Here is a 57,256-nt window from a genome sequence, read left to right as displayed (position 1 = left end):
GCCGCTGCCCGCGGGCATGCTGCCGGAGATGGTCACGTTCGGCAAGACGATGCAGGCCCACCCCACGGCGCTGACCGCCTCGCTGACGCCGTCGCTGTCGGCCGCCGATGTCGCCGAGCTGGCGCTGGTCGCCGGCTCGGCCACGCCGGAGCGGATCGCGGCCGGCGTGGCGATCGACGCGGGCGGCCTGGTCCCCGATCTCGCGCACACCAACAGCTGGGTGCAAACCGTCGCCGAGGTCGACGCCACCGAGCTGCTGGAAGTGCAGCTGTGCAATTCGGTCGCGCCGTTCATCCTGGTGTCGCGTTTGCGTCCGGCGATGGCCGCGGCGGCGGGCCGCCGTAAGTACGTGGTGAACGTCTCGGCGATGGAGGGCCAGTTCAGCCGCGGCTACAAGGGGCCGGGCCACCCGCACACGAATATGGCCAAGGCCGCGCTGAACATGCTGACCCGCACCAGCGCGCTGGAGATGTTCGAGGCCGACTCGATCCTGATGACCGCGGTCGACACCGGCTGGATCACCGACGAGCGCCCGCACTACACGAAGGTGCGCCTGGCCGAAGAGGGTTTCCACGCCCCGTTGGACCTGGTCGACGGCGCCGCCCGCGTGTACGACCCGATCGTGCAGGGTGAGAACGGCGTCGACCTGTACGGCTGCTTCCTCAAGGACTACCAGCCCTCCCCCTGGTAGCCGCGACCCAAGCGATGCCGAACCGGAATGTTGATCATGATTCCGGTGGCCGATCGGATACCTATTCTGAATATGTGCCGTTCCGGGTGTTGGCCGATCTCATCGCCGTCACCCACGTCGCGTTCATCGCGTACGTGGTCGCCGGCGGTTTCCTCGCGTGGCGGTGGCCACGCACGATCGGCCTGCACCTGCTGGCCGCGTCGTGGGGGTTCGCCACGATCCTGATCGGCTTCGACTGCCCGCTGACCCACGCCGAGAACTGGGCGCGCAGGCAGGCCGCGCTCGCCGAGCTACCCGCGAGCGGTTTCATCGACCACTATCTGACCGGGGTGATCTATCCGGACAGCGCGCTCGGGCTGATCCGGGCATTCGCGGCGGCGGCGGTGCTCGTGTCCTGGATCGGCTATGTGCGCCTGTACCAGCGGCACCGCCGGTTCAGTTCAGGTGCCGTGTGATTTCCCGCGCCACCTCGGCGGGTTGTTCGTCGAGGTAGAAGTGCCCGCCGGGGAACGTGCGGATGCTGAACTGCCCCTCGGTGAACGCGCGCCACTCTTCGGCCTGCGCGGGTGTCGTCGTCGGGTCCTCGGTACTGACCAGTGCGACGATCGGGCAGCTCAGCGGGGGTCCCGGCTGGTGCCGGTAGGTCTCGACGGCCTGATAGTCGGCGCGGACGGCGGGCAGCACCAGGTCGGCCAGGCCCGGCTCGGTGCGCAGCAATCGCACGGGCGCGGGGTCGGTGGCCAGGCGCTCGAGGTCGTCGATGAGGGCGGCGTCGGAGCCCCGGTGCAGTCGCCCGTTCTCGACGAATGCCGGTGCGGGTCGGCCGGAGACGATGAGCTGCTGCACCGGCTGACCCGCCGTGGCGAGCCGCCGTGCGGTCTCGTAGGCCACGGTCGCGCCCATGCTGTGCCCGAACAGCGCACGCGGGCGGCTCGGCTGCCGCAGCAGGTCCGCGGCGATCCGGTCGGCGAGCTCGTGCAGGTCGGTGATCATCGGATCGCCGAGCCGATCCTGGCGGCCCGGGTATTGCACGGCGGCGACGTCGACCCCCGGCCCGATATGCCGAGCGAGTTCGCGGTAGAAGGCCGCGGAGCCACCGCCCGGCGGCAGGCAGACCAGCTGCCTGCGCGGCGCCTGATCCGGTCGCAGTACCCGAACCCATTCCGTCGCAGCCGTATTCACGCCCACCTCACCCTCCTTCACCATGATCGCCGCGGTTAGGCTGGTCGAGGTGACCACCGCGCAGCAACTCGTGCACGCCTACGAGACCGGTCTCGGACTCGCAGTATCGGCCGGGGCCGACGAGCCGGATCCGGGTGACCGGCTCGCGGCCACGCTACCGGTGTGGGCCTTGGCCGCGGGCTCGGTGGCAGCGGTCGGCGCGGCCGCGCACCGGGTCCGCGCGGCGCACGGCCTGCCGACCAGGCCGTCTGCCCTCGATCCGGCCCGGGTCGGTGCGGCGTTCTCCAGTGAGCGGTTGTTTCGCCGCGGTGGCGACGCGCCGTCGATCTTCGCCGAGCTGTCCGGCTTCTTTCGCACCGCCGACGGGTGGGTGCGCACCCATGCCAACTATCCGCACCATCGCGAACACCTGACCCACGCCCTCGGTCTCTCCCCGTCGGCCGACGCCGTGCAGTTCGCCACCCGGGTGGCCGCCATGCCCGCGGCCGAGGTCGAGGACCTGGCAACCGCCGCCGGTGCGATCGCCGTGCGCGTCCGCACCGAGTCCGAATGGGCGGGCAGCCTTATCGGCCGGGCGGCGGCGGCAGGTCCGCTGGTTGCGGTCGATCGGCGACACCCCGGCGAGCTCGCACCGGGCAGCCCCACCACGTGGCGCCCCACCGCCGAGCACCCGTTGCGCGGCATCCGAGTACTCGACCTGACCAGGGTCCTGGCCGGTCCTGTCGCGACCCGCACCCTGGCGCTGCTGGGCGCCGATGTGCTGCGCGTGGATCCGCCGCAGCTGCCCGAAATCGACTGGCAGTTCGCCGACACCTGTCAGGGGAAGCGTTCGACCCTGCTCGACCTGCGCACCGACCTCGCGACGTTCGAGGACCTCCTGTCCGCCGCCGACGTGCTGGTGACCGGCTACCGGCCGGGTGCGCTCGCCGCGGCGGGCGTGCGGGTGACGCGCCCGGATCTCATCGACGCGTCTGTCTCGGCCTGGGGCACAGCCGGACCGTGGGCGCGTCGCCGTGGTTTCGACAGCATCGTCCAAGCGGCGTCGGGCATTTCGCTGCTCGAAGGCACACCGGATCGTCCCGGCGCACTGCCCGCGCAGGCGCTCGACCACGGCTCCGGGTACCTCCTCGCCGCGGGAGTCCTAGACGCACTGCTCGCGCGAGCCGACGACGGGGCAGGTCGCGACGTGCGAGTCTCGCTGGCCCGCACCGCTTCCTGGCTCCTGGCAGGTGATCGCACCCCAACGCACCCTGCCGCGGCGGCACCGGACCCGGCCGCGACCGTCACCCACGGCGAACTCGTCACTGCCGCACCGGTCTTCGCCGAGTACGACGACTTCCGCTGGCCCGCGCCGCCGTACGGGTCCGCGCAGCCGTTCTGGACCGAGCTACCGGTCCAACGCCCCTGATCTGTCGCACAGATACCCATCCGGCAGACGGCCTCAGCGCCCCGCGAGCGCGCGCACCGCCTCCGCCAGCTGATCACCGTCGGCCACCACCTCACCCGGATTCAGCAACCACAGCACACCAAGACCCTGCGCGAGGACGAAGTACAGCCGGCTGATCGCGTCGGCCTGTACCTCGTCGAGTTCCGGATGCGCCGCGCGCAGATTCGCCGCGAGATCGGTATAGGCGCCCGAGAGCTGGTCACCGAGCTGGGCGCGGGCCTCCTCGGAGCGCACGATCCGCACGATGTTCTCCAGGCTGGCCAGCATCGCCTCGTGATTGTCGGCGAACACCGCGGGCATCCCGTTCCACAGCCGGGTGAGCCCGGCCAGCGGCGACGTGCCCGCGCCCGCGCCGATCAGCTCCTCCATCGCGTCACCGATCGAGTTGCCGAGCGCCTCGCTCAGCGCCTCAGTGACCAGCCGTTCCTTGGACCCGAAGTGATAGCCGATCGCGGCCAGACTCACCCCGGCGGCCGCGGCGATATCGCGCGCGGTCGCCTTGGCCACGCCGCGTTCCAGGATGACCTTGCGCGCCCCCGCCAGTAGGTCTTCTCGATTACCCATGCCGCGACCCTACCCGACCGTCTTAGACATTTGTACTAGACATACGTGCAACCCAAATGTTAGACATATGTCTAAGACATTCGTTCTCCAGACGGGAAGCATCATGACCACCACCAGCCCCCTGCACGTTCTGGTCTCCGGCGGCGGTATCGCGGGCAACGCGGTCGCACTCCAGTTGCTGCGCAGCGGCATTCGCACCACCGTCGTCGAGCGCGCCGCGGTCCCCCGCCCCGGCGGCCAGGCGGTGGATCTGCGTGGGCCGAGCCGGGAGGCGGCCGAGCGGATGGGGCTGATGGAGGGCATCCGCAAGTACCAGCTCGACGAGCGCGGCATGTCCTACATCGACGGCGACGGCCGCGTCTACGCCCGGATGGCGATGGAGGATTTCGACGGACAGGGCGCCGTCGCCGAAATCGAGATCACCCGCGGCGACCTCAATCAGGTCCTGCTCGACGCGCTGGCGACCGCCGACAACGGCCATCTCGACTACCGCTACGGCGAGTGGATCGAACAGATCGACCAGGACGACACCGGCGTCGAGGTCACCTTCGCCTCGGGCCGCACCGAACGTTTCGACCTGGTGATCGGCGCCGACGGCGTGCACTCGGCCACCCGCAGGCTCGCCTTCGGACCGGAGGAGCAGTTCAGCACCAACCTCGGCGGTTACGGCGCGTTCTTCACCATGCCGACCCCGCCGCAGGTGGAGCCCGGGTGGTTCGGCATGCGCCTGGTACCCGGCGCCATGCTCGGCATCCGCCCCGACGGCGACCCGGCCACCGCGAAGGCGATCATCACCGTCCGCACCGACGCCGATCCCGCGCTGCGTCGCGACCCCGACGCCCAGCGTGCCCTGATCCGCCAGGCCATCGGTGGCGCCGGGTGGCACGCGCCCGCGGTGCTCGCCGCCATGGAGACCACCCCCGACTTCTACTTCGACGAGCTCGCCCGCGTCGACGTGCCCGAGCTGGCCGTCGGCCGTGTCACGCTGGTCGGCGACGCGGGCTACTGCGGCTCCCCCATGACCGGCATGGGCACCGCGATGGCCGTGGTCGGCGCCTATGTGCTCGCCGCCGAGATCGCCGCAACGCCGGCGGATCTGCCCGGCGCCCTGCGGCGCTATCAGAACACGATCACGCCGTTCCTGGCCAAGGCCAAGGAGATTCCCGGCGGCGGCATCGCGATGATGCTCCCGCGCACCAAGCTGATGACCAGACTGTCGAAGGTCAACGTGCGGATGATGATGTCGCGTCCGATGCGGCCGATCACCAAGAAGATCTTCTTCGGCCACACCGAGGAGTTCACCCTGCCGACCTACTGATCGCCCGGCCCGGACCTCCCTCGGATCCGGGCCTACGACCGCGGCTACTCTCGACCTGTGCCGCAGCAGATCATCCTCGATGTCGATACCGGAATCGATGATTCGCTGGCGCTGCTGTATCTGCTGGCATCACCGGAGGCGCAGATCATCGGGATCGCCGCGACCGCGGGCAATGTGCCGACCGCGCAGGTGGCGGCGAACACCCTCGCACTGCTGGATCTGGCCGGCGCGGACGAGATCGAGGTGGCCGCGGGCGCGGACGTCCCCCTGGCCGTGCCGCTGCGCACCACCGAGGACACGCACGGCCCGCAGGGCCTCGGTTATGCCGAGCTGCCTGTCTCGACACGTCCGCTGTCGGACCGGTCGGCGGCGCAGATGTGGGTTGATCTGGCCCGCGCGAACCCCGGCTCGGCGATCGGCCTGTGCACCGGCCCGCTGACCAATCTCGCGCTGGCCCTGCGCATCGAACCCGAGCTGCCCCGGCTGCTGCGGCGCCTGGTGATCATGGGCGGCGCGTTCAACCATCCGGGCAACACCACACCGACCAACGAGTGGAACATCCACGTCGACCCCGAGGCGGCCAAGGAGGTGTTCGACGCGTTCTCGGCGGCGGCGCCGGATCGCCGACCGCTGGTGTGCGCGCTCGACATCACCGAGTCCATCGAGATGCGGCCCGAGCACCTGGCCCGCCTGGCCGAGGCCGCGCACAGCACGCCGATCGAACGGGTCGCCGCGGGCGATGCCCCCGAATGGCGTTCGGCGGCAAGCAATCCGATCATCCGGTATCTCGTCGACGCGGTGCGGTTCTATTTCGACTTCCACGATCTGTACGACCTGGGCTACCTCGCGCACATGCACGATCCGTTCGCCGCCGCGGTCGCGCTGGACCCGGCCCTGGTGCTGACCCGCCCCGCCACCGTCGACGTCGAACTGGCAGGCACGATCACCCGGGCGACCACCGTCGCAGATTGGGCGGGCATGTGGGGCCGGGAACCCAACGCCGACATCGCGATCGGCACCGACCCCGCCGTCTTCTTCGAACGTCTCGTCACCCGCGTCGGCGCCTTCGCCCGTCGCCTGTATCCGGAGCCGCCACAGTGACCGTCGATACCGCCGCCTATCTCGCCGACTTCCGCCGCCGCCTCGAGCTGCCCGCGATCGTCGACGTGCACACCCACTTCATGCCCGACCAGGTGATGCAGAAGGTATGGGCCTACTTCGACCAGGTCGGCCCGCTGACCGGCCGGCCGTGGCCGATCACCTACCGCGACGACGAACAGGTGCGACTGAAGACCTTGCGCGACTTCGGCGTCCGCGCGTTCACCTCGCTGGTGTACCCGCACAAGCCGCAGATGGCCGCCTGGCACAACGAGTGGACCGCCGAGTTCGCCGCCCGCACACCCGACTGCCTGCACACCGCCACCTTCTATCCCGAACCGGACGCGCCCGAGTACGTCCGCGCCGCGATCGAGGGTGGTGCGCGAGTCGTCAAAGTGCACATCCAGGTGGGCGCGTTCTCACCGCTGGACCCGCTGCTCGACCCGGTGTGGGCGATCCTCGCCGAGGCCGGCGTACCCGTGCTCATCCACTGCGGATCCGGGCCGGTCCCCGGCGAATTCACCGGTCCGGCGCCCATTGCCGAACTGCTGCGCCGCTTTCCGGCGCTGCGGCTGATCATCGCGCACATGGGCACACCCGAGTACAGCGAGTTCCTCGACCTGGCCGAGCAGTACCCGCAACTACACCTGGACACGACGATGGTGTGGACCGACTTCAGCGAAGGCGGGGCGCCGTTCCCGCCCGCCGAGCGGGAACGCCTGCGCCGCTTCGCCGATCGCATCCTGTTCGGCAGCGACTTCCCCAACATCCCCTACCCGTACGCCGAGGCCGTCCAGGCGGTCGAGCGGCTGGACCTCGGGCCGGACTGGCTGCGCAAGGTGTGCCACGACAACGCGGTCGCGCTGTTCGACCTGCGCTGATCAGGCGGGAATCGCCATCCCCTCGGCCAGCAGTGGCCAAGAGTTCTTGAACGCTTTCTGCCAGTAGCCCCACGAATGGGTGCCCTGGGTCGACACGTCGAAGGTGGCGGGAATGTCGAGTTCGGCGAGCCGGTCCTGCAGGTTCTTGGTGCACCAGCCGGTCGCGGCCTCGATCACGCCGCCGACGACGATCTGGTTGGCCAGACCGACCGGCCCCCAGGTGACCAGGTGCGGGTCGCCGAGCTTGTCGTGCTCGCCGGGCAGGCCGTTGCCGTTGGAGATGTAGAGCTTGGTACCGCGCAGACCCTCGGCATTGACGACAGGATCGTTGGCGACCCACTCCGGGTCACCGGGCGGGCCGTACATGTTCGACGCGTCGCCGCCACCGGTGCCGACGACGACATTCACGAACTGCCGACCGACCGGGTCGCTGATCTGCGCGCAGCCGCTGTAGGCCGCGACGGAGCGGAACAGACCCGGTTTCGCGATCGCGAGCTGCAGCACCGAGGTGACCGTCATGGAGTTCGCGGCGATCGCGTTCCGGCCGGTCGTCTCGAACATCGTGTCGACGAGCGCGGGCAGCTCGTCGAGGAAGAAGGTGCGCCACTTGTTCACGCCCAGCGTGGGATCCGGTTCGCGCCAGTCGGTGTAGTAGCTCCACGCACCGCCCACCGGCATGACGACATTGACGTCCTTGCCTGCCAGGAAGTCCACGACATCGGTGTTCTGTTCCCAGGTCGCGGTGTCCTCACCGCCACCGGCGCCGTTCACCAGATACAGCGACGGCCGCGGCACCGAGGTGTCCGCGGGCCGCTGCACCTTCACCGACACCTCGCGCGCCATGGCCGCCGAGTAGATCCGAACCGTCACCTGACGCCCGTCGACCGAGGTCACCTCGGCCCGCGACCCGTCGACGGCGACCACCCGATTCGTCACCGCGGCACCGGAATCCGGCGCCTGCGCAGCGACGCCGCCGGCGCCGAGCACTGTCGAACCCACGGCGACGAGCACCGCCACCAACGCCGAGACCGCGCCGCGGCACCTCATCGATCGAGCCTCCTACTGAAAACCGACCGCTCAGTGCGGTCAGTCACAGTATCGGCGCAGATCACATCACCGTTACCGGTTCCTTACCGATTCGTCACCAGAAACAATGACCCCTGGGCAAATTCAGGACGCCGCCACTGTGAAGCGGGCACGTCGGTGAACCGGGCGCTCCGCCTCGTCGAGCAGGGCGACCGCGAAATCCTCCATCGAGATGGTCGACACCCCGTCGACGTCGACCAGCAGTTCGTCGGCGCCGACCCGGTAGCTGCCGGTGCGTTCGCCCGGAATCAGCTCGGCGGGCGGGCTCAGATAGGTCCAGTCGGCCTCGGCATCGGCTCGGCACGCGGCGAGTTGCTCGGCGCAGGCCTGCGCGATCGCGGCGAGTTCGGCCGGGAATTCCGGGGTTTCGTGCAGCAGCGCCCCGGCGCCGGGGACCGACAGCGTCGCCGCGCCGCCCACGACGAGCAGCCGCACGCCGCTGCGGGCCACACCGTCGAGCATCGCCGCCGCGACCACCGGCAGTTCGGACTCGCGCCCTACCGCGGGGCGCGTTGCCGCGATCACGAGATCGTGACCGGCGCTGATCTTTTCGACGTCGTCGGCAGATCCCGCGTCACCGATGCTAACCCGCACGCCCTCCGGCATCACCACGGCCCGCCGCACCACCGCGGTCACCTCGTGCCCGCGCGCCACCGCTTCGGCCACCACCCTGCTGCCGACGGCGCCACTCGCTCCGAACACCGCGATCCGCATGATCAATCCTCCTGTGCGACAACCCGACTCACTGACACGTCGAATATATCTCAACATTGAGTTAGTTAACCATGATGTATCTCACCATTGAGATATCAGTGCTCGGTGAGCTTGGAGGCGTAGACGGCGAGGCGGACGCGGTTGTCGGTGCCGGTCTTGTCGAGCAGGTTCGCGATGTGGCTCTTGACGGTGCTCACCCCGAGATGGAGCCGGTCGGCGATGTCTTGGTTGCCGTGCCCTTCGCCGACCAGGCGCAGGACGTCGAACTCGCGGGGTGTCAGATCGGGTGCGGGTGCCAGGCCGGGAGCCGACGGGGCCTCGAGGGCACGGTCAACCAGGCGGCGCAGGAGGGCGGGCGAGAACAGCAGGTCGCCGTCGACTGTGCGCCGGATGGCGTCGAGCAGGATCTCGGGGTCGGTGTCCTTGACGAAATACCCTGCGGCTCCGGCGGCGAGGGCGGGGAACAGGTGATCGTCGTCGTCGAAGGTGGTGAGCACGAGCACTTTCGCGCGCGGCGACAGGGCGAGGATCTGCCGGGTGGCCGCGACGCCGTCGAGGCCGGGCATGCGCAGGTCCATGACGACGAGGTCGGGCGCGAGTTCGGCGAAGCGCCGTACCGCCTCGACACCGTCGGCCGCCTCGCCCACGACGGCGAGATCGGTGGTGTCCTCGATGAGCATCCGCAGGCCCGCCCGCACCAGACGCTGGTCGTCGACCAGCAGCACCGTGATCATGCGTCCGCTCCCCGCACGGCGTCGGGCAGCCAGGCCCGCACCACCCAGTGTTCGCCGTCGGCGCCGACAGCGAGGGTGCCGCCGGCGAGGGCGACCCGTTCGCGCATACCGACGATGCCGTGTCCCGGCGGTGTCGCGGTGTCGCGGCCGCCGCTGACCACCTCGATGCCGATGCCGTTGTCGCGCTTGCCGATCCGGAATCGCACGGGCACACCGCGATCGGCGTGTTTCATGACATTGGTCAGCGATTCCTGGACCAGGCGCAGCAGGGTGAGTCTGCTCATGGCGTCGATGGTGCCGAGTTCGGTGTCGATGTCGGCCTCGACGGTGAATCCGGCAGCGCGGGCCCGGGTGAGCGCGGCGCTGACCTCGGTGACGACCGCGTCGGCTTCGACCAGCGACACCGTCCCGAGCGCGGGATCACGCAGCGCCGCGAGGAACCGGCGAATGTCGGCCAGCGCGTCGGCGGCGGTGCCGCGGACATCGTCGAGGACGGCGACGATGCGCGGATCCGCTTCCCGCACCACCCGTCCGGCCACGGAGATGCGCAGGATGATCGAGGCCATGTGGTGGGCGACCACATCGTGCAGTTCCCGCGCCATGGCCGCGCGTTCGTCGATGCGGGTTCGCGCTTCGGCCTCGGCCGCACGCATCCGCAGGTTCTCCGCGAGGTCACGTTGCCCACGCAGATACAACCCGAGCAGCAGCGGCAGTCCCACATACGCCACAGCCTCGACGACCGTGGACGCCCGGCCGATCGAGGTGTCGTGCAGGCCGACCCGCCCGAGGACGACGGCAGCGGCCCAGCACCCTGTCGCCACCCACACGGTGCTGCGCCGATGCGTGCGCGCGACGACATCCACCAGTGCCACCGCACCGAGATAGGGCACCAGGCCCGACACACCCCAGGCGGGCGTGCGCAGCATCGGCACGGCGAGCACCGACAGCACGATCGATACCGCCAGCGGCCACCGCGCTCCGGCGAGGAACACCACGCCCGCGGTGACGGCGAGCACCCAGTAGTGCGCCGGCACCCGGTACTGCCCCGGATAGGTGCTGGCCAGCAGCAACACCGGGATCAGCACCAGCGGCAGCCACCGCAGGAGCGGCCGCGGGTTCCGGTGTGCGCTGATGTCGATCACGCACCCACGGTAGGTGACGGTGCGCGGCTAGCACGCGATCGGCGCGTCCGCAAGGCCCGCGCGGCCGGATTCGGTCCGGTGGGGTCCGGCCGCTGGGCGGAGTTGCCGAGGTCGCGCCCGATCGAAGCTGGAGGTCCCGCACAGACAAGGAGCACATGTGGTCTCGCGACGAGGATTCCTCACCGGCCTCGCCCTCGTCCCGGTCGCCTACGCGGCCGGGTGTTCGATCCGGCCCCCGGCGCCGGGTTCGGCGGCCGGGACGGCAACGCGTCCGCTGCCGATTCCGCCGCAGGCACCGTCGACCCTCGGCGCCGACGGTGTCCGCCGGTTCGCCTTGCGCGTGCAGACCGGGAGCACCAAGATGCTGCCGGGCAACCGCACACCGACCTGGGGTTACAGCGGATCGGTCCTCGGCCCCACACTCCGGGCCCGGCGCGGCGAGGAGGTCGCGGTCACCGTCGTCAACGATCTGCCGGAGCCGACCTCGGTGCATTGGCACGGAATGCATCTGCCCGCGGCCTTCGACGGCGGACCGCATCAGATGATCGCCCCCGGCGCGCAGTGGATGCCGCGCTGGCGGGTGGATCAGCAGGCCGCGACACTCTGGTACCACCCGCATCCGCACGGCGCGACCGAAAAGCATGTCCAGCGCGGACTGGCCGGCTTCTTCCTGATCGACGACGAGGCCACCGATCGCCTGGACCTACCGAAAGACTATGGTGTAGAAGATATTCCGCTGGTGATCCAGGATCGCCGTTTCACCGCCGACGGCGGCATCGACGAATCCGACGCCACCGATGTCGGCCTGCTGGGCGACACCATCGTGACCAACGGCATCGCGGGTGCCCACTTCACCGTCACGACCGAGCGGGTCCGGCTGCGCATCCTCAACGGGTCGTCGGGCCGCCTCTACAACCTCGCGCTCGCCGACGACAGGCAGTTCCAGCTGATCGGCACCGACGGCGGCCTCCTGCCGGAACCCGTTGCCCTGAAGCAAATCCCGCTCAGCCCGGGTGAGCGGGCCGAGATCGTGGTCACCGTCCGCGCGGGTGAGAACGTCACGCTACGGTCCCTGCCGATCGCTGACCGCGACGGTATCGATCGAGCGGCCGAATTCGGCTTCGACGACTCCTTCGACATCCTGGCCCTGCGCGCCGCCGACACCCTGCGACCATCGGCGGCCCTCCCCGCGGCACTCGTGCCGATGAGCCCGCTCGCCGCAGCGAACACGGCGCCGACCCGGACCTTCGAGTTGCAGTGGTTCATGATCAACAACCACCGGATGGACATGAACCGCATCGATATGACGATTCCCGTCGACACCACCGAGGTCTGGTCGGTGCGCAACAAGGACAACTGGCCGCACAACTTCCACGTCCACGATGTCCAGTTCCAGATCCTGGCGATCGACGGAAATCCGCCGCCCCCAGCGCTTTCCGGCTGGAAGGACACCGTCTATACCGCGCCGGGCGCCACGTACACCCTGGCCATGCACTTCGCCGATCACACCGACCCGACGTTCCCGTACATGTACCACTGTCACCTGCTGCATCACGAGGACCAGGGCATGATGGGCCAGTTCCTGGTCCTCGCGCCGGGACAGCGGCCGGCGCCGATGCGGACGGACATGGGGGCGATGGGGCACGGGTGAGCCGCGTCAGGCGACGGATTCGAGGTACTTCGCCAGGGCCGCGACGAGCTCGCGGGTGCCTTCCTCGCGCTGGGCGCCGGTGTCGTGGCCGTCGAGGTGGGCGCCGAATTCGACGAGGGTGAGCTTGGTGCCGGTGGTGGTCGGCTCGAATTCCCAGGTGGCGACCGAGGTGGAGATGTGGGCGCCGTTGAGCCACATGTCGTAGGTGTAGACGAGGCGTTCGTTGTCGACGATGTCGGTGTAGGTGGCGACGAAACGGGAGGTCATCGTCCCCTGGAAGGTGCCCTCGTTGATCTCGACGCCGCCGACGCGGAAGTCGGCGGAGACCTCGCCCTGTTCCCAGCCTTCTTCGCCGCCGAACCACTTGCTCTTGACGGTGGGGTCGGCGAACGCCTGGAACACGACGGCCGGGGCGACGGGTACCTCGCGCTCGATGGTGAACTGCGCGTGGGCGATGGAACGGGTAGCGGTGTCGGTCATTGTCGTTCTCCCTCTGTGTTGTTCGCTGATTCCGTGAGTAGTGCCGTGAGCCGGTCCAGCTGCCGTTCGGCCGGTGGCCGCTGCTGCCGCAACCAGTCGATCGCGATCCCGAAGGCCCCTGGCACCAGTTGGTAGGTGCGCACGCGCCCGATCTTGGCCGAGCTGACGAGCTGTCCCGCTTCCAGCGCCTTCAGGTGCTGCACGATGGTCGGCAGCGCGACCTCGAACGGTGCCGCGAGATCCGACACCGACGCGGGGCCCCGAGCGAGCCGTTCGACGATCGCCCGCCGAGTCGGATCCGCCAGCGCTCGGAAGACACTGTCGAGTCCCCCGTCCGGCTCACCTGATGAATACTTAGGCACATACCTAAGTATTCACGCCGACGAGAGTTCGCGCAACCCCTGGTTGCGAAAATTCTGGTCAGGCGTCGAAGGCGCTGAGGATTTGTTCGGCGGCCAGCGCCGGGGTGAGGGTGCCGTCGCGGACGGCGGATTCGACTTGGGCGCGAACGGATTTCACGGCCGGGTTGTCGGCGAGGCGGCGCAGGATCTGGTCGTGGACCATGGTCCAGGTCCAGTCGACCTGCTGACGGCGGCGCTTCTCGGCGAACTCCCCCGCCTCGGTGAGGACGCGGCGATGCTCGAGGACGGTGTCCCAGAACTTGTCCAGGCCCTGGCCTTCCAGACCGCTCATGGTGAGCACGGGTGGACGCCAGAGGGCGTCGTGCGGGTGGATCAGCCGCAGGGCGCCTTGGAGTTCGCGCGCCGCGCTCTTGGCTTCCATCTCGTGCTTGCCGTCGGCCTTGTTGACCGCGACGAGCTCGGCCAGTTCCAGCACGCCCTTCTTGATGCCCTGCAGCTGGTCACCGGTGCGGGCGAGGGTGAGGAAGCAGAAGACGTCGACCATGTTGGCGACGGTGACCTCGGACTGGCCGACACCGACGGTCTCGACCAGGATCACGTCGTAACCGGCCGCCTCGAGCAGCACGATGGTCTCGCGGGTGGCCTTGGCGACACCGCCGAGGGTGCCCGCGGTGGGCGAGGGCCGGATGAACGCGTCGGCTTCCAGCGACAACCTGGCCATGCGGGTCTTGTCGCCGAGGATCGAACCGCCCGTGCGGGTCGAGGACGGGTCGACGGCCAGAACCGCGACCCGATGCCCCTTGCCGAGCAGATACATGCCGAGCGCGTCGATGAACGTCGACTTGCCGACGCCGGGGACACCGGTGATGCCGACCCGGTTGGACACCACGGTGCCCGGCTCGGTCCCCAGCCGCAGCAGCAACTGCTGAGCCAGTTCGCGGTGGTCGGCGCGGGTGGATTCCACCAGGGTGATCGCGCGGGCCAGCGCCGAGCGCTGACCGGCCTTCACCTCGTCGGCGAGCGCGTCGACGTCGATGGTGCGGCGGACGCCGGTGACGGTCCGGTCGCCGTTACGCGGGGCACCGACACCCGCGGTGGTGCCGATCCGGGGGTGGGCCTGGCCACCCCCGGCCGTGTGTGCGGCGTCGCTCATTCGGCTGTGCCGCCGCCGATCTCGTGGCCGAGGGAGGCGGCCAGCTTCTTCAGCAGGTCGATGGCGGCGTCGGCGATCACGGTGCCGGGCGGGAAGATCGCCGCCGCGCCTGCCTCGTAGAGCTCGTCGAAGTCACCGGGCGGGATGACGCCGCCGACGATGACCATGATGTCGGGGCGACCGACATCGGCCAGTGCCTGCCGCAGGGCCGGCACCAGCGTGAGGTGACCCGCGGCCAGCGAGGAGACACCGACGATGTGCACGTCGTTGTCGGCCGCCTGGCGCGCCACCTCTTCGGGGGTCTGGAACAGCGGGCCCACGTCGACGTCCATGCCGAGGTCGGCGAACGCCGTGGCGATCACCTTCTGACCGCGGTCGTGGCCGTCCTGGCCCATCTTGGCGACCAGGATGCGGGGACGACGGCCCTCGGCCTCGGCGAACTCCTCGACGAGCGCGATGGCCGCGCCGATGTTGGATGCCTTGCCTGCTTCGTCTCGGTACACACCGGAGAGCGTACGGATTTCGGCCTGATGGCGGCCGTACACCTTCTCCAGTGCGTCGGAGATCTCACCGACGGTGGCCTTGGCGCGGGCGGCGTCGATGGCCAGGGCGAGCAGGTTGTTCTCCATCCCGCCCTCGGTGGCGGCGGCGGCGCGGGTCAGGTTGGCCAGCGCGGCCTCCACGGCGACCGAATCACGTTCGGCGCGAAGGCGTTCCAGCTTCTCGATCTGCTCGGCGCGCACGCGCGAGTTCTCGACCTTGAGGACCTCGACCTCGTGGTCCTCTTCGACCTGGTACTTGTTCACGCCGATCACCGGCTGCTGGCCGGTGTCGATGCGCGCCTGGGTGCGGGCGGCGGCCTCTTCGATGCGCAGCTTCGGAATGCCTTCCGAAATCGCCTGTGCCATACCGCCGTGCGCCTCCACCTCGGCGATGTGCGCGCGGGCCCGCTCGGCGAGCTGGTGGGTGAGCCACTCGACGTAGTACGAGCCGCCCCACGGGTCGATCGGGCGCGTGGTGTTGGACTCCTGCTGGATCAGCAGCTGGGTGTTGCGGGCGATGCGGGCGGAGAAGTCCGTCGGCAGGGCCAGCGCCTCGTCGAGGGCGTTGGTGTGCAGCGACTGGGTGTGGCCCTGGGTCGCGGCCATCGCCTCGATGCAGGTGCGCGCCACATTGTTGTAGGCGTCCTGCGCGGTCAGCGACCAGCCCGAGGTCTGCGAATGAGTGCGCAGCGACAGCGATTTCGCGCTCTTGGGCTCGAACTTCGAAACCAGCTCGCTCCACAGCAGGCGGCCCGCGCGCAGCTTGGCGACCTCCATGAAGAAGTTCATGCCGATGGCCCAGAAGAACGACAGGCGCGGAGCGAACTTATCGACATCCATGCCCGCCGCGATACCGGCGCGGATGTACTCCACACCGTCGGCCAGGGTGTAGGCCAGCTCCAGATCGGCGGTCGCACCGGCCTCTTGGATGTGATAGCCCGAGATGGAGATCGAGTTGAACTTCGGCATCTTCGCGCTGGTGAAGGCGAAGATGTCGGAGATGATCCGCATCGAGGGCTTGGGCGGGTAGATGTAGGTGTTGCGGACCATGAACTCTTTCAGAATGTCGTTCTGAATGGTTCCGGCCAGCTGCTCGGGCGTGACGCCCTGCTCCTCCGCGGCGACGACATAGAGCGCCAGGATCGGCAGCACCGCGCCGTTCATGGTCATCGACACCGACACCTGATCCAGGGGGATCTGGTCGAAGAGCTGGCGCATGTCCAGGATGGAGTCGATCGCGACACCGGCCATACCGACGTCACCCTGCACGCGCGGGTGATCGGAGTCGTAGCCACGGTGGGTGGCGAGGTCGAAGGCGACCGACAGGCCCTTCTGACCGGCCTGCAGGTTGCGGCGGTAGAAGGCGTTGGAGTCGGCGGCGGTGGAGAAGCCCGCGTACTGGCGGATGGTCCACGGCTGGTTGACGTACATGGTCGGGTAGGGGCCACGCAGGAACGGCGCCACACCGGGCACCGTGTCCAGCGGATAACCCTGCGCGACAACGGCATCCCGGTCGGCCTTGGTGAACACCGGCGGCACGTCGATGCCCTCGGGCGTGGCCCAGGTGAGCTGGTCGGCGGTGGTGTGGTTGGCCGCGGCGGCCTCGGCCACGAACTCCTTCACCTGCGCGTCGTCCACTTCGGCGGCCTCGGGCGCGCGCTCGGTGAGCGGCACCTCGGCGAAACTGCCGATCAGGTGCTCGATATCGGATGTGGTCATCAGGCTCCCACCTTCTCCAGCAGCTGCGACAGGACCGCGACCGCGTCGATGCGCAGGGTCAGGTACCCGTCGGGACGCTGTGTACCGCTGTACTGCGCGACCGACTTCTCCGGCCCGGCCAGCAGTACCGTGTCGATCCCCGCGGCGCGCAACGCGTCGACCGCGGCGCCCGCTTCCTCACCGTAGCGCTTGTCCGCGCCGCACAGGACCGCGATCCGCGCGCCGGACTCGGCAGCGGCGGCGGCGATCCCGTCTACGGTCAGCGGGCCGGGGTTGACCGACTCGATGCCGCCGGAGGCCAGCACGTTCGCGGTGAAGATGGTGCGCGCGTTGTGTTCGGCGACCAGGCCGAGCGGCACGATCAGCGCCTTCGGGCGGGCGCCGTTGGCCGCGAGGTAGGCGTCGGACCGGTTACGCAGCGACTCGAACGCGGCGCCGTAGCGGGCGACCGAGACATCGGCGCGTGCCTGCTCCGACAGCGGCGTTTCGGCGAGGTTGGGGAATTCGTTGACACCGGTGACCGCGGTCTTGCGGTGCGCGATGTCGGCGGCGCGGGTAGCCGCCGTCTCGGCGATGCGCTCGGCGACCAGACCGGCGGCGAGCGCGGCGGGATAACCGCCGGCGGCCTCGATCTCCTGCATGAACTCCCAGGCCTTGGCAGCCAGTTCGTCGGTCAGCGAGTCGACGTACCAGGAGCCTGCGGCCGGGTCCTGGACGTGACCGAGGCGCGATTCCTCGAGCAGCAGCAGCTGGATATTGCGGGCCATGCGGTCCGAGAACGACTGCGACACACCGAGTTCGCCGGTCGGCAGCGCGGAATCGAAGGGCAGCACGGTGACCGAGTCGGCGCCACCGACACCGGCGCCGAAGGCCGCCAGGGTGGTGCGCAGCAGGTTCACCCACGGATCGCGCTGGGTCATCATCGCGGCCGAGGTGACCGCGTGCTGCGGGGCGGCGCCGAAGGCGGGCGCACCGCACACGTGGGCGACGCGGGCCCAGAGGCGCCGGGCGGCACGGAATTTCGCGATGGTGGCGAACTGGTCGTCGGTGGCCGCGAAGCGGAACTCGAGCTGACCGAACGCGTCGGCGATGTCGACCCCCGCGGCGGTCAGCGCACGCAGGTAGGCCAGACCGGCGGCGACGGACGCGCCGAGTTCCTGGGCGTCGGCGGCGCCGGCGTTGTGGAAGGCGGTGCCGTCCACCGTGATCGCGCGCACCGTCTCCGGGCGGGCGATCACGCGGGTCGCCAGCGCGACGGCCTGATCGGTGTCGATGTCGGCGGTACCGGCGAACGCGCTCGTCAGCGGGGCGGCACCGAGCCCGACCTGGATCTCGGTGCGGTCGGCGAGCTGGTAGCCGTCGAGCAGCGTGAAGACCTGGTCGGCGGCGGCGTCGACGTCGGCGCCCGCGACCAGGGTCAGCGGGGCCAGTTCGAAGAGCAGTCCGCTCAGCGCGGTGGGGATGTCGGCGATCGCGACGCCGTCGGCGCCCACCCCGAGCGAGACGGCGCTGACGCCGTTCTCCAGCCAGGACAGGATCGTCCGGTTGGTGGCCGCGGCGTCCGCCGAACCGGCGAAGGCGGCGACGAACCAGCCGCGCTGCGGGTCGCGGGTGGCACTACCACCACGAACGAACGGGAACGCGCCGGGCAGCGGCTGCTCGGGCAGCTCGTCGCGGCGGGTGTAGAGCGGGGCGATGGTGAGCCCGTCATAGGTGGTCTCGTCGAGCAGATGCTCGGGCTCCGCGGGGAGCTCGGCAGCCTCGACCCGTCGCGCTTTGGCCAGCACGCCCGCCACGCCCTTGCGCCATGCGGCGTACTCGGGCACCGGATCCGGTGCGAGCCCCGCCCCGGACTCTGAACCAATCGGCATAGCTGCTGTTCTCTCTTCCATTCGACGACCGCACCCCGGTGCACTGCCGATCCGGCAGCATCAGCCCAGCAGCGGATACTGCGGCGAACCAGGATGTGTCCGGTTCATCCATGATGCTAACTGTGACACCCTGTCCGCTCGCTGGGGCCATCCCCTACCGGCCGGTACGCTTGCGCGGTGTCTCGACTGATCCGATCCCCGCGCCTGCTCATGGCCCTGGCCGGGATCGCCGTGCTGTTCGTGGTGGCGATGCTGGTTCCGCTGCCCGGTCCGCAGCAGATCAGGGCGTGGGCGGGTGGCGCGGGGCCGCTGCTGCCGGTGTTGTTCTTCCTCTTCTATGCGCTCGTCGCGGTGGCCCCGGTGCCGCGCACGGTCCTGACCGTGACCAGCGGGGTGTTGTTCGGCCCGGTCCTCGGTTCGGTCATCGCGCTGGGCGCGACCGGAGTCAGTGCGACGCTCGCCTTGCTGGGGGTCAGGGCGGTGGGGCGGGCCAGGGTCGCCGACCACCTGAACCATCCCGCGGTCCGGGCGATCGATGCCCGGCTGGCTCAGCGCGGCTGGCTGGCGGTCGCCGCCCTGCGGATGATCCCGATGGCGCCGTTCTCGATCGTCAACTACTGCTGCGGTCTGTCCTCGGTGAAGGTGCTGCCCTATCTGGTCGCCACGCTCGCCGGCTCGGCGCCCGGCACGATCTCGACGGTGATCCTCGCCGGCTCCCTGGCGGGCGAGACCAGTCCGATCGCCGTCACCGTGTCGGCCGTCTGCCTGTCCATCGGCCTGCTGGGTCTGGTCCTGGACGCCCGGATGCCGCTGGCACCCGCCCAGGCATCTACTCCGGACGCGGAACCGGTGAACGCCCGCGGCTGACCGGCGCGCCTGCCGTCTCCGGCGCTGTTGCAGCCGGATAATCCCAGCTCATGACGATGACCGTGGGCCGCAGATCCGCACTCGCACTGCTGGCCGGGCTGCCGCTGCTGGCCGCGGGCACAGCGCGTGCGCAGTCCACCCTCGGGCCCGGCGTCGGGGCCGACCCGGACCGCGCACCGGTCCGGTACACGATGACCGCGTTCCGCGCCGACAGCGACACCACCCTCGCCGTCTACGAATCGACGGACGGCACCGACTTCACCGCCGTCAGCGAGCACGCGTTCACGCCGCCGTCGGGCCTGGTCCGCGATCCCAGCATCCTGCTGCACAGCGACGGCACCTATTACCTCACCTACACGATCGCCGGGGACGCCACCGCGATCGGGCTGGCCCGCAGCCGGGACCGGATCACCTGGACCGCCCTCGGCAATGTCTCGATGCTCGTGCCGGGCAGGCTCGAGGGCGCCTGGGCGCCGGAGTGGTATGTCGACGCGGCGGGCCAGGTCGGCATCATCGTCTCGCTCACCTGGGGACGCGGATTCACCCCTCACCTGGTGGTCCCCCTGGACGCCGGATTCACGACCTGGGCGCCGCCGGTTCCCCTGCTCGGGCTCAGCCCGGGCAAGCCGGGTTCCCTCGGCTATATCGACACCACCTTGGTGCGTCTGACGGGGCAGGTGTTCGCGTTCGTCAAGAACGAGGACTCCAAGGTGATCGAACTCGCCGTGGCCGATCGTCCGATCGGGCCCTATGCGTTCGTGGCGACCGGCGATTGGGCCGGATGGGGTGGACCGCTCGAGGGTCAGTCGGTGGTCCGACTGCCCGACGGCGGGCACCGGATCTACCTCGACGCCTACCTGGACGGCGGCTATTTCTTCAGCGACAGCTACGACGGATTCCGCTCCTGGTCACCCCTCACAGAGCTGCCCGGACTGTCCGGCGTGGTGCGGCACGGCACGGTTCTCGCCGAATACGGCGCTCCCGCAGCACCATAATCGCAGGTCATAACCCTTCCAGGCGTCGTGCGCAGGTTTCTGAACAGAAACCCCCTTACTTCAGGGGCGCCGGGTTACGCTGGTGTTCCGACACAATTTGAAAGTGAGCTTCTTCACATAGGCCAGTTGTGACTAACGCGTATTTCAGAAAACTCTCAGAGTTATAGACTCGGGATAGCCCAGGGTTCGCCAGCTACATCCGGTGCGGGATCCAGAGCAACATCCGGTGACGCGGCCGCGATCACCGACATTCCCCGTTCGCGCCGTTTTCGGCTTGCATTGCACCCCGAGGTGACCCCCGCATGGAATACACCCACCTGTCCGAATTCCGGATTCGCTCCGGCGCACTGTCCATCTGGACGCCCGAACTCGCTTCTCCCGGTTCCTGGTACGATGACGAGCGCCCGCTCGCCAGCGTCCACTCCCAGTACCTCGGCTTCCTCGATCCCGAGGATCCCGCCCCGGGGCGCGGGCGCTGGATCGGCACCATCTTCGAGATGGACGCCCCGCTCGACGCGCAGGTGTGGGCCAAGACCCTCGAGCTGTGGCACGACCGCCACGAAGGATTCCGGACCACCGTCGCCCCCACCGGCGACGGCGACTACCACCGGGTGACCACCGCCCCCGGCACCGTGCGGGTGGCCTGCGTTCCGGTCGCCGATCTCACCGACGGCGACCAGATCAACGAGTTCCTCTGCGGCACACTGGAACTGCGGCTTTCCCCGCTGGTGTGGCCGCACCTGCTGGTGGCCACCGTCGCGCACGACACCGACGACTTCACTGTCCTGGTCGCCGCCGACCACTCGGTGCTCGACGCCTATTCGCAGGCCGTGCTCATCCTCGAACTGCGCACCCTCTACACCGCTGTGCGCACCGGCGGCGAGATCCGCGATTCGGCCACCTTCGGCAGCGCCGCCGACTACGCCGCCATCGAGCGCGCCGCGGCCGAGGAACTCACCCCCGACTCCCCCGCCGTCGCGGTGTGGCGCGACTTCGTCGGTGAGCCCGGCTCGCCCATGCCGCGTTTCGCCGAGGGCATGGTCGCCGAGCTCGACGGTGAGCACGCCCAGCCCAGTGTCTCGCGCACGCTGCTGACCCTCGAGCAGCTCGAAGAGGTGGAGGCGTCGCTCGGGCGGATCAAGCACCGGCTCTCGGTGACGGTCTTCGCTGCGCTCGCCGCCGCGTCGCGGGAAGTGTTCGGCGATGACCGTTTCCGCACGATCATGCCGATCGCGACCAGGCCCGATCTGAGCTGGCTCGAGTCGATGGGGTGGTTCGTCAATGTCGTCCCGGTCGACATCACCTTGCCCGCGGGCGCCGATATGGCCGTCGCCCTGGATGTCACCCGGGCCGCGCTCAAGCGCGCCCATGTCTGCAACGACGCCTCGTGGGGCCGGTCGCTGGCGATGGCGGGCGCGCTCGAGGGCCCGACCTTCGGCGCCTCCTTCCTCGACATCCGTATGCTCCCGGACTACGAACTGGTCGCCGACCTGCGCGGACGTACGCTGCGTGCCGTCTCGTACTCCACCGACGAGGTGTACTTCTGGGTCGTGCGCGGCCCCGAGGGTCTCTACGTCTCCACCCGCTACCCCGCCGGTCTGCCCGCCGAGGTCATGGACCGTTTCCTCACCGAATTCGCCAGGGCCATCTACGCGGTCACCACCCTCGCCGCGCCCGCCGCGGCCGCACCGGTCGCCGACGCCGCGTCGGCAGCGCTGAGCGCGGGCTGACGATGCGTGCACTGCTGGCCTTCACCGGGAGCCGGGGCGATGCCCAGCCCGGCATCCTGCTTGCCCGCGAACTGCGGGCTCGCGGGCACTCGGTGACGCTCGCCCTCGCCCCCAATCTCGTCGAGTTCGCGACCGAACACGGTGTCCCCGCCGTCGGTTTCGGTCGTGACAGTGCCGAACTGCTGCGCACCCAGCACGCCGATCGCCGGTTCCGCAGCCTCAGCCCGCGTCAGCGGCTGCGTGCGGTGCTGGATCTGCAGCGGCGCGGTGTGGCCGAGGCGGTGGGTGACCTGCTCGTCCTGGCACCCGGCCACGACGTGCTGGTGACCGGGATGGCGGGCGAGGAAGCGGCCGAGAAGGCCGCGCGGCGCGTCGGATTGCCGTTGGCCGCAGTGCATTTCTTTCCGATCCATCCGAATCGCTCGGTGCCGGTGGTGCCGACCGCGTGGGGTCAGCGGATTCCCGGTGGACTCAACCGGCGGATCTGGTCCGGGCTGCGGTGGGCGCGTGACGCCGCGCTGGCACAACCGCTGGCCGAGTTCGGGATCGTCGAACATCCGCTGCCGGACCGGGTGTCGATCCAGGCCTACGACGTCGACCTGTTTCCCGGGTTGGCGGCGGAGCTGCCGGATCGGCACCCGATCACCGGGTTCGCCGTCGACACCGACGGTTTCCTCGGCGGCCCGATCGATCCCGCTCTGGCCGCCTGGCTCGACGCGGGTGCGGCGCCGATCTACGTCGGCTTCGGTTCGATGGCGGTCGACGATCCGGCGGCGCTGGTGACGATGCTGCGCGCGGTCTGCGCCCGGCGCGGCAGGCGTCTGCTGCTCGCCGCGGGCTGGGCGGGCATCGAGCCCGAGCTGTCGGCCGAGGTGGCGATCGTCGACCAGGTCGACCACGCCGCGGTGTTCCCGCGCTGCGTCGCCGCGGTGCACCATGGCGGGGCGGGCACGACAGCCGCCGCGCTACGTGCCGGTGTGCCGCAGGTGATCTGCTCGATCCAGGCCGATCAACCGTATTGGGGGCGCGCGCTGTCGAGGCTCGGCCTGGCCGACACCCTGCGCGTCGCCGATCTCGGCGCGGACGCGCTGGCCGCCATGCTGGACCGGGTAGCCGATCCGAATGTGGTCGCCCGTGCCGCCGCCTACGCGGGACGCTTCCCCGACAGCGGCGTCGCCCTCGCCGCCGACGAGGTGGAAGCCCTTGTCCCCGTGTCGTTCCCGACACCCGTCCTGGACCATGCCGGGAGGCTGCAGTGACCAGCACCGAAATCGCCGTACGCACCAGCGGACTCGGCAAGTCCTACGGTGACTTCACCGCGGTCGGCAGCATCGATCTGAGCATTCCCGCTGGTTCGGTGTTCGCGATGCTCGGCCCCAACGGCGCGGGCAAGACCACCACGGTCCGCATGCTGGCGACCCTGCTGCGCCCCGATCGCGGCAGCGCCGAGGTGTTCGGCTTCGACGTGGTGCGCGATGCCACCGCGGTCCGCTCGATGATCGGGCTCACCGGCCAGTACGCCTCCGTCGACGAAACCCTCACCGCCGGTGAGAATCTGCGCCTGTTCGGGCGACTGCTCGGACTGTCCCGGCGCGAAGCGGCGCAACGCAGCGACGAACTTCTGGACGAATTCGAGCTCTCCGCCGTCGCCCGGCGCAGTGTGTCCGCGTTCTCGGGCGGCATGCGCCGCCGCCTCGATCTGGCCGCGACGCTGATCACGGTGCCACCGCTGATCTTCCTCGACGAGCCGACCACCGGTCTGGACCCGCACACCCGCGATCGCATGTGGGGCATCGTGCGCGGCCTCGTCGACCGCGGCGCGACCGTGCTGCTGACCACCCAGTACCTCGAGGAAGCCGACGCGCTCGCCGACCGGATCGCGGTGATCGACCGTGGCACGCTGGTCGCCGAGGGCACCGCGGCCGAGCTGAAAGCGTCCATCGGCGAACAGGTGCTGCGCCTGGACATCCCCGACACCGCGGACCTGCGCCGCGCCGAGACGCTGATCCAGGACCTGACCGGTGACATCCCCGAGGGCTCCTCGACCGGCATGCTGACCGTCGCCCTGCGTGATGTCGCGCTCGGCGCCGACATCGTCGCCGCCTGCCGCGCCGCCGACATCACCCTGCGCGGTTTCGCGGTCGACCGGCCCGACCTCAACGAGGTGTTCCTGTCGCTGACCGGGCACGCGAAGGCCACCGACAGCGTCGGCCTGGCGTGACCACCCTCCGGGAAAGTTCGAGAACCGCCATGACTCTCACCACCGAGACCGCCGCACAGCCCACACAGGTCGTGCGCGCTCCACGGGTTACCCGTGTCAGTGCGCTTGCCGCCCTGCAGCATTCGCTGATGATGGCCTGGCGCGGGCTGCTCACCTTCCGGCACAGCCCGCAGCTGCTCTACGACGCCATCCTGCTTCCCATCGTGGGACCGGTGCTGTTCGGCAGCATCTTCGGCACCGCCATCGCGGGCAGCATGGAGGCATACCTGCCCATCATGATTCCCGGCGTCTTGGTGCAGATCGTGTTGACCTCCTCGGTCGCCACCGGTGTGCAACTCTCCGAGGACATCCATTCGGGCGTATTCGACCGGTTCGTCGCCATGCCGATCGCCCGCTCGGCACCGGTTGCCGGAGCATTGCTGGCGGGCATGGTGCGCTATCTCATCGCCGCGATCACGGTGGTGATCGTCGGCTTCTGCATGGGCTACCGGCCTGAGCACACCGCCGGATTCCTGGCGGGTGCGGTCCTGGTCGTCTTCGCCACGACCGCGATCAGCTGGCTGTTCGCGTTCATCGGCGCCACCGTCGCCCGGCCCGCCGCCGTGCAGGGCATGTGCATGCTCGTGCTCACCTTCCTCGGCTTCGCCTCCAATGCCCTGGTGCCCGAGGAGTCCATGCCGACCTGGATGCAGCACGTGTCGAATGTGAATCCGGTGTCCTACCTGGTCTCCGCGGTGCGTGAGCTGGCCGCCCACGGCACCGTCGGCGCCGACGCGTGCTGGTCGCTGGTGGCCTCGGTGGTCGTCGTCGCCGTCTTCGCGCCGCTGACCGTGCGCACTCTCCGTTCCCGATGAGGAGTATCCGATGACCGTCACCTCCCCCGCCGTCGCGGCCGTCGCCGCCGGATCGGCCGGCCTCAACCGGATCACCGCCGACGACGACCTCTTCTTCAAGCTGCACAGTCTCTACCCGAACGCCCTGGTCAACCAGCTGGCTTACCGGTTCGACGAGCGGCTCGACCCCGAGTTGCTGCGGCGCTGGCACGCGCATCTGGCGACCGGATTCATCGCCCGCCGGGTCCGCACCACCCGGTTCCCGATCGCGCGGGCCCACTGGGAGCCCGCCGACGAGTCCCTCCCGCTGGTCTGGTCGGCGACGCCCCTGTCCGACGATGCGGTGCTGGAGTGGTTCCTCGAGCAGGCCGCGGTGGAGTTCGACCCCGAGCGCGGGTTGGTGTGGCAGCTCGCGGGTACGCACACGGAGTCCGGTGGCACCGTCGTCACCCTGGTCGCCTCGCACGTCGCCTGTGACGGCGGCGGCATGATGCACGCCATCGTCGATTCCCTCGGCCGGCTCAATCGCGGCGAGACCCCCGACCGTGCCGCCGGCGCGGGCAAGCTGGTCGGCCCGGTGGCGGCCTCGGGCCGCTTCGCCGCCGACCTCGCCGATGCCAGGGGACAGTTGCGTGCCGTCGCCCGCGGTGTGCGCGCCGCCCGCCGTGCCCGCGGGGTCAGCGAACCGGCCCGCAATCCGCGTCCGGCCGAGCCCCGCCTGCCGCACGCCGAGACCTGGCAGGCGGCCGAGACGATCGTCCAGGTCGACCTCGCCGACTGGGACGCGGTCGCCGCCGCCAACGGCGGCACCACCAACGGCCTGCTGATCGGCGTCGCCGTGGGCCTGCTCGGCCGCAGCGGCCGCATCGCCGACGGCGCCGACGTCCGCGTCGACATCCCCCATTCGATGCGCGTCGCCGACGATCCCCGCGCCAACGCCACCACCGGCCTGCCGATCAGCGTCACCTACCGGGCAGGCGAGCGCGCCGACCTCCCCGCGGTCCGCGCCGCACTCAAGGCAGCAGGCCTGGCCTATCGCAATCCCGAGACCATCCCCCCGATCCAGCACCTGCAGCCGGTGCAGATGCTGCTGCCGAAGGTGGTGCTGCACAAGTTCGCGCGCACCGCCAAGGCCCCCGAATGCCTGTGCACCAATATGGGCCGCACCGCCCAGAACATCGCCGTGCTCGGCCCCCACCGGGCCCGCGACGTCATCATGCGCCCGGTCGTCAACCCCGGCCCGGTCGACCTGTTCCGGCAGGTCGAGGTAGGCGTCAACCTCGCCTTCTCCTGCGACGACGACACCGTCACCCTGGTCGTCACCGGCGGCGACCCCGACCGCTTCCCCACCCGCAAGTCCCTGCAGGAACTCCTCGCCGCGGAATTCGCCGACTGGGGGCTGACCCCGCGCTTCTGGTAGGGGACCCGCCCGGCCCGGACTCGCTATCGTGGAGCCGTGGGCATCATGGGCGAACTGTTCCCGGGCAAGAAGCTGCAGAACGAGGGCAGTGGTGACAGCGACGGCCAGGATCACCATCCCGCGCTGGCGATCGACCTCGACGCGGGTGTGGTCCGCCTCTCGGGTCCCAGCCCGCGCCCGGTCCCGCCGCGGGATTCAGACGACCGTTGACCTTGCCGGTCGACCTCGACTGTGATGGCCGGAATACCCGGCCCGCTACGACGCCGGGGTGGTTGCCGGTCGAGCGCGGTTCACTCGGCGAGGGTGAACCAGGTCTCCGCCCGCGTGCGGCGTCCAGGCGGTAGTCGTTCAGGGGATCAGTGCTCTGACCTCCTCGGCTGACGAGCAGGTCAGCGCGCGGGTGGCGAGTGCGCGGCACGATGTCGAATCCAGTTCCCGGACGGCGGCTTTCACCAGCGGGATCGCTGGTGGGCCGACGCTGAGTTCGTGGACGCCGAGACCGAGCAGGATCGGGGCCGCGGCCGGGTCTGCGGCCGCTTCGCCGCAGACCGCGACTCGTGCCCGGCCCGTGGCCGCCCGGCTCACCATGTCGATCAGATGCAGGACGCCGGGGTCGAGGGGGTCGGCGAGGGAGCCCAGGGATTCGTTGCCGCGTTCGGCGGCCATGGCGTACTGGGTGAGGTCGTTGGTGCCGATGCTGAGGAAGTCGACGTGGTCGGCGAAAGCGGCGGTCTTGGCCGCGGTCGCGGGGACCTCGACCATGATGCCGATATCCAGCGGAATGTCCGGCGGGACAACCTCACTCAGCATGAGGCGTGCCGCCAGGAGTTCCGACAGCTGGGTCACCATCGGGAACATCACTCCGACGGGGTGGTCGGCGGCGACCCGGCCGATCGCGGTCAGCTGATCGCGCAGCAGCTCCGGCCGCGCGAGGGTGAGGCGGATACCGCGCATGCCCAGGAACGGATTCGCCTCGGGTGCCTGCTCGATGTAGGGCAGGGGTTTGTCGCCGCCGACGTCGAGGGTGCGCAGGATCAGTTTGCGCCCGTCGAGAGCTTCGGCCAGGGCGCGGTAGGCCTGTTCCTGTTCGTCGATCGATGGCGCGTCCGCCCGGCCGAGGAACAGGAATTCGGTGCGGACCAGCCCGGCGAGGTCGGCGCCGTTGCGCACGGCGGCGGACGCGTCGGCGAGGTCGCTGATATTCGCCGCCACATGCACGGTCACGCCGTCGCGGGTGACCGCGGGCTTGCCTGCGGCTGCGAGGGCAGCCGCGCGCTGAAGTCGTTGCGCCACAGCATGTTCGGTGAATTCGGCCAGAACGGCCGGATCCGGATCGATGACCAGCGCACCGGTTTGGCCGTCCAGCGCGACGGTGGTCCCCGCCGCGGTTTCCAGCACGCGCCGGCCGGCGCCGACGACGGCCGGAATGCCGTGTGCTCGGACCAGAATCGTGCTGTGGGCGGTCGGGCTTCCGTTGGCCAGCACAATGCCCATGACCTGTGCCGGATCCAGCGCGGCGGCCTGCGCGGGGGTGAGGTCGGCGGCGACGAGTACTCCTGCGCGGCTGACCGTCCGCGTCGCTCGCCCCGTCAGTTCGGCCAGTACCTGGTCACGCACGGCTCGCAGATCGCCGGCACGCGCTCGCTGGTACTCGTCGGGCAGCCGATCCAGCTCCGCCGCACCGTCATCGAGCACACGAGCCCAGGCGTGTGCCGCGCCCATCCCCGCGGAGATCCGGGAATGGACGGCGTCGAGCACTTCCGTGTCGTCCAGCAGGACCTGATGTGCCTCGAAGATGCCGGCTTCCGTCCCGGCGGTGACCCGCAGCCGGTCGATCTCGGCACGCACCCGACCGATGGCGGCATCGAGCCTGCGCCGCTCGCCCGCAGGGGTCTCGGCTCGGCCGGGATCGTCGAGGTCGGCGGTGTCGAACTGCGCTGCGGCAAGCTGCCAGCTCGGCCCGATTCCGATGCCGGGCGAGGCGGGCAGCGGACCGGTCCCGCGCGCCACCGGTGCGGCCTCGGTGACGAGGCCGGGTGCTTCGTCGAAATGCCGTGCGGCGAGGGCAAGTACCCGGTCCACGGCCTCCGCCGCGTCGGCACCGGTCGCCGCGACTTCGAGGCGATGTCCGGCGAGTGCACCCAGCGCGGCGATCCGGCTCAGACTCGAGGCGGGTGCGGGACCGGCGCCGGTGGTGAGGTTGCCCAGCAGCACGGAACTGTCGAGTCCGCGCACCGCACCGACCAGGCGCGCCGCGGGCCTGGCGTGCAGACCGTGCGGATTGTCGACGACGAATTCGGCCCGCGACACGGGGGCGGACTCAGCGACGAACCCCCGGCCGTTCCATTCGATCACGCGGGCGATTTCGGCGGCTCGTTGCACTCTTCCGCTCTCCGAAATCCCGGACGGGGCACTCCCGGCATCCGCATCGAGGTGAGTCTGCTTGCCCGCCAACGCATTCGATGCCTCGGCCGCCGCCTCGTCCAGATCAGCCCCGCCCGATGCCGACACCGCGGCCGCGATCAGCCCTTCCACGAACGGCGCCGCGCACAGCCGCACCCGATGATCGTCCGCCAGCAGATCCAGCGCGAGTTCGGCCGACAGCACCGCACTGCCCATATCCATCAGCACCAGCACCCCGTCGCCGCTGTCGGCGGCGGCGATGGCCTCCGAGACGGCGACGGCGTCGGTCCCGAAGGTCTGCTCGTCCAGCCCGGCCGCGATCTCGATCCGCACCGGCTGCCCGCCCAGCATCTCCCCGGCCAGCGCGACCGCCGCGTGCGCGAGCGTGTGACTGTGCGAGACCACGACGATCCCGATCACCGTAGCGCCTGCCCGGCCGCGGCGACCAGCAAGGCCGCGCTGGTCGCGCCCGGATCTTGGTGTCCCGCACTGCGTTCCCCTAGATAAGACGCACGACCCTTGCGGGCGACAAGGGGGATGGTCGCGTCGCGCCCGGTCGTCGCCGCGGCCAGCGCGGCATCCAGTGCCACGGCCAGGTCGGCCCCGGCGGCAAGCTGCTCGTCGAGTGCGTCGGCCGCGGGCACGAGCGCGTCGACCATTGTCTTGTCCCCCGTTTCGGCCTTGCCCCGGGCGACCACGCCGTCGAGACCGGCCCGGAATGCCGCGGCGAAGGCCGGCCCGTCGAGCTCGCCATCGCCGGTCGCGGTGGCGCTACGCAGGAAGAACGTGCCGTAGAGCGGTCCGCTGGCACCGCCGACGCTACGAACCAAGACCATGCCTACCTGTTTGAGTACCGCGCCCGCGGTCGGCTGGGGATCGTCCTCGAGCGCGGCGACGACGGCCGCGGTGCCGCGCTGCATATTGCTGCCGTGGTCGGCGTCACCGATGGCGGCGTCGAGCGCGGTGAGTTCGTCGGTGTGTTCGTCGATCAGCGCGGCGAACACGCGCAGCCACCGCGTCGCATCGATCGTCGTCATCAGACTCCCCAGCGCAGCGCGGGCGTGCGCACCGGCGCGTCCCACAGTGCCAGCAGGTCGTCGTCGAGCTTGGTCAGCGTCACCGAACAACCGGCCATCTCCAGCGAGGTGATGTACGGGCCGACCAGTGAGCGCGCGATCTCGACACCGTGCGCGGCGAGGATCCGGGCGACCTCCCCGAACACGATGTACAACTCGAGCAGCGGAGTACCGCCCAGCCCGTTGACGAAGCAGATCACCCGGTCACCCCTGCCGAACGGCAGATCGGCGAGGATCGGCTCGACCAGCATCGCGGCCACGTCCTTCGCCGGTGCGAGTGCGGTGCGACGGCGTCCCGGCTCGCCGTGGATACCGACACCGACCTCCATCTCGTCCTCGCCGAGTACGAAGGTGGGCTTGCCCGCGGCGGGCACCGTGCACGAGGTCAGCGCCATCCCCATGCTCCGGGTGCGCTCGTTGACCGTCCGCGCGACCTCGGCCACCGCCGCCAGCGGACGGCCCTGTTCGGCCGCGGCACCCGCGATCTTCTCCGCCACCACGGTGCCGCCGACACCACGACGGCCCGCGGTGTACAGGCTGTCCTGCACGGCGACGTCGTCGTCGATGATCACCGACAGCACCGTGGCACCGGTCTCGGCGGCGGCCAGTTCGGCGGCCATCTCGAAGTTCATCACGTCACCGGTGTAGTTCTTGACCAGATGCAGCACCCCGGCGCCCGCGTCGACGGCGGTGGTCGCGGCCACGATCTGGTCCGGTACCGGGGAGGTGAAAACCTCACCGGCACAGGCGGCGTCGAGCATGCCGAGACCCACGAACCCGCTGTGCAGCGGCTCGTGCCCGGAGCCGCCACCCGAAAGCAACGCCACCTTGCCCGGTGCCGGCGGCTCGGCGCGCAACACCAGCCGGTTGTCCAGGTCGACCCGCAGCTCCGGATGCGCCGCGGCGAGACCGGTCAGCGCGTCGTGGATCACCGTCGCCGGATCGTTGATCAGCTTCTTCATCTGCGCTCTCCTCAGATGGCCCGTGGGATCGATTCTGCCTGGGTCTGCGGACCCCGCGAGCGATTCCCCGAAAGGGCACCCTCGACCGGCGCGCCGCCCGTGCCCGTTTCCGCAGGCCGGTGCCGTCGAATTCCGCTATCGCTGCGCGGAAGCATTGCGCCTGGTCACGACAGTGGCGATAGTTCACGACACCCGTCGAGAGGGAGTCCGCCATGACCGCCACCGAACCGCCGCGCTCCGGCGCGCAAGCAGTCGACCGCGCGGTGCACGTGTTGAACTGCTTCCACGGGGGCGACCCGGAATTGTCGCTGAGCGAGCTGGCACAGCGCTCGGGACTGCCGGTGAGCACCACCTTCCGGCTCGCGCAGGCCCTGGTACGCGGCAGGCTGCTCGAACAGGACGCGGCCACCGACCGCTACCGGATCGGGCATGGACTGGCCTGCCTGGCCAGACCCGCGCTGTCGCGGCTCGGCCTCGATGCCGCCGCGCCGCACCTGTACGCGCTCGCCGCCGGCATCAAGATCACCGTCAGCCTGAGCGTGCCCGACGCGGAAGAAGCTCTCACCGTCTTCCAGGCGAGGCCACCGGTGTATTTCTGCCACAACCAGATTCCGGAGGAACGCAGACCGCTCACGGCCAGCGCCGTCGGCCACGCGCTGCTCGCGCACTCACCGGCCAGGGCCGACCGCGGCAACGGCGAACTGTTCGACACCATCCGCAGGCGCGGGTTCGCGGTGGAGGAGATCGACAGCGACGACCCGATCCGCGCGATCGCCGTCCCCGTGCTCGCGCCCGACAAGCAGGTCTGGGGCGCGCTGGGTGTGCAGGCGCGCGCAGTGCGCCTCGACCGCGATCTCGTGCGGGCCGTCGTGCCGGCGATGCACCAGATCGCCGTGCGGATCGGTCCGTATTTTCACACCGCCGCCGCTGGTACGGGATTCGGCTCACCATGATTTCCACGATGCGAAAAGAGCATTGCCCGGTCGATATCGACAGGCGCACTATGTAATTCGATGCGGCGCACTCTTCGCCGCACCTGTACGGAAAGTCTCGACATGATCGAATCCCCCGCGCTCGTCCGCCGCCGAACGGTGGACCTGATGCGCCTGTCTCCCGGATTCTGTCGCCGCTGACAGCGCGGCGACATTCTCCGTCGCCGATTGGCCTTTTCTCGTTTCCCGGTAGTCCGTTCGCGCGGATCGTCGCGGCGTGCGCCCGTGTGGCCCGCCGCGCGGTCACGCGTGCCGTCGAAAGAATCCCGAATCATGTTGTCCACCATCTTCCGACGACGTCCGCTGCATGCGCTCGCCGCCGCGCTCGTCGCTCCCGCCGCCCTCGCGGTGGTCACCGCGTGCGGCGCCGCCGAGGCGCCGACGACCGCCGACGGCAAGACCGTGCTGCGCTATCAGGGCCAGACCGGCCTGGTCACCGCCTACGAACTCGCCGACAACCTCGGCTACTTCAGCAAGATCAGCTTGCAGTGGGAGGGTGATACCACCAGCGGACCGGCCAATATCCAGGCCGCCGCCACCAAGCAGATCGAATTCGGCAGCGCGTTCAACGGCGCGGTGGTCAAGCTCGCCGCCGGTGGCGCGCCCGTGCAGTCGGTCCTGAGTTCCTACGGCTCCGACGACAAGTCCTACACCGGCTACTTCGTCCGCGAGGACTCCGGAATCACCAGCGCCCGCGACCTGATCGGCAAGAAGGTCGGCGTCAATACGCTCGGCGCGCACCACGAGTTCGTCACCCGCGAATGGCTGCACCAGCAGGGCCTGACCGAGGCCGAGATCAAGCAGGTGCAGCTGCTCGTGGTGCCGCCGGTCAATACCGAGGAGGCGTTGCGCAGCGGTCAGATCGATGTCGGCGCGCTGAACAGCGTGTGGCGCGAGACCGCCGTCGGGCGTGGTGGCGTGCGACCGTTGTTCACCGACACCGCCATCTTCGGCGAATTCGATTACGGCACCTATGTTTTCCGCAAGGATTTCATCGCGCAGAACCCCGAGGCGGTCAAGGATTTCGTGCAGGGCACGGCCCGCGCGACCCGCTGGCTGCAGATCACGCCGCATGACGAGGTGATCGCCAAGTTCACCGACATCATCACCAAGCGCGGCCGCAACGAGAACCTCAAACTGCTCGACTACTGGCGCAGCTCCGGCATTCCGGTCCCGGGCGCGGTGATCGCGGACAAGGAGATCCAGATCTGGATCGACTGGCTCGAGCGCAACGGCGAACTGCCCAAGGGCAAGATCACCGCCACCGAGCTGTTCACCAACAAGGACAACCCCTACGCCAACGGCACCTACCAGCCGGCCAGCGGCCCGACCGGAGAGGTGGTGGCCGCGAAATGAGCAACACCACAGCTAAACTCGCGCTGCACGGCGTGGGCAAACAGTTCGCCGTCCGTGGCGCGGCCGAGAAGTTCACCGCGATCGACGACATCACGATCGAGGTCGGCGCAGGCGAATTCCTCGTCCTGGTCGGGCCGAGCGGTTCGGGCAAGTCCACCCTGCTGGACCTGCTCGGCGGCCTGAGCACGCCGAGTTCGGGGCAGATCCTGCTCGACGGCGCACCGATCACCGGCCCCGGTCTCGACCGCGGTGTGGTGTTCCAGCAGTACGCGCTGCTGCCGTGGCGCACCGCCCGCGCCAATATCCAGTTCGGGCTGGAGGCCAAGGGCGTCGCCCGCAAGGAACGCAAGCAGATCGCGGACCACTATCTGGAGCTGGTCGGCCTGGCCGGGTTCGGCGACCGCTACCCGCATGAACTGTCCGGCGGCATGAAGCAGCGCGTCGCGATCGCCCGCAGCTTGGCCTTCGACCCGGAAGTCCTGCTGATGGACGAGCCGTTCGCCGCGCTCGACGCCCAGACCAGGGAATCGCTGCAGGACGAACTGCTGCGCATCTGGCGCACGACCGGCAAAACCATCCTGTTCATCACCCACGGCATCGACGAGGCCGTCTACCTGGGGCAGCGCGTCGCGGTGCTCACCTCCCGGCCGGGCCGGGTCAAGGCCGTGATCGACATCGATATCGACCGCACCGGTGACATCGATGTCCGCTCCAGCGAGCAGTTCCGCGACTACCGCCACCGCATCTGGACCGAACTGCAGAGCGAGGTGAGCCGGGCCCAGCAGCTCGAGCTCGCCACCGACGACAGCGCCGCCACCGCGGACGCGTCCACCGACAGGAGTCCCGCCCATGTCTAGCGCCGTCCCCCTGCTCGTCCGCCCGAGCGAGGTCACCGTCGAACCGGCCGCACCGCGTGCCGTCGCGATCCCCAGGCCCGCCCTCCCCGCAGGACTCGTCCGCGCCGCGCGCACGAGCGCCACCACGCTGGTGCGCATCACCAAACCCTTGCTCGCGTTCGTGCTGCTGCTCGGCGCGTGGGAACTCGCGCCGCGGCTCGGCGTGGTCGACGAGGTGTTCCTGCCGCCGTTCTCGGTGGTGGTGCAGGCCTTCGCCGAACTGTCCGCCAACGGGCAACTGGGCGAGCATGTTTCGGCCAGCCTCACCCGCTCGGTCACCGGCTTCTCCATCGCCCTGGTGATCGCGGTGCCGGTGGGGATCGCCATCGCCTGGTACAAGCCGGTGTCGGACTTCCTGAATCCGGTACTCGAACTGTTCCGCAACACCGCCGCCCTGGCGCTGCTGCCGGTATTCGTCCTGATTCTCGGCATCGGCGAGACGTCGAAGATCGCGCTGATCGGCTACGCCACCTTCTTCCCCATCCTGCTCAACACCATCACCGGTGTGCGCACCGTCGACCCGCTGTTGGTGAAATCGGCGGTGTCGCTGGGCTTCTCGCCGCTGCGGCTGTTCCAGAAGGTGATCCTGCCCGCGGCCATCCCGTCCATCTTCACTGGAATCAGGATGGCGGCGGCGGGCTCGATCCTCGTACTCATCGCCGCGGAGATGGTCGGCGCCCGCGCCGGCCTCGGCTACCTCATCACCGCCGCCCAGCAGAACTTCCAGATCCCGCAGATGTACGCGGGCATCGTGGCCATCTCGCTGATCGGCCTCGGTTTCAACTTCGCCCTCGTCGCACTGGAACGCCGCCTCTCGCGCTGGCGCACCTCACCGACCGACGCCTGACCAGGAGATCGACCATGTCCCGCAAGACCTTCCATCTCAACGCCTTCCTGATGGGCGTCGGCCACCACGAGGCGGCCTGGCGCCACCCGCGCACCGACGCGCACCGGGTGCTCGACGTCCGGCAGTTCCAGAACCTGGCCCGCATCGCCGAGCGGGGCAAGCTGGATTCGGTGTTCTTCGCCGACACCCTCGCCGTCGGCCCGCGCATCGAACGCAACACCCTCGCGGTGTTCGAACCGGTGACGCTGCTGTCGGCGATCGCCACCGCCACCGAGCGGATCGGCCTGATCGCCACCGCCTCCACCAGCTACAACGAGCCGTTCAACCTGGCCCGCAAGTTCGCCTCGCTCGATCACATCAGCGCGGGCAGGGCCGGATGGAACATCGTCACCTCCGGCAGTGTCGACGAGGCCTACAACTTCGGCCTCGACGCGATTCCCGAACACGCCCGCCGTTACGAGCGGGCCGAGGAATTCGTCGACGTGGCTGTCGCGCTGTGGGACAGCTGGGAATCCGAGGCGATCGTGCTCGACACCGAGGCGGGCATCTTCGCCGACCCCAGCCGGGTGCACACCCTCGACTACGCCGGGGAGCGATTCCGGGTGCGCGGCCCGCTCAATTCGCCGCGCGGCCCGCAGGGCAGGCCGCTGCTGGTGCAGGCCGGATCCTCGGAGTCGGGCAAGGAGTTCGCCGCGCACCGTGCCGAAGCCGTGTTCACCGCGCAGCGCACTGTCGAGGACGGCGTCCGGTTCTACCGCGATCTCAAATCCCGGCTGGCGAAGTACGGTCGCGCCGAGCACGAACTCAAAGTGCTGCCCGGCCTCGTCCCGTTCATCGCCGACACCGTCGAGGAGGCCAAGGCGCTCGAGCAGGAGTTCACCGACCTGATCTCACCCGACTACGCGCTGCGCCAGCTCTCGTCCATGCTCGGCGTCGACCTCACCGCGCACGCCCTGGACGCACCGCTGCCCCCGTTGCCCGCCGAGAGCGAGATACAGGGTGGCAAGAGCCGCTTCACGCTCGTCAAGGAGCTGGCCGAGACCGAGGATCTCACGGTGCGTCAGCTCATCGGCAAGCTGGGCGGCGGCCGTGGGCACCGCACCTTCGCCGGTACCCCCGAACAGGTGGCCGACGAGTTGCAGACCTGGTTCGAGGCGGGCGCGGCCGACGGCTTCAACATCATGCCGCCGTACCTGCCCGGCGGCCTCGAGGACTTCGTCGACCGGGTGGTGCCGATCCTGCAGGAACGCGGCCTGTTCCGCGCCGACTACGAATCCACCACGCTGCGCGGTCACTACGGGCTCGATCCTGTCGAAAGCCAGTTCGCCCCGCGTGATTCACGGGTGAGCGCCTGATGCACACCCGGCGACTCGACATCGAGCTCATGCGGGTGGTGAGCAGCTCCTGTCCAGGCCGATGACCACCCACGTCCCCGCCTGCTTCCCTGAAGGACCAACGACATGACCACCATCGAAAGCCCCCGCACCGCCACCGCACTGGAGATCGTCCCGGTCGCCGGGCACATCGGCGCCGAGGTCACCGGCATCGACCTGCGCGAGGACCTGACCGACGCCACCGTCGACGAGCTCACCGCGGCACTGCACCGGCACAAGGTGCTGTTCTTCCGCGATCAGCACATCGGCCACGCCGAGCAGATCGCGTTCTCCCGCCGCTTCGGCGCCGTCACCCCCTCGCACCCCTACGACGACGACGCGCCCACCGAGCACCCGGAGATCCTCGCCGTCGACAGCCGCCTCTACGAGAAGCGCTTCGGCCGCAAGAAGTTCAGCTACACCAACCAGTGGCACACCGATGTCTCCCCGCTGATCAACCCGCCCGCCGCCTCCATCCTGCGCGCGGAGATCGCCCCGGAACGCGGCGGCGACACCCAGTGGACCAATCTGGCCGCCGCCTACGCCGGTCTGCCGGAATCGCTGCGCACCTTCCTCGACGGCCTGCGCGCCGAACACCGCTTCGGTGGCCGGATCCCACCGTGGGACGCAGACAGCGACTACGCCCGCAAGATCGCGGCCTCACCGCTGGTGACCGAGCACCCGGTGGTGCGGGTGCATCCGGTGACCGGTGAGCGGGTGCTGTTCGTCAATCCCGGCTTCACCACCCGGATCATCGGCCTGACCCCGCCGCAGAGCGACGCCCTGCTGCAGCTGCTCTTCGACGAGATCTCGCACCCCGCCTACACCGTCCGATTCCGGTGGGCGAAGGGCAGCATCGCGTTCTGGGACAACCGCGCCACCGCGCACCTGGCCCCGAGCGACCTCGACCATCTCGACGTCACCCGGGTGCTCTACCGCACCACCCTCGAGGGCGACATTCCGGTCGGCGTCGACGGTGTGCCGTCCAGTCCGGTGGCCGGCGCGAAATTCACCGGCGCCTGAAAACCCGTCCGGTGCCCGGCCTTCCGGGCCGGGCACCGGTTCCCGACAGGAGAACGATTCGATGAGCGAAACCTGGCACGCGAGCACCGACGTCCTGGTGATCGGCGGCGGACCGGCCGCCTCGTGGGCAGCGATTCACGCCCGGGAGGCAGGCGCGGAGGTGACCCTGGTCGACAAGGGGTACTGCGGAACCAGTGGCGCCACGGCGCCCTCTGGCACCGGCGTCTGGTACGTCGCGCCGGAAGCCGAGGCGCGCGCGTCGGCCAAGGCGGCCCGCGAAGCACTGGGCGGCCACCTCGCCGACCACTACTGGATGGACCGCGTCCTCGACCAGACCTACACGAACATGAACCGGCTCGCCGTCGAAGGCCGCTATCCGTTCCCCGTCGACCTGGCAACGGGCGAGCAGCTGCGCACCGGTGTGCAGGGGCCCGAGTACATGCGCCGGATGCGCGCCTGGCTCCAGCGGATCGGCGTCCGGATCCATGATCACTCCCCCGCGCTGGAACTGCTCGTCGACGATGCGGGCGCGGTGCGCGGCGCCGCGGGTCATCAGCGTCAGCTCGACCGCGACTACCGGATCACCGCGGGCGCGGTGGTGCTGGCCTCCGGTGGCTGCGCATTCCTGTCCGGGGCGCTCGGCACCAATGTCGACACCGGCGACGGCGCGCTGATGGCAGCCGAGGTGGGCGCCAGGTTCTCGGGGATGGAATTCTCCAATGCCTACGCGATCGTGCCGAAGGGCTCGACGATCACCAAGACCGCGTACTACGGCTACGCCACCTTCTTCGGCGAGGACGGGCGGGTCCTGGAGGACGCGGGCTCCACCAGGGGCCGGTCGGTGATCGCGCGAACCCTGGTGCGGGAGAAGGTGTTCGCTCAGCTCGATCGCGCCGACGCGACCGTGCAGGCGCAGATGCGCCTCGGTCAGCCGAACTTCTTCCTCCAGTTCGACCGGCGTGGCATCGATCCGTTCACCCAGCGTTTCGAGATCGACCTGCTCGCCGAGGGCACCGTGCGCGGCACCGGCGGCCTCGATGTGGTCGACGACGACTGCGCCACCACGGTGCCCGGTTTGTTCGCGGCGGGCGACGCGGCGACCAGGGAGCGCATCTGCGGCGGCTTCACCGGCGGTGGCAGTCACAATGCGGCGTGGGCGATGTCGTCGGGCAGCTGGGCCGGGGCGGGCGCGGCGCGCTATGCCCGCTCCGTCTCGCGCGGCGGTGAGGTGGCAGGTGCGGGCCGAGTCGGGTTGCGGCCCAGCGGTTCCGGATCACTGACCGCCACCGAGGTGGTGACGGCCGCGCAGCAGGAGCTGATCCCGTTCGAGAAGAACTATCTGCGCCACGGCGATCGGCTGCGGCCCGCGCTCGCCCGTTTGGACGAGCTGTGGAGCGCGGCGGCGCAGGAATTGGGCGGTGCGACCGGCGACGAGCGGGTGCGGGCCAGGCAGGCCGCGGCGATCACCGCGGTGGGCAGGCTCATGTATCGATCGACGTTGTCGCGCACCGAGACTCGCGGCATGAGCAAACGCGCCGACCATCCGGGCACCGACCCGGCGCAGCATCACCATGTGGTCTCCGGCGGACTCGACGCACCGTGGATCGGCACCGCCGATGCCCGCAATTCCGGTCTGGCGGTGGCGTCGTGATCGAACTGCTGCGCGCACAGGACTGCATCGGCTGCGACAAGTGCGTGGTGGCCTGCCCCACCAACGTCTTCGACCGCACCGACGCCGGAATCCCGGTTATCGCACGGCAATCCGATTGCCAGACCTGCTTCATGTGCGAGGCCTACTGCCCGACGGACGCGCTCTACGTCGCCCCCGATGCCACGCCGCTCGCACCGACGGCCACGCTGCCGACCGAGCAGATCGGCCGATACCGCGAGAAGCTCGGCTGGGGCCAGGGCCGGACCGCGGGCGCCCGTCTCGCGGTGGGACCGCGGCTGCCGCACGGCGCACCGCCGCCCCGGCTCAACCCTTGAGGACGTCCTCCGGCCACCGCAGCGCACCGAAGAGCGGATCGTCGTAGACGGTGGGTTCGACGACCGGCTCCGGCACCCGGAGCAGGTCGGCGGTACTCACCTCGGCGAAGTCGTATCGACCGTTCTCACACTGCAATTCGACCAGCGAGATCGCCGAGACCGTGTCGTCGAGGGTGAAATCGGCGAAACCGTCCTCCGCGAACGCCGCGCGCAGCGGCTCGGCCGGCGTGGGGCGGGTGACATGGGCCAGGGCAAGGTAGGGGCGCAGCGGCTCGCCGAATTCGGGAATCCGTTCCCGGATCCACACGTCGGTCAGTGCGCAGGTCAGGTCCTGGCGCACACTCAACAGCTCCGCGGGCAAGGTGATCGGCAGGCGGATCGAGTCGGCGGCGACCACCGGCGGGCCGAACGCGATCTGGAACGGCGCGTGGTCGGCCAGCCTCGCCCTGGCACCGGCGACCAGCGCAGCCAGGTGCATCCCCTTGACCCCGTCGACGAAGCCGATTCCCTGCACGCCGATGCGCAGGCGGGCGGCGTCGACCTGTTCGAGCCCGGGCAGCCGGGCGATGGTCGGCGCGAAGATCTCTACCAGCTTGTCGGCGACCGGCTGGGTCGGGGTGACCTGCCAGTCGTAGAACGAACGTCCCGGAGTCCACCCCGGTCGCCACCACCAGCGGCTGGCAACAGTCATCTCGCCCGCGATCATGGTCCCACCTCCCGATCTCCGCCGCCGCTCCCAGCGACCACCCGGCTGACCGGCAGATCTGTCCGCCATCGACAGCTTCGACCAGTCACCCCGACGTGCACCGGACACGATCGGCACCAATGCTGCGATGCCAGTTACCTCTCAGCGACGCTATTCCCGGTGCGGCAGGCCCGCAACACGGCGAGACCGATCCGTTGCACCTTCGATCCCTAGTCCACGCCAACCGCTGCGACCGGCCCGTTCCCACTACACTGGCCGTCATGCCTGTTCGTCGGCTGATCGCGCTGTCCGCGTTTGCCCTCCTGCTTCCCTTCGCCGCGTCCGCCTGCACCATGACGGGCCACGGCACCACCTCCGAGTGCACCGTCAGCGGCTGCACCGTCACCTTCGATCGCGGGGTGAACGCGAAGGCCTCGGTCCTCGGCATCGACGCCGAACTGGTCGCCGTCGACGGTGACGTGGTCACCTTGAGCGTCGGCGGTCAGCAGGTCACCGTGCCGGTCGGGCAGTCGCAGGCATCCAACGGCATGGATGTCCGGGTCCGCGAAGTGACCCAGGACAAGGTCGTCGTCGTGCTGTCGACGGGCCTGAACCAGAACTGACGCAACGGATGTGCGGGCCTGATCAGCCGAGCACGTTCGGCTGATCCAGGATCCAGCGCCAGCTACCGTCGGGCTGCCTGCGCGCCACCTCGACGGTGGCGCCGGTGCCACCGGGCAGCCGCGACGAGGTCAGCGCGAGATCACCGGCTTGCAGCGCGGGCGCCTGGGGGCCCGGCTGGAACACCGGACGGTCGGCCACCAGCCTCGCGTAGGCCGCCCGGATCTCCTCGATCCCCGTCGCCACGACCCCGTCCGGCAGGGCGAGCACCGCATCGGATTCGTACAACTCGACCAGGCCGTCCACGTCGCCGGCATTGAGCCGTTCGACCACCAGCCGGCTCAGATCCTCCGGACGCTGTGCTCGTTCCCGCACACCGTCGACACTGTCGGTCATCGTCACCCTCCTCGACATGGGCTGTGCGCCAACGGTAACGCCGGGGTCCGACAGAACCGGACGTCCGTCTCAGTGCCCGTCGTGCAGGTCCACCGAGAACCGGTACCAATTCCCGTCGAACGGCGTGTAGACCGGCCGGTACGCCGAAGGGACGTGCACCGGCGGCCGGGAATCGGCGGGAAAATGTGCCAGGCCGCCGAGCGAGTCACCGATCCCGAACAGGCAACCGCCGTCCTGACTCGCGATCGAGGACACCCGGACGACCCCGACCCAGCCACCGTCGGCGTCGTCGCACTCCCCCTGCGCCGCCTCGGTCATCGCCGATTCCGACAGCCACCACGCCACCCGATCCGGGATGCCCGCCACTGCGACGCCGATCCCGAGCAGAACCACCAGCGGCGCGAGCAGCACGGTGCCGTAGCGGCGATATCGCGCACACCCGATCGGCGCGAAGACCATCCACAGCACGCCGGCGACCAGCAGCGCGAGGACGGCGACGACGGTGACCAGCAGGTCGAACTCGGTGGCGTCGTTCAGCAGCAGGGTCAGGATCGCCCCGGTCGCCAGCGCCACCGACGTGCGCATCGCCAGCACCCAGCGCCGGGTCGGTGGCACGGCCTCGGTCTCCACGGTCGTCATGGCCCCACCCTACGGAGACCCGGCGGATCCGCCCGCCGGGAAAGGGCGAAACCCCCGAAAGCCGAGGGGCTTTCGGGGGTTTCGCGGGCACAGGTCACACCGTCACAGCGGCGGGAATCCCGCAGAGCCGGTCGCCATCCAGTTCCAGAAACCGGCGGCACGGTTGACCAGCAGGGCAATGACGTCGAGAGCAGTGCTTCCCATCAAGCTTCCTAACATTCGGACGAACGATTCGCTTGCCCACCATAGCAACTCGCCGGCGCTGATCACGACGCGATATCGAGGCATTGGAGCATTACCAGCGAGCGAGCTCGGGTATTCGTCTCGCCGACAACGTGATTGCCGTTTCGGCTGTTCAGGAGGATGGCGGCGCGAAATCTTCCCGGCGATCGAGTTCCGCTCGCCGTCAGCACGCCGACCGATCAATTGCCGGTCAGGGCGCATTTCCGACCGGCACGGACGGTCCACAGAAATTCGGCCGCCGAAATATATAGTACCGAGGTAGCAAACCTTTCCGAAGTGAGACCGGTGACACCCGACGAACACGGTGAGGACCGATGGCAGGCAACAGATACGAGCTCCTGCACCGACCTCTGTTCGGTCGTGCCCCGCTCGATCAGGGCAACGCGGCCAGTCGCATCAGCGCCTACATCTACGGCAACGTCCTGATCCTGGCCGCGCTGATCCCGGTCTCGCCGTCCGCCGAGAACGTCGGCATCCTCGTCGTCCTCGGCACCGCGCTGTCCACGTTCATCGCGCACTCCTTCGCCGAGAGCGTCGGACGATCGGTGCGGGACGGCCCGCCGCGCTCCACGCCGCAGCGATGGGCGAATCTGCGCGACTCGCTGCCCATCCTCAGCTCGGCGGTGGTGCCCTGCGCGATCCTGGCGGCCGCGGCGATCGGGTGGCTCGAGCCGCGTACCGCGCAAGTGCTCGCCGAGGTGGTGATGCTGGTACGGATCGGCGGTATCGCCTTCGTCATCCATCGGCTCCAGGGGCGGGGTCCCGACCGTTCGACACTGGTCGGGGCGGTACTGCTGAGCTGCGCGGCCACCACCGTCGTGGCGATCAAGGTCATCTTGACCCACTGACCGGCACGGGATTCACCCGTTCCGGGTGAGGCCGCCGACGCGGTCGGCTGGTTGGCTGAAGTCGGCCGGCCACCGGGGTGGGCGGCCTCGAGGGAGGAGCGCTCGTGAACGCGTACCCACCGATCGACGAACACGGCATCGTCGGCGATCTCCAGACCGCGGCGCTGGTCTCGGCCGCCGGAACGATCGACTGGTGGTGTGCTCCCCGATTCGATTCCCCCAGCGTGTTCGCCTCGCTGCTCGACAGCGAGAAGGGCGGGTACTGCTCGATCGCCGTCGACACCGCCGCCGGCACTGTCCGGCAGCTCTATCTCCCGGATACCGCCATCCTGCTCACCCGGTTCTCCGGGCCCGACGGCGTGGGCGAGGTCGCCGACTTCATGGAACCGATTCTCGACACCGAGCCCACCGACCGGCACCGGCTGGTGCGCGTCGTGCGGGTGGTGCGCGGAAGTCTGACCTTCTCCCTCGAGTGCCGTCCCCGGTTCGACTACGGACGCGCCACTCACACCCTCGATCGGGCCGACGACCGCACCGCCGTCTTCCGGTCCCCTACCGCCGATCTGCACCTGCAGACCACCGACCCGATCGTGTTGCACCCCGACGGCGCGGATGTCACCGCGCGGTTCACGCTGTCCGCGGGTGAGCGAGCCGCCGTCGTGCTGACGACCACGTCCGCGGGCGGGCCCGTCTCGGCGGCCCCGACGTGGGAGGGCATAGCCGAGGAACTCGACCGGTGCCGTCACTTCTGGCAGACCTGGTTGCGCTCGTCCACCTACCGCGGCCGCTGGCGCGACGAGGTCAACCGTTCCGCGATCACCCTCAAACTGCTCACCTACGCGCCGACCGGTGCGCCCATCGCGGCGGCCACCATGGGACTGCCCGAGCAGATCGGCGGCGAACGCAACTGGGACTACCGCTACACCTGGATCCGGGATGCCTCCCTCTCGGTCCGGGCCTTGATGGATCTCGGGTTCACCGCGGAGGCCTACGCGTTTCGCCGCTGGCTGCGCGAGCGGGTCGAGGCGGGCGGGACCGTCTCGGGCGAGCCGTTGCAGATCATGTACCGCGTCGACGGCGATCCCCGGCTCGACGAAGTGATCCTGACCCACCTCGAGGGCTACCAGGGTTCGGCGCCGGTGCGGGTCGGCAACGGCGCGGCCGACCAGATCCAGCTCGACATCTACGGCGAGGTGGCCGACGCCCTGGCCCAGGCCACCGATCTGGCCGCCATCACCGGGTGGCGGACCTTCGCCGGTCTCATCGACTGGCTCGCCGGGAACTGGGACCGCCTGGACGAGGGAATCTGGGAAACACGCGGTGGTAGACAGGAATTCACCTACAGCAGGCTGATGACCTGGGTGGCCTTCGACCGCGCCATCAAGTTGGCGACCGAGCAGGCCAGACCCGCTGACCTGGCCCGCTGGACGACCGAACGCGACGCGGTCTTCCGCCAGATCGTCGAGCGCGGTTGGAGCGAGCAGCGCCAGGCGTTCGTGCAGCACTACGCCACCGAGGTGCTCGACGCGTCGCTGCTGCTCATGCCCCGCATGGGCTTCCTGTCACCGACCGACCCGATGTGGCTGAGCACCCTCGACGCGATGGATCAGGAGCTGGTCAGCGACAGCCTGGTCTACCGCTACGACCCCGAGGCATCGCCGGACGGTCTGCGCGGGACCGAAGGCACCTTCAACCTGTGCAGCTTTCTGTATGTGGAAGCCCTCGCGCGGACAGGCAGGCTGCAACAGGCCCGCTACGCCTTCGACAAGATGCTCACCTATGCCAATTACGTCGGCCTGTTCGCCGAGGAGATCGGCCCGTCCGGCGAGCAACTGGGCAACTTCCCGCAGGCCTTCACCCACCTGGCACTGATCACCGCCGCCCTCGCACTCGACGAGGAACTCGATCGCGCCGAGGCCGAACCGCCGTCTACAACCACGAGGAGTCGAGGATGACAAGCAATACGCCGGCGGAGCACCGCGCCCCGCCCGTGGAAGAGCCTCTTCAGCGGCAGGCCATCGCGGAGGGAATATCGGTCACGGCCGCGTGCATGCTGCTCATCTTGGCGGCAGTCTCCGTCCTGCAGGGCATTTCCGCCCTGCGGAGCGACGAAATATATGTCGCCGGAGTCGAATATGTGTACAAATTCGACACGACGACCTGGGGCTGGGTACACGTCGTGCTGGGCGTACTGGCGCTGGTCGTCGGCGTCGGCTTGATAATGGGGACGACCTGGGGCCGATACTCCGCGCTGGGAGTCGCCGCATTGGTGATCGTCGCGAATTTCTTGTCCCTGCCGTACTACCCCGGTTGGTCCCTCGTGATCATCGCACTCAGTGTGGTCGTCATCTGGGCCCTCATGGCCTGGCAGCCCGAGCGGTGAGTCCATTCCGGCGATGTGCGACGACGATCGGCGGGCGGCACGGTGAGCGATGACTCCGCGGTCCGGATCCGGTGCTGGGCGGCCAGAGCGGCCTTCCTCTTCGCCGCCTTGACTGCCCTGATTCCGGTGCTGTTCGCGGGGGTGGTGGGGGCGCTCGGGTTGCTGATCGTCGGGACCGGCGGCGTCGTGGTCACGATCGCCGCGCTGTACTGGTTTCTGACCAGGTACGGCCCGACGCGCTGGGTGTCGCTGGCGATCGCGGTGCTGTCGCCGATCTTCGTGATCGTGGTCTTCGTGCGCGCCCACCTGCTGTGGGTGGTACTGCTCGCCGCCGGATCGGCCCTGCTGGCGGTCGTCTGCGCGCGCGTCGCGCTGCGCTCCGGGAGTTCGCGCACCGCCGCGGCCGAGCATCCCGCCCCGCAGGCCAGGCACCCGTTCCTGATCATGAATCCGCGTTCCGGCGGCGGGAAGGTCGAGAAGTTCGATCTGCGGCGCAAAGCCGAGGAACTCGGCGCCGAAGTCGCCCTGCTGGAGGGCGACGTCGACGTCGAGACGCTGGCCCGACAGGCCGTCGACCGCGGCGCGGACCTGCTCGGAGTGGCAGGCGGTGACGGCACCCAGGCGCTGGTGGCAGGCATCGCGGCCGAGCACGGACTGCCATTCCTGGTGATCAGCGCGGGGACCCGGAATCACTTCGCGATGGACCTCGGCCTGGATCGCGCCGATCCGGCCGCCGGGCTCGACGCCCTCCGCGACGGGGTGGAGCTGCGCGTCGACCTCGGCCGCATCAACGGACTGCCCTTCGTCAACAACGCGTCCTTCGGCGTCTACGCCGAGATCGTGCGCAGTCCCGCCTACCGCGACGACAAGACCGCGACAGTCCTGCGGCTGCTCCCCGATCTCCTCGCCGGGCACGCGGGCAACCGGCTCGTCGCGCGCATCGACGGCACGGCGGTCGCGGGGCCGCAGGCGATCCTGGTCAGCAACAATCCCTACGGCACCAGCGATCTGGCCGGACTGAGCCGGCGCGACCGGCTCGATAGCGGCAGGCTCGGCACGGTCACCCTCTCGGTCGCGAACACCCGCGACGCGATCGGCCTGATCCGTCGCACCCGCAGCCAGGGCCTGACCCAGCGGACCACGCTCGAAGTCAGCGTCGACGCCACCGCACCACGGATCCCGGTCGGCGTCGACGGCGAATCCCTCGAGCTCGACACGCCCGTGCGCTGCGTCATCGAACCAGGCGCACTACGCGTGTGGGTACCGCGAAACCGGCCGGGAACACCTGCCGGCGCACCCACGATCGATTGGCTCCGGCTGCGGGACTTGGCCATTCACGGCGACGCCGGGAAGAATCGCCGAACGCAATGAGCGATTCCGACATTTCGCCCCCTGCCGAATTGCGCAGGGTGAACGTCCGGGAAACAGCACCGGACTACGACTTACCTCAGCTGTGATGACGCCGACACCGCGCGCCGACACCCGGTGAACAAAAGTATCGGCGGACAGCGATGTGCGCCGATACTTCCATCCGAAATATTCTGTGCGCCAGCGTCAATCCGCTGATTCGTCGACACGATCCACGGGTCGCCGAGTTTTGTTCACGAAACTCGTGACGGCGATCACAAACATGAGTTTCGGCGCTGCGGCTATACCATCTAGTTCGCCGAGGCTTCCGGAATATCCGCCGTCGAAGTTCCAGAGCACCAGTGGTGACACATCGACGTGCCCCTTTCGCATCCGACTTCCGCCGCTTCGGCATGTCTTCGTCACGAGGTGAACCCGGTCATGGAATACACCCACCTGTCCGAATTCGCGATCCGTCCCGGCCGCTTGTCGATCTGGACTCCCGAGCTTCCCACCGACGCCTGGCAGCTCGACGACCGGCCGCTGACCAGCGTGCACGCCGCCTACTGCGCGAGCGTCGATCCCGCCGACCCGCAGCCGGGCCGAGGCCGCTGGATCGGCACCGTCTTCGAGATGGACGCCGTGCTCGATCGCGGCGCCTGGCGCGAGACGCTGCGCCGGTGGCACAGCAGGCACGAGGGGCTGCGCACCACGGTGCGCGTCGAGCCGGCGGGCGAACCGCGCAGGCTCGTCGCCGCCGCCACCGCGGTCGGCATCGCCGAACAGCAGATCGACGGGCTCACCGATGGTGCCCGGATCAACGAATTCCTCTGCGGCGCACTGGAACTGCGGCTGTCGCCGCTGGTGTGGCCGCATCTGCTCGCGGCCACGGTCGAGCATACCGACACCGGTGACTTCACCGTGCTGGTCGCCGCCGATCACTCGGTGCTGGACGCCTACTCCCAGGCCATCCTCATCCTCGAGCTGCGCACGCTCTACCGCGAGGTCGTGGCGGGCGAGCAGCCGCGCGAATCGGCCACCTTCGGCAGCGCGGCCGACTTCGCCGTGGTCGAACGGGCAGCCGCCGCCGAACTGCACGCCGAGTCGCCCGCGGTCGAGACGTGGCGGGAGTTCCTCGCCGGTGGCGACGGCACCATGCCGCGCTTCGCCACGCACGCGCATCGACCCGCCCCGGCCGATCAGCCGCAGCCGAGTGTGTCGCGCCGCCTGCTCGACCTGGCCGAGCTCGAGCAGTTCGAGGCGGTGCTCGACCAGGTCAGGCATCGGATGTCGGTCGCGGTGTTCGCCGCGCTGGCGGTGGCGCATCAGCGGCGGTTCGGCACGGATCGGATGCGCACGGCGATGCCGATCGCGACCCGGCCGGACCTGCGGTGGCTCGAGTCGATGGGTTGGTTCGTCAATGTCGTCCCGGTCGACATCACCGTGACGCCCGACGCGGGCATCACCGCGGCGCTGGAGAGCGCCCGCGAGGCGCTGCGCCGGTCACGAACGGCCAACGACGCGTCCTGGTCGCGCGTGCTCGAGGTGCTCGGGGTCGAGGAGACGCCCCGGTTCGGGATCTCCTTCCTCGATATCCGGGTGCTGCCCGGCTACGAGCTGGTCGCCGCCCTACGCGGACGGACCCTGCGGGCCGAGTCGTACTCGGCCGACGAGGTGTTCCTGTGGGTCGTGCGGGCCGACGACGGCCTCTACGTCTCCACCCGGTACCCCGCCGGCTTGCCCGCCGAGGTGATGGACGAGTTCCTCACCGCGTTCGGCCAGGCACTGTCCTCGATCACCGCGGCTGTCCACGCCGACAAGCCCGGGTCGGTCGTCGACGCGCCCGGCTCGGTCGTCGCGCAGGCGGTGTGAGCCGATGCGGGCACTGTTGGCATTCACCGGCAGCCGGGGCGACGCCCAGCCCGGCATTCTGCTGGCGCGCGCACTGATCGCCCGTGGACACGAGGTGACCCTGGCACTGGCACCGAACCTGGTCGGGTTCGCGACCGGTCACGGGGTACCCGCGGTCCCGTTCGGTTGCGACAGCGCGGCACTGTTGCGCGCCCAGCGCGCCGACTCACGGTTCGGCTCGCGTGACCCGCGCGCCCGGTGGCGGGCCCTGCTCGACCTACAGCGGCGCGGGGTGCCGGAATCACTGGCCGACCTGCGGGAGCTGGTGCCCGGTCACGATGTGGTGGTGGCCGGGATGGCGGGCGAGGAAGCCGCGGCGGTCGTGGCCCGCGAGGGCGGGGTGCCGTTGGCCGCGGTCCATTTCTTCCCGATCCAGCCCAATGCGGTCGTACCGGTCGTGCCTGCGCGGTGGGCGGAGCGGGTGCCCGGTGTGGTGCATCGATGGGGTTGGTCGGCGCTTGCCCGTGCCAGGGCCGCGGCCTTGGCTCCGGTTCTGCCTGCGGGCGAGCCGGCGGCGCGGATGCGCATCCAGGCCTACGACCCTGCGCTGTTCCCTGGTCTGCGTGACGAGTTGTCCGGCCCGTTCACGGGTTTCCCGGTCGATGTCGACGGTTGCCTTACCGCGGCACCAGATTCCGCGCAATCCCGGCGCGTTGCCGACGAGCCTGCCGGCTACCGCGAACTCGGACTCCGTCAGTGGCTGGCTACCGGTTCCGCGCCGATCTACGTGGGCTTCGGTTCCATGGATGTCGGCGATCCGGCCGAGTTCGTCGCCATGGTTCGCGCCGTCTGTGCGCGACGAGGCCGTCGGCTGCTGCTGGCTTCTGGGTGGGCCGATATCACGCCCGGCATCGATGCCGAGGTGGCCATCGTCGAGCACGTCGACCATGCCGAGGTGCTGCCGCGGTGTGTGGCCGTGGTGCATCACGGCGGCGCCGGGACGACCGCGGCCGCGTTGAGAGCCGGTGTGCCGCAGGTGATCTGCTCGGTCCAGGCCGATCAGCCCTATTGGGGTCAGGCGCTGCAACGTCTCGGGTTGGCTGCGACCGCTCCGGCAGGTGCACTCACCGGCCCACGCCTGGACACACTTCTCGACCGGATCTCGACCCTCGATGTCCGTCGCCGCGCCGCGGCCTACGCCGCGGGGTTCACCACCGATGGCGTCGAGCGAGCCGCCGATGCCGTCGAAGCACTCGCGCCGGTCACCCCCGAACTGATCGACGCCGCAGGGAGGCTCCCATGACCACCGACATCGCCATCCGCACCAGCGGGATCGGCAAGTCCTACGGCGATTTCACGGCCGTTGGCGCCGTCGACCTCAGTGTCGCCGCGGGCACGGTCTTCGCCCTGCTCGGCCCGAACGGTGCGGGCAAGACCACGACCGTCCGCATGCTGGCGACCCTGGTGCGTCCCGATCGTGGCAGCGCGGAGATCTTCGGCTACGACATCGTGCGTGATGCCACCGCGGTGCGCTCGATGATCGGGCTCACCGGCCAGTACGCCTCCGTCGACGAAACCCTCACCGCCGGTGAGAATCTGCGCCTGTTCGGGCGACTGCTCGGACTGTCGCGCCGCGAGGCCGCCGCGCGCAGCGCCGAACTCCTCGACGAGTTCGAGCTGAGCGCGGTCACCGATCGTCCGGTCGGCCAGTTCTCGGGTGGCATGCGACGGCGGCTGGATCTGGCGGCGACACTGATCACCGATCCGCCGCTGATCTTCCTCGACGAGCCGACCACCGGTCTCGACCCGCATACCCGTGACCGCATGTGGGGCATCATCCGCAAGCTCGTTGCCCGCGGTGCGACCGTCCTGCTCACCACCCAGTACCTCGAGGAAGCGGACGCGCTGGCCGATCGCATCGCCGTCATCGACCGCGGCGCGATCGTCGCCGAGGGCACCGCCGCCGAGCTCAAATCGTCCATCGGTGAGCAGGTGCTGCGCCTGGAACTCGCCGATGTGAGCCAGTCCGGGCACGCCGAGGCGATCGTCGCCGAGCTGACCGGCGAGGTTCCCGAGGGGTCGTCGGCGGGCACGCTGACCGTCGCGCTCGCGGATGCGGGTACCGCCGCCGACATCGTCGCGGCCTGCCGGGCCGCCGGCATCGCGTTGCGCGGTTTCGCCGTCGACCGACCCGACCTGAACGAGGTGTTCCTCGCCCTCACCGGCACGGCACGCGCCGCCGCCTGATCACGGAAGCCGACACCATATGACCGTCACCACCCCCGAGCGCACCGCGCCCGCGACGATCGATCGCCGTCCCCGCGTCACCCACGTCAGCCTGCGGGCCTCGCTGTTCCAGTCGCTGATGATGGCGTGGCGTGGGCTGCTGACCTTCCGGCACAGCCCGCAGCTGCTCTACGACGCCATCCTGCTGCCCATCGTCGGGCCGCTGCTGTTCGGCAGCATCTTCGGCACCGCCATCGCGGGCAGCATGGAGGCGTATCTGCCGATTCTCATCCCGGGTGTGCTGGTGCAGATCGTGCTCACCTCCTCCGTCGCGACGGGGGTCCAGCTGTCCGAGGACATCCGATCGGGCGTGTTCGACCGGTTCGTCGCCATGCCCATCGCCCGATCCGCGCCGGTCGCCGGTGCGCTGCTCGCCGGGGCGACGCGGTATGTCATCGCCGCGACGACGGTGGTGATCGTGGGCTTCGCCATGGGCTATCGCCCCGCGCACCCGGTGGGTTTCATCGCCGGCGCGGTGCTGGTCGTGCTGGCGACGACCGCGATCAGCTGGTTGTTCGCGTTCATCGGCGTCACCGTGTCGCGACCCGCAGCCGTGCAGGGCATGTCGATGCTGGTGCTCACCTTCCTCAGCTTCGCCTCCAACGCGCTGGTGCCCGAGGAGTCGATGCCGACCTGGCTGGGCTATGTCTCCGACTACAACCCCGTGTCGTATCTGGTGTCGGCGGTGCGCATGCTCGCCGAGGACGGAACTGTCGGCGCCGATGCCTGCTGGTCGGTCGTGGCCTCGCTGGTCGTCGTCGCCGTGTTCGCGCCCCTGACCGTCCGCACCCTGCGCGCCCACTGAGGATCCCCCATGACACTCACCTCCCACGCCCCGTCCGTGGCCCTGTCCACCGCCGTCAACCGGCTCACCGCCGACGACGACCTGTTCCTCAAGCTGCACAGCCTCTACGGCAACGCGCTGGTCAACCAGCTCGCCTGGCGGTTCGACGAGCCACTCGGCCGCGACCTGCTCGACCGTTTCCACGCCCAGCTCGCCCAGGGTTTCCTGGCTCGCCGGGTGCAGACGACCCGCGTGCCGTTCGCTCGCCCGTACTGGGTGCCAGCCCCGGAATCGCTCCCGCTCGGCTGGGATGTCGTGCCCGTCGCCGACGACGAGATCCTGGACTGGTACTTCGCCCAGAGCCGAGTGGACTTCGACCCCGAGGCCGGGCTGGTGTGGCGATTGTCCGCGGCCCCGACCACGACGGGTGGGACCCTGGTGTCGCTGGTGACCTCGCACGTCGCCTCCGACGGCGGCGCGGTGCTGTTCGCCGTCGGTGATGCGCTGGCCCGGCTGGTGCGCGACGAGGAGCCCGACCGCTCGGCAAGTTCCGGCGGACTCGTCGGCAGCGCTCCCCCAAACACACTGAGCGCCAACCTTTCCGATGCCGGTGCGCAGCTGCGCGCGGTGGTGAAAGGCCTCCGGGCAGCCTTCGCGGCGCGCGCCGTCACCGAGCCCGAAAGCACTCCCCGCCCCGCGACTCCCCCGCTGCCACTACCCGAGCAATGGTCGCCCGCGGACATCGTGGTGCAACTCGACCTCGACCAGTGGAACGCCGTCGCCACCACGCATTCCGGCACGACCAACGGCCTCCTGATCGCCCTCGGCGCTGGCCTGCTCGGCCGCAGCGGCCGCGTCGGCGACACCGCCGACATCCGCGTCGACATCCCCCACTCGATGCGCACTACGAACGATCCCCGCGCGAATGCCACCACCGGCCTGCCGATTTCGGTCCGCTACAACTCCACCGACCGGATCGACCTGGGCGCCGTCCGCACCGCGGTGAAGCGTGCCGCCACCGCCTATCGCGACCCGGCCACCACCCCGGCCCTCCAGCACCTGCAACCCCTGCAGATGATCCTCCCCCGCTTCGTCCTGCACCACTTCGCCCGCACCGCCAAAGCCCCGGAATGCCTGTGCACCAATCTCGGTGAAACAGCCAAGGGCGTCGCCACCATCGGCGACCACCACGCCGCCGCCGTCCTCATGCGCCCGGTCGTGTGCACCGGCGACCCCGCCATGTTCCGCCGCGTAGAAGTCGGCGTAAACCTCTCCTTCTCCACCGACGGCCACACCGTCACCCTCGCCGTCACCGCCGCCGACCCCGACCGCTTCCCCACCCGCACCACCCTGCGCACCCTGCTCACCGCCGAATTCGACTCTTGGGGCCTCACCCCCCACTTCTGGTGAGAGTCGGCCCCAAGAGACACAGCACCCCGCATGTCACCAGTAGTTGTAGTCGTACTTGTGCCAGGACTCGTCGAACGGCAGGTAGTAGATCGCCGCCTCCGCCTGGGTTCGTTCCGGTACGGCGGTGCCCGGTGCGAAGTAGGCGAATCCGCTCGTGCCGATGGCGTCGCCGACGCGGAACAGGCAGGCGCCGTCGTAGTTTCGGTGAATTGAATCGACTCGGTACACGCCGATCCATGTCGGCTGGGTACGTGCGACGCACTCCTGCGCCACCTCGGTCATGGCGCCCTCGGACAACCACCACGCCACCCGTTCCGGAAAACGTTGACTGATCGCCACCACCGTCCCCACGAGGATCAGCGGCAGGAGCGACGACACCGCGACGGCCCGGTATTTCACCAGACCGAACAGCGCCAGCACGAACCACGGGATGCCCACTGCCACAATGGTCACCACGACGTAGAAAGCGACCAGCAGATCAGCGTCGACCGCCTGGGTGATCAAGAGGATCATCGCGGCGAGCCAGGTCACCGCGGTGACCACGACCATCATGGCCAACCACCAGCCGGGCGGTCGTGGACGCTGACGCGCCGGCCGCGGTATCTCCCCCACCGATGTCATACCGCCACACTATCCCGCGCCGATCCCCGGAAACGCCGCGCTCGGAACCGCAGGCGGACCCCAACGCGAAATCCCCCGGGAACCCGAAGGCTCCGCCCGATCGATCGGCAGCCAGACCTTCCGTCGCCGCCACGTCGATGCCGGCGAATCAGATACCGGGAACCGCGGTCTTTGTCAGCAAATGGGTCTGCCGTGCAGTCGATAGGACTGAACAAAGTCAGGCGTGACCGGTTCACCATTCCTCGGCTTCGTGACCGGTGTCGTCCAGTCAGCGCCACCCACTTTGCGTCGCCCATCTTGGGTGTGGGGTTCTGAAGCGGGTATACAACCTTCACCACAGCGAGCTTCGAATGGTGCGGCTGACCCAGCGCCACGGCGCTGCAGCAGCCAGTGCCTTCGAAACCCTGCTGACAACCATCGCAGCCGGTGGCGCCGGACTCACTCTGGCAGGGCTATGAGGAGGAACGATGACCGATGACTCGTCATCCCCAGCAACTCCGGCCGACTGGCGAAGCTCGGTCCGTGCCACCGGGCCGACCGGTGGCCCTGAAGTCCGCTGTCATCTGGTGGTCGGTTTCGACTCCCACCGAGCAAGCCACGCCGCCCTGCGATACGCGATCGACCTCGCCGCCCGACTCGACGGGTTCCTCCACGTGGCCCACATCGTCGATACCGATGACCTACCGATCGACCCCGACGCCGCCGACTGGGAACAAGCGATCGCCGACACCGTCGCCGAGGTAGGTCGAGAAGCCGACATGATCCTCACCCGGGCAATCGCACCGTGGACTTACTACAGCCGACCGGGACGCCCCGCGCAGTTGTTGGCCGAACTCGCCGATGCCCACGACGCCGAGATGATCATCATCGGCGCCTCCCGCGGGGGACTCCTCTCGCTGCTGGAGCGGCTGCTAGGCGAATCGGTATCGACAAGCCTGACCCATCACACCCACCGTCCGGTGCTGCTCGTTCCACCGCATACCGACACCAATACGGGGTAATCGGCTTCGATAACCAACCGCCCACTCGAAAATCCCCGGTCGTCTGCGTTCCCACCATCCGGTCACGCGCTACCGGCTTCCATCGCGGGCGTTTCTACGATTTTTCTACGATTTGCCCAAGACGGGCCATCGCCCGCCCGACACGTCGGGCGATCCGCGTGGCACTGCGTGCGATGCAGGCTGCCGTAGCACGGACCGCTGCCTCGATGCGGGGGTGCAGAGCAGTCGCAGCGTGCTGCCGGTCAGGCTGGTGGTTGTCGTTGCGTGCCATGGCCTTCTCTTCGTGGAGGTGGCCGCATGGGCGCGGCCGGAGAAGACCCATTCGCGGGATCGGCACCGGCACGGGCGAAGTGAGAAGGCGAGACAGTGTTCTGGTCGCCGAATACCTTGCCGAGGGCAATGATCCGCGCCTCCAACATCTACTGGGCCGGACACACGGTCACCGTCGCGACACAGCTCGGAAAGGCGCTCCCGAAGCGGCGCATCCGATCTCAGGTCCTGCCCGACGCTCTCACTGCTCAACGCCCTTCTGTTGTCCGGAGGCGCGGGCCGGACTCGCAACCGCACCAGCGGATCACTGTCGAGCCAGCTCACGCCAGTACGCAACCGCCGAACCCAGCGCGATCAACCAGATGTTGAACGTCTTGGCCGACTTCGCGCCCCACACGTCGGTGAACGAGCCGCTGACCCCTACTGGCCGTTCAGGAGGTGATTTCTGCGATCAATCGGGTGATCTCGTTCGGTTGTTCGTCGAGACCGAGGTGGCCACAGTGGTCCAGGATTCGCAGGTCGGTTCCCAGACTCCGCCGTACGGCGGGACCGATACGGCCCGGCGGGAGGAATACGTCGTCTCGGCCGATAGCGACCAGACAGGTCGCTTGCTGTCGGACTGCGGCCAGCACTGCCGTCGGCAGCGGCGGGGGCGCCAGACTGCTGCGGCAGTGGCGGGCTACCTGCGTCATCCAGTCGCTGAGCTCCTCAGGCACTCTGTGTTCTGGTGCCAGCATGTGTTGGAGGAGCCGGTTCGTGCGAGCTGCGGTCGGGCGAGCGAGCCACGGGATTGTGGCGGCCAGGATCGAGGGCGCTACGGCAAGGCGAACTAAACCCGCGGGTGAAATGAGCACTCGGCCGGCGATCTGCGGGGACGGACAAGCTAGGGCAATAGCACCGCCGAGTGAGTGGCCCACGACGACGGCAGACCCGGCTATCGTGCTCTCCAGCGCTTCGGCCAGCCATTGTCCGTACCATGCCATCCGGTTCCGGCGGGGACGGTGGTCGGCGCTGAGACCCGGTTGTCCTGGAACATCGAGGATGAGCGTGGGCCATCGACGAGCCAGTTTCTCGGCAAAGGGCAGCGATACCGCGGCGTTCATGTTGGTGCCCGGCACCAGCACGATCGACGGCGCCGTATCAGTCGGTTCCGCTCCGGCGGCGACGACGCTGGTAGCACCCGCGGCGGTGACCACATCCCATCGCCGATGCTCGACATTCCAGCCATCGATACGATTCCTGCACCAGCCCTGGATCAGGCGTTGCGCGTCGGCGCTCTTGTAGACAGAAGCCACTGCGCCATCCTATTTCCTTCCGGGCCAGTGCATTTCGTAGTAGCGGGCCATGAGCTCCCAGTACCCGAGCAACAACAGCATCGCCACACCGCTCCCGACCGCGGCGGGAACCGGACGCCGATGCCACGCCCCGAGCAGCCCGACCAGCCCCGCCCCGGTGGCCGCGGCGTCAACCGCCAAGGCTGCGTCTCCGGGGTGGTCGGCAAGCCATAGTTCCTCCCCTAGGATCGCTTTCGTCGCCCAAGCCGGTCGCCCTGCCGGCTCCGGGAAGAGCACCGGGTTCACGGCGAACCATACGCCGACAGCGGCTGCTTGCGACCAGCTCCGATTCCACACCGGAACCAGGAGCAAGGGCGTCGTCGCCCAGCGAGACCACGCGCTCCAAGGGTTCGAATGCCTGGCGAACACCGTGCGGCGAACACGCGTGAATGCCCTTCCAGACTTCATCTTCGGTGTACTCCTGTCAGTTTCTACCGGCCCGGTCGCCCCCGAGCCGTCTCAGGTCCGACTCTCGCTGCGATCGCGCCATCGTTCGATGAGGGCGGGCATCTCTTGCTCCATGTATCCGTAGAAGTCCTGCATCTCGTGCAGGCGTGCGGAGGTGACCGATTCGCCCGTCAGGGCATCGAGTCCCTCCCGGGCGGCATCCTTCATGATCTTGAGCATGACGTTCTGCTGCGAGAACAGTTGTGCCCATACACCTTTCGGAAACCGGTAGTGCTCACGGCGACTCCCCGGCGCCGGCACCCGTTCCACCATCCCCGACTGTGACAGCTGTTTGATCGCCGTCGATACCGCGCCAGTGCTGATCGACAGGCGCTCGCACAGGTCCGCGGCGGTCATCGTCTCCTGCTCGGTGTAGAGCAGTGCGGTCATCACCCGAGCCGTCGTCTTCTGCATGCCGCCCTCGGACATGGTCAAGGCCAGCCGCTCGGCGGCATCGCGAAGTCGCTGATCGGAA

55 protein-coding genes and 1 pseudogene (2 of these 56 only partly in view) are annotated in these 57,256 nt (G+C 69.3%); 34 read left to right on the top strand and 22 right to left on the bottom strand.

Annotation, left to right across the window (positions count from 1 at the left end; all coding sequences use genetic code 11):
- Both IEY60_RS14140 and IEY60_RS14135 read left to right on the top strand, forming a co-directional pair.
- On the top strand, positions 1-691 hold the 3' end of the coding sequence (locus IEY60_RS14140) for an SDR family NAD(P)-dependent oxidoreductase (RefSeq protein WP_189028117.1). Its footprint begins 740 nt before the window's first position; only the last 691 of its 1,431 coding nucleotides appear in the window; its start codon lies off the left edge, out of view; its stop codon occupies positions 689-691.
- 74 nt (positions 692-765) lie between these two features.
- Complete coding sequence (locus IEY60_RS14135; protein ID WP_189028115.1) at positions 766-1,146, top strand: DUF2784 domain-containing protein; 381 nt, start codon at positions 766-768, stop codon at positions 1,144-1,146.
- Here the strand turns inward: IEY60_RS14135 and IEY60_RS14130 are convergent.
- Positions 1,127-1,879, bottom strand: coding sequence for a thioesterase II family protein (locus IEY60_RS14130; RefSeq protein ID WP_229739816.1), 753 nt, complete (start codon positions 1,877-1,879; stop codon positions 1,127-1,129). The two genes, IEY60_RS14135 and IEY60_RS14130, sit on opposite strands and share 20 nt — an antisense overlap.
- 16 nt (positions 1,880-1,895) lie before the next feature.
- On the opposite strand from IEY60_RS14130, the gene IEY60_RS14125 reads away from it, so the two are divergent.
- A complete protein-coding gene (locus tag IEY60_RS14125; protein WP_189028110.1) occupies positions 1,896-3,281 on the top strand; it encodes a CoA transferase in 1,386 nt (461 codons plus the stop codon).
- Between the two features lie 33 nt (positions 3,282-3,314).
- Here the strand turns inward: IEY60_RS14125 and IEY60_RS14120 are convergent, their stop codons facing one another.
- Positions 3,315-3,884 carry a TetR/AcrR family transcriptional regulator gene (locus IEY60_RS14120; protein ID WP_189028108.1) on the bottom strand — a complete coding sequence of 190 codons (570 nt, stop codon included), beginning with the start codon at positions 3,882-3,884 and terminating at the stop codon, positions 3,315-3,317.
- Positions 3,885-3,987: 103 nt separating this feature from the next.
- On the opposite strand from IEY60_RS14120, the gene IEY60_RS14115 reads away from it, so the two are divergent.
- The 3 genes from IEY60_RS14115 to IEY60_RS14105 are packed head-to-tail and all read left to right on the top strand — an operon-like array spanning position 3,988 to position 7,181.
- Complete coding sequence (locus IEY60_RS14115) at positions 3,988-5,202, top strand: FAD-dependent monooxygenase (protein WP_189028106.1); 1,215 nt, start codon at positions 3,988-3,990, stop codon at positions 5,200-5,202.
- A 57-nt stretch (positions 5,203-5,259) separates the two neighbouring features.
- The gene (locus IEY60_RS14110; RefSeq protein WP_189028104.1) at positions 5,260-6,303 is read left to right on the top strand and encodes a nucleoside hydrolase; all 1,044 of its coding nucleotides are present in this window, start codon (positions 5,260-5,262) and stop codon (positions 6,301-6,303) included.
- A complete protein-coding gene (locus tag IEY60_RS14105; RefSeq protein WP_189028102.1) occupies positions 6,300-7,181 on the top strand; it encodes an amidohydrolase family protein in 882 nt (293 codons plus the stop codon). The genes IEY60_RS14110 and IEY60_RS14105 overlap by 4 nt, the downstream gene beginning before the upstream one ends.
- Here IEY60_RS14105 and IEY60_RS14100 read toward each other — a convergent pair whose 3' ends face one another.
- The 4 genes from IEY60_RS14100 to IEY60_RS14085 form a co-directional block, all read right to left on the bottom strand.
- Positions 7,182-8,228, bottom strand: coding sequence for an alpha/beta hydrolase (locus tag IEY60_RS14100; RefSeq protein ID WP_189028100.1), 1,047 nt, complete (start codon positions 8,226-8,228; stop codon positions 7,182-7,184).
- Between the two features lie 123 nt (positions 8,229-8,351).
- Entirely contained in the window at positions 8,352-8,981 is a 630-nt protein-coding gene (locus IEY60_RS14095) for an NAD(P)-dependent oxidoreductase (RefSeq protein WP_189028098.1), read from the bottom strand.
- A 95-nt stretch (positions 8,982-9,076) separates the two neighbouring features.
- A complete protein-coding gene (locus IEY60_RS14090; protein ID WP_189028096.1) occupies positions 9,077-9,715 on the bottom strand; it encodes a response regulator in 639 nt (212 codons plus the stop codon).
- The gene (locus IEY60_RS14085) at positions 9,712-10,857 is read right to left on the bottom strand and encodes a sensor histidine kinase (protein WP_189028094.1); all 1,146 of its coding nucleotides are present in this window, start codon (positions 10,855-10,857) and stop codon (positions 9,712-9,714) included. The genes IEY60_RS14090 and IEY60_RS14085 overlap by 4 nt, the downstream gene beginning before the upstream one ends.
- A gap of 157 nt (positions 10,858-11,014) precedes the next feature.
- Here IEY60_RS14085 and IEY60_RS14080 point away from each other — a divergent pair, with 157 nt between their 5' ends.
- Positions 11,015-12,508 (top strand): multicopper oxidase family protein, encoded by a 1,494-nt coding sequence (locus IEY60_RS14080; protein WP_189028092.1) that lies wholly within the window; start codon positions 11,015-11,017, stop codon positions 12,506-12,508.
- A gap of 6 nt (positions 12,509-12,514) precedes the next feature.
- Here the strand turns inward: IEY60_RS14080 and IEY60_RS14075 are convergent, their stop codons facing one another.
- The 5 genes from IEY60_RS14075 to IEY60_RS14055 are packed head-to-tail and all read right to left on the bottom strand — an operon-like array spanning position 12,515 to position 18,635.
- A complete protein-coding gene (locus IEY60_RS14075) occupies positions 12,515-12,988 on the bottom strand; it encodes an SRPBCC domain-containing protein (protein WP_189028090.1) in 474 nt (157 codons plus the stop codon).
- The gene (locus tag IEY60_RS14070) at positions 12,985-13,350 is read right to left on the bottom strand and encodes an ArsR/SmtB family transcription factor (protein ID WP_189028088.1); all 366 of its coding nucleotides are present in this window, start codon (positions 13,348-13,350) and stop codon (positions 12,985-12,987) included. The genes IEY60_RS14075 and IEY60_RS14070 overlap by 4 nt, the downstream gene beginning before the upstream one ends.
- Before the next feature lie 58 nt (positions 13,351-13,408).
- The gene (gene meaB, locus IEY60_RS14065) at positions 13,409-14,455 is read right to left on the bottom strand and encodes a methylmalonyl Co-A mutase-associated GTPase MeaB (RefSeq protein ID WP_373291726.1); all 1,047 of its coding nucleotides are present in this window, start codon (positions 14,453-14,455) and stop codon (positions 13,409-13,411) included.
- Between the two features lie 44 nt (positions 14,456-14,499).
- Positions 14,500-16,764: a methylmalonyl-CoA mutase gene (scpA, locus tag IEY60_RS14060; RefSeq protein WP_189028086.1), complete on the bottom strand. Its 2,265-nt coding sequence runs from the start codon at positions 16,762-16,764 to the stop codon at positions 14,500-14,502.
- A complete protein-coding gene (locus IEY60_RS14055; protein ID WP_189028084.1) occupies positions 16,764-18,635 on the bottom strand; it encodes a methylmalonyl-CoA mutase family protein in 1,872 nt (623 codons plus the stop codon). The genes scpA and IEY60_RS14055 overlap by 1 nt, the downstream gene beginning before the upstream one ends.
- Before the next feature lie 177 nt (positions 18,636-18,812).
- Here IEY60_RS14055 and IEY60_RS14050 point away from each other — a divergent pair, with 177 nt between their 5' ends.
- The 8 genes from IEY60_RS14050 (at position 18,813) to IEY60_RS14015 (ending at position 26,911) form a co-directional block, all read left to right on the top strand.
- A complete protein-coding gene (locus IEY60_RS14050) occupies positions 18,813-19,502 on the top strand; it encodes a TVP38/TMEM64 family protein (protein ID WP_189028082.1) in 690 nt (229 codons plus the stop codon).
- 50 nt (positions 19,503-19,552) lie between these two features.
- Entirely contained in the window at positions 19,553-20,497 is a 945-nt protein-coding gene (locus IEY60_RS14045; protein ID WP_189028080.1) for a glycoside hydrolase family protein, read from the top strand.
- 302 nt (positions 20,498-20,799) lie between these two features.
- Complete coding sequence (locus IEY60_RS14040; RefSeq protein ID WP_189028078.1) at positions 20,800-22,227, top strand: condensation domain-containing protein; 1,428 nt, start codon at positions 20,800-20,802, stop codon at positions 22,225-22,227.
- Positions 22,228-22,229: 2 nt separating this feature from the next.
- A complete protein-coding gene (locus tag IEY60_RS14035; protein ID WP_189028076.1) occupies positions 22,230-23,486 on the top strand; it encodes a glycosyltransferase in 1,257 nt (418 codons plus the stop codon).
- Complete coding sequence (locus IEY60_RS14030; protein ID WP_189028074.1) at positions 23,483-24,448, top strand: ATP-binding cassette domain-containing protein; 966 nt, start codon at positions 23,483-23,485, stop codon at positions 24,446-24,448. The genes IEY60_RS14035 and IEY60_RS14030 overlap by 4 nt, the downstream gene beginning before the upstream one ends.
- A 29-nt stretch (positions 24,449-24,477) precedes the next feature.
- Positions 24,478-25,302 (top strand): ABC transporter permease, encoded by an 825-nt coding sequence (locus IEY60_RS14025; protein ID WP_189028072.1) that lies wholly within the window; start codon positions 24,478-24,480, stop codon positions 25,300-25,302.
- Positions 25,303-25,312: 10 nt separating this feature from the next.
- The gene (locus tag IEY60_RS14020; protein ID WP_189028070.1) at positions 25,313-26,701 is read left to right on the top strand and encodes a transferase family protein; all 1,389 of its coding nucleotides are present in this window, start codon (positions 25,313-25,315) and stop codon (positions 26,699-26,701) included.
- Between the two features lie 36 nt (positions 26,702-26,737).
- A complete protein-coding gene (locus tag IEY60_RS14015; protein ID WP_189028068.1) occupies positions 26,738-26,911 on the top strand; it encodes a hypothetical protein in 174 nt (57 codons plus the stop codon).
- A 138-nt stretch (positions 26,912-27,049) separates the two neighbouring features.
- Here IEY60_RS14015 and ptsP read toward each other — a convergent pair whose 3' ends face one another.
- From ptsP to dhaK, 3 genes are read right to left on the bottom strand one after another with little or no spacing between them, the layout of a single operon-like run.
- Positions 27,050-29,524, bottom strand: a complete 2,475-nt coding sequence (ptsP, locus tag IEY60_RS14010; RefSeq protein WP_189028066.1) for a phosphoenolpyruvate--protein phosphotransferase — start codon at positions 29,522-29,524, stop codon at positions 27,050-27,052.
- Complete coding sequence (dhaL, locus tag IEY60_RS14005; RefSeq protein WP_189028064.1) at positions 29,521-30,141, bottom strand: dihydroxyacetone kinase subunit DhaL; 621 nt, start codon at positions 30,139-30,141, stop codon at positions 29,521-29,523. Before dhaL ends, ptsP begins: the two co-directional genes overlap by 4 nt.
- Positions 30,141-31,142, bottom strand: a complete 1,002-nt coding sequence (dhaK, locus tag IEY60_RS14000) for a dihydroxyacetone kinase subunit DhaK (protein ID WP_189028062.1) — start codon at positions 31,140-31,142, stop codon at positions 30,141-30,143. Before dhaK ends, dhaL begins: the two co-directional genes overlap by 1 nt.
- Positions 31,143-31,354: 212 nt before the next feature.
- On the opposite strand from dhaK, the gene IEY60_RS13995 reads away from it, so the two are divergent.
- The 8 genes from IEY60_RS13995 to IEY60_RS13960 all read left to right on the top strand — a co-directional run bounded on the left by IEY60_RS13995 (position 31,355) and on the right by IEY60_RS13960 (position 39,615).
- Positions 31,355-32,095: an IclR family transcriptional regulator gene (locus tag IEY60_RS13995; protein ID WP_189028060.1), complete on the top strand. Its 741-nt coding sequence runs from the start codon at positions 31,355-31,357 to the stop codon at positions 32,093-32,095.
- A gap of 312 nt (positions 32,096-32,407) precedes the next feature.
- On the top strand, positions 32,408-33,490 hold the full coding sequence (locus IEY60_RS13990) for an ABC transporter substrate-binding protein (RefSeq protein ID WP_189028058.1): 1,083 nt from the start codon (positions 32,408-32,410) through the stop codon (positions 33,488-33,490).
- Positions 33,487-34,347 (top strand): ABC transporter ATP-binding protein, encoded by an 861-nt coding sequence (locus IEY60_RS13985; protein ID WP_189028056.1) that lies wholly within the window; start codon positions 33,487-33,489, stop codon positions 34,345-34,347. Before IEY60_RS13990 ends, IEY60_RS13985 begins: the two co-directional genes overlap by 4 nt.
- Complete coding sequence (locus IEY60_RS13980) at positions 34,340-35,233, top strand: ABC transporter permease (RefSeq protein ID WP_189028054.1); 894 nt, start codon at positions 34,340-34,342, stop codon at positions 35,231-35,233. Before IEY60_RS13985 ends, IEY60_RS13980 begins: the two co-directional genes overlap by 8 nt.
- Before the next feature lie 14 nt (positions 35,234-35,247).
- A complete protein-coding gene (locus IEY60_RS13975; RefSeq protein WP_189028052.1) occupies positions 35,248-36,588 on the top strand; it encodes an LLM class flavin-dependent oxidoreductase in 1,341 nt (446 codons plus the stop codon).
- A gap of 105 nt (positions 36,589-36,693) precedes the next feature.
- Entirely contained in the window at positions 36,694-37,629 is a 936-nt protein-coding gene (locus IEY60_RS13970) for a TauD/TfdA dioxygenase family protein (protein WP_189028049.1), read from the top strand.
- Between the two features lie 61 nt (positions 37,630-37,690).
- Positions 37,691-39,280: an FAD-dependent oxidoreductase gene (locus IEY60_RS13965; RefSeq protein WP_189028047.1), complete on the top strand. Its 1,590-nt coding sequence runs from the start codon at positions 37,691-37,693 to the stop codon at positions 39,278-39,280.
- Positions 39,277-39,615 carry a 4Fe-4S dicluster domain-containing protein gene (locus tag IEY60_RS13960; RefSeq protein ID WP_189028045.1) on the top strand — a complete coding sequence of 113 codons (339 nt, stop codon included), beginning with the start codon at positions 39,277-39,279 and terminating at the stop codon, positions 39,613-39,615. The genes IEY60_RS13965 and IEY60_RS13960 overlap by 4 nt, the downstream gene beginning before the upstream one ends.
- On the opposite strand, the gene IEY60_RS13955 is transcribed toward IEY60_RS13960, so the two are convergent.
- A complete protein-coding gene (locus tag IEY60_RS13955) occupies positions 39,605-40,306 on the bottom strand; it encodes a 2'-5' RNA ligase family protein (protein WP_189028043.1) in 702 nt (233 codons plus the stop codon). The genes IEY60_RS13960 and IEY60_RS13955 overlap by 11 nt on opposite strands.
- Before the next feature lie 275 nt (positions 40,307-40,581).
- Here IEY60_RS13955 and IEY60_RS13950 point away from each other — a divergent pair, with 275 nt between their 5' ends.
- Complete coding sequence (locus tag IEY60_RS13950; protein WP_189028041.1) at positions 40,582-40,923, top strand: LSm family protein; 342 nt, start codon at positions 40,582-40,584, stop codon at positions 40,921-40,923.
- Between the two features lie 22 nt (positions 40,924-40,945).
- On the opposite strand, the gene IEY60_RS13945 is transcribed toward IEY60_RS13950, so the two are convergent.
- Both IEY60_RS13945 and IEY60_RS13940 read right to left on the bottom strand, forming a co-directional pair.
- Entirely contained in the window at positions 40,946-41,317 is a 372-nt protein-coding gene (locus IEY60_RS13945; RefSeq protein WP_189028039.1) for a YybH family protein, read from the bottom strand.
- A gap of 69 nt (positions 41,318-41,386) precedes the next feature.
- A complete protein-coding gene (locus IEY60_RS13940; RefSeq protein ID WP_189028037.1) occupies positions 41,387-41,956 on the bottom strand; it encodes a hypothetical protein in 570 nt (189 codons plus the stop codon).
- A 557-nt stretch (positions 41,957-42,513) separates the two neighbouring features.
- Here IEY60_RS13940 and IEY60_RS13935 point away from each other — a divergent pair.
- The 9 genes from IEY60_RS13935 (at position 42,514) to IEY60_RS13895 (ending at position 53,108) form a co-directional block, all read left to right on the top strand.
- Positions 42,514-43,047 (top strand): hypothetical protein, encoded by a 534-nt coding sequence (locus IEY60_RS13935; RefSeq protein ID WP_189028035.1) that lies wholly within the window; start codon positions 42,514-42,516, stop codon positions 43,045-43,047.
- A 104-nt stretch (positions 43,048-43,151) separates the two neighbouring features.
- The gene (locus IEY60_RS13930; RefSeq protein ID WP_189028033.1) at positions 43,152-45,002 is read left to right on the top strand and encodes a glycoside hydrolase family 15 protein; all 1,851 of its coding nucleotides are present in this window, start codon (positions 43,152-43,154) and stop codon (positions 45,000-45,002) included.
- Positions 44,999-45,430: a DUF7144 family membrane protein gene (locus tag IEY60_RS13925; RefSeq protein WP_189028031.1), complete on the top strand. Its 432-nt coding sequence runs from the start codon at positions 44,999-45,001 to the stop codon at positions 45,428-45,430. Before IEY60_RS13930 ends, IEY60_RS13925 begins: the two co-directional genes overlap by 4 nt.
- 42 nt (positions 45,431-45,472) lie before the next feature.
- Positions 45,473-46,801, top strand: a complete 1,329-nt coding sequence (locus IEY60_RS13920) for a diacylglycerol/lipid kinase family protein (RefSeq protein WP_189028029.1) — start codon at positions 45,473-45,475, stop codon at positions 46,799-46,801.
- A gap of 417 nt (positions 46,802-47,218) precedes the next feature.
- Complete coding sequence (locus tag IEY60_RS13915) at positions 47,219-48,649, top strand: condensation domain-containing protein (protein WP_189028027.1); 1,431 nt, start codon at positions 47,219-47,221, stop codon at positions 48,647-48,649.
- A 4-nt stretch (positions 48,650-48,653) separates the two neighbouring features.
- A complete protein-coding gene (locus tag IEY60_RS13910) occupies positions 48,654-49,931 on the top strand; it encodes a glycosyltransferase (RefSeq protein WP_189028025.1) in 1,278 nt (425 codons plus the stop codon).
- Positions 49,928-50,875 carry an ATP-binding cassette domain-containing protein gene (locus tag IEY60_RS13905; protein ID WP_189028023.1) on the top strand — a complete coding sequence of 316 codons (948 nt, stop codon included), beginning with the start codon at positions 49,928-49,930 and terminating at the stop codon, positions 50,873-50,875. Before IEY60_RS13910 ends, IEY60_RS13905 begins: the two co-directional genes overlap by 4 nt.
- Before the next feature lie 19 nt (positions 50,876-50,894).
- On the top strand, positions 50,895-51,719 hold the full coding sequence (locus IEY60_RS13900) for an ABC transporter permease (RefSeq protein ID WP_189028021.1): 825 nt from the start codon (positions 50,895-50,897) through the stop codon (positions 51,717-51,719).
- A gap of 9 nt (positions 51,720-51,728) precedes the next feature.
- On the top strand, positions 51,729-53,108 hold the full coding sequence (locus tag IEY60_RS13895; protein ID WP_189028019.1) for a hypothetical protein: 1,380 nt from the start codon (positions 51,729-51,731) through the stop codon (positions 53,106-53,108).
- 33 nt (positions 53,109-53,141) lie between these two features.
- Here the strand turns inward: IEY60_RS13895 and IEY60_RS13890 are convergent, their stop codons facing one another.
- On the bottom strand, positions 53,142-53,729 hold the full coding sequence (locus tag IEY60_RS13890; RefSeq protein WP_189028017.1) for a hypothetical protein: 588 nt from the start codon (positions 53,727-53,729) through the stop codon (positions 53,142-53,144).
- 467 nt (positions 53,730-54,196) lie between these two features.
- On the opposite strand from IEY60_RS13890, the gene IEY60_RS13885 reads away from it, so the two are divergent.
- Positions 54,197-54,730, top strand: a complete 534-nt coding sequence (locus tag IEY60_RS13885) for a universal stress protein (protein WP_189028014.1) — start codon at positions 54,197-54,199, stop codon at positions 54,728-54,730.
- Positions 54,731-55,431: 701 nt separating this feature from the next.
- Here the strand turns inward: IEY60_RS13885 and IEY60_RS13880 are convergent.
- The 4 genes and pseudogenes from IEY60_RS13880 to IEY60_RS13870 all read right to left on the bottom strand — a co-directional run.
- The gene (locus IEY60_RS13880) at positions 55,432-56,295 is read right to left on the bottom strand and encodes an alpha/beta fold hydrolase (protein ID WP_189028012.1); all 864 of its coding nucleotides are present in this window, start codon (positions 56,293-56,295) and stop codon (positions 55,432-55,434) included.
- Positions 56,296-56,304: 9 nt separating this feature from the next.
- A complete protein-coding gene (locus IEY60_RS36395) occupies positions 56,305-56,475 on the bottom strand; it encodes a hypothetical protein (RefSeq protein ID WP_308426106.1) in 171 nt (56 codons plus the stop codon).
- Between the two features lie 36 nt (positions 56,476-56,511).
- Positions 56,512-56,742: pseudogene (locus IEY60_RS36390) on the bottom strand (DUF6653 family protein); the annotation flags it as partial.
- A gap of 51 nt (positions 56,743-56,793) precedes the next feature.
- A protein-coding gene (locus IEY60_RS13870) for a GbsR/MarR family transcriptional regulator (protein ID WP_189028008.1) crosses the window boundary here: on the bottom strand, positions 56,794-57,256 show its 3' portion. It continues 5 nt past the right edge of the window; 463 of the gene's 468 nt are visible here — the last part of the coding sequence; the start codon falls outside the window, past its right edge — the gene reads right to left on this strand; the stop codon is at positions 56,794-56,796.

Source organism: Nocardia rhizosphaerihabitans (assembly GCF_014646295.1).
In the GTDB taxonomy this organism is placed as follows: Bacteria; Actinomycetota; Actinomycetes; order Mycobacteriales; family Mycobacteriaceae; genus Nocardia; species Nocardia rhizosphaerihabitans.
Note: the sequence above shows the minus strand (reverse complement) of the source record. Positions and strands in the feature narration are given on the sequence as shown.

Coding starts and splice junctions, on each gene's coding strand:
- IEY60_RS13890 (WP_189028017.1), bottom strand. CDS start 53,729: ATGACATCGGTGGGGGAGATACCGCGGCCGGCGCGTCAGCGTCCACGA.
- IEY60_RS14120 (WP_189028108.1), bottom strand. CDS start 3,884: ATGGGTAATCGAGAAGACCTACTGGCGGGGGCGCGCAAGGTCATCCTG.
- IEY60_RS13945 (WP_189028039.1), bottom strand. CDS start 41,317: ATGACCGACAGTGTCGACGGTGTGCGGGAACGAGCACAGCGTCCGGAG.
- IEY60_RS14040 (WP_189028078.1), top strand. CDS start 20,800: ATGGAATACACCCACCTGTCCGAATTCCGGATTCGCTCCGGCGCACTG.
- IEY60_RS13900 (WP_189028021.1), top strand. CDS start 50,895: ATGACCGTCACCACCCCCGAGCGCACCGCGCCCGCGACGATCGATCGC.
- IEY60_RS13980 (WP_189028054.1), top strand. CDS start 34,340: ATGTCTAGCGCCGTCCCCCTGCTCGTCCGCCCGAGCGAGGTCACCGTC.
- IEY60_RS13910 (WP_189028025.1), top strand. CDS start 48,654: ATGCGGGCACTGTTGGCATTCACCGGCAGCCGGGGCGACGCCCAGCCC.
- IEY60_RS14100 (WP_189028100.1), bottom strand. CDS start 8,228: ATGAGGTGCCGCGGCGCGGTCTCGGCGTTGGTGGCGGTGCTCGTCGCC.
- IEY60_RS13990 (WP_189028058.1), top strand. CDS start 32,408: ATGTTGTCCACCATCTTCCGACGACGTCCGCTGCATGCGCTCGCCGCC.
- IEY60_RS14020 (WP_189028070.1), top strand. CDS start 25,313: ATGACCGTCACCTCCCCCGCCGTCGCGGCCGTCGCCGCCGGATCGGCC.
- IEY60_RS13915 (WP_189028027.1), top strand. CDS start 47,219: ATGGAATACACCCACCTGTCCGAATTCGCGATCCGTCCCGGCCGCTTG.
- IEY60_RS13975 (WP_189028052.1), top strand. CDS start 35,248: ATGTCCCGCAAGACCTTCCATCTCAACGCCTTCCTGATGGGCGTCGGC.
- IEY60_RS13905 (WP_189028023.1), top strand. CDS start 49,928: ATGACCACCGACATCGCCATCCGCACCAGCGGGATCGGCAAGTCCTAC.
- IEY60_RS14095 (WP_189028098.1), bottom strand. CDS start 8,981: ATGCGGATCGCGGTGTTCGGAGCGAGTGGCGCCGTCGGCAGCAGGGTG.
- IEY60_RS14125 (WP_189028110.1), top strand. CDS start 1,896: ATGATCGCCGCGGTTAGGCTGGTCGAGGTGACCACCGCGCAGCAACTC.
- IEY60_RS13970 (WP_189028049.1), top strand. CDS start 36,694: ATGACCACCATCGAAAGCCCCCGCACCGCCACCGCACTGGAGATCGTC.
- dhaL (WP_189028064.1), bottom strand. CDS start 30,141: ATGACGACGATCGATGCGACGCGGTGGCTGCGCGTGTTCGCCGCGCTG.
- IEY60_RS14055 (WP_189028084.1), bottom strand. CDS start 18,635: ATGCCGATTGGTTCAGAGTCCGGGGCGGGGCTCGCACCGGATCCGGTG.
- IEY60_RS13935 (WP_189028035.1), top strand. CDS start 42,514: ATGGCAGGCAACAGATACGAGCTCCTGCACCGACCTCTGTTCGGTCGT.
- IEY60_RS14035 (WP_189028076.1), top strand. CDS start 22,230: ATGCGTGCACTGCTGGCCTTCACCGGGAGCCGGGGCGATGCCCAGCCC.
- scpA (WP_189028086.1), bottom strand. CDS start 16,764: ATGACCACATCCGATATCGAGCACCTGATCGGCAGTTTCGCCGAGGTG.
- IEY60_RS13925 (WP_189028031.1), top strand. CDS start 44,999: ATGACAAGCAATACGCCGGCGGAGCACCGCGCCCCGCCCGTGGAAGAG.
- IEY60_RS13965 (WP_189028047.1), top strand. CDS start 37,691: ATGAGCGAAACCTGGCACGCGAGCACCGACGTCCTGGTGATCGGCGGC.
- dhaK (WP_189028062.1), bottom strand. CDS start 31,142: ATGAAGAAGCTGATCAACGATCCGGCGACGGTGATCCACGACGCGCTG.
- IEY60_RS14115 (WP_189028106.1), top strand. CDS start 3,988: ATGACCACCACCAGCCCCCTGCACGTTCTGGTCTCCGGCGGCGGTATC.
- IEY60_RS13940 (WP_189028037.1), bottom strand. CDS start 41,956: ATGACGACCGTGGAGACCGAGGCCGTGCCACCGACCCGGCGCTGGGTG.
- IEY60_RS13895 (WP_189028019.1), top strand. CDS start 51,729: ATGACACTCACCTCCCACGCCCCGTCCGTGGCCCTGTCCACCGCCGTC.
- IEY60_RS14045 (WP_189028080.1), top strand. CDS start 19,553: ATGACGATGACCGTGGGCCGCAGATCCGCACTCGCACTGCTGGCCGGG.
- IEY60_RS14090 (WP_189028096.1), bottom strand. CDS start 9,715: ATGATCACGGTGCTGCTGGTCGACGACCAGCGTCTGGTGCGGGCGGGC.
- IEY60_RS13995 (WP_189028060.1), top strand. CDS start 31,355: ATGACCGCCACCGAACCGCCGCGCTCCGGCGCGCAAGCAGTCGACCGC.
- IEY60_RS14025 (WP_189028072.1), top strand. CDS start 24,478: ATGACTCTCACCACCGAGACCGCCGCACAGCCCACACAGGTCGTGCGC.
- IEY60_RS13955 (WP_189028043.1), bottom strand. CDS start 40,306: ATGACTGTTGCCAGCCGCTGGTGGTGGCGACCGGGGTGGACTCCGGGA.
- IEY60_RS14075 (WP_189028090.1), bottom strand. CDS start 12,988: ATGACCGACACCGCTACCCGTTCCATCGCCCACGCGCAGTTCACCATC.
- IEY60_RS13985 (WP_189028056.1), top strand. CDS start 33,487: ATGAGCAACACCACAGCTAAACTCGCGCTGCACGGCGTGGGCAAACAG.
- IEY60_RS13885 (WP_189028014.1), top strand. CDS start 54,197: ATGACCGATGACTCGTCATCCCCAGCAACTCCGGCCGACTGGCGAAGC.
- IEY60_RS13950 (WP_189028041.1), top strand. CDS start 40,582: ATGCCTGTTCGTCGGCTGATCGCGCTGTCCGCGTTTGCCCTCCTGCTT.